Below are 42,687 nucleotides of genomic sequence, written 5' to 3'. Positions count from 1 at the left end.
GGATTGAACCGGACACGCAGTTAATTGACAGACTTTTCAAAGAACTCATTTTATTTACTGCCAGAGCCGCTTAGGCTTGGCTAATTTTTAACGAACTATTGATAATATATTTGTTCATTTTTTTCGTGGAATTAAAAAAGACTTTGCAAAATTCTTTGTTTTTTTGATTTTTTAGTAATAAAATAACAAACAACATTGGTCTGAAACGAAACAAATGTTAATTTTGCACTAAAAAATAGTAAACTATGGAACTTGCATTTCTTGATCTTGTGAAATCTTCAATACATTATATCAATGAGCCATATTGTTTTAAGATATTTGATAACCATAATGCTAATGATAATATTGTAATGGAAAAAGGATTTTATTTTATGCTCGTCATAAACGGAACAGCTGTGGTGTCCGATGTTTACAATAATTATATTTTGGAGAAAAATAATTTGTTGATTTTCACTCCAAGTGTCAGGGCGGTTTTTTTTGATATGAGTCGAGAATTTTTACTTTATTGTCTGTACATTGTTCCCGATTATTTTGATTCTCTTTCGGTAGGTCTGCTTCTTTATAACAGAGTATCCCATTTTATTGGCAATTATGAGTTGCCTGTTTTTCATTTGGAAAAAGAACAGGCTTATTGCATTCAAAATACATTGGTTTTGTTCTCAGGTTTGACTGAAAAGATGTTGATTTATCGTGATGGTGCTGTCCGCCATTTATGTAGCTTTTTAATGTTGCAAATGGCTGATGTGGTTTATATGAATGTTCATGATAATTCAGGTTGTGTGAAACGCTCAAACGATATTTTTCGAAAATTTAAAAAATTGCTTGTTCATAATTACCGTAAACATCATGACATAAAATTCTATGCCTGCAACTTGAATATCTCTACAACATATTTGTCTCGTGTTGTCAAAAACCTTACTGGACATACAGTGAATTTTCATATTTCTGAATTGTTATGTGCTGATGCAAGAAAGATGCTGGAGTGTTCAGACCTTGAGGTTAAGGAAATTGCCGATGTCCTCGGCTTTTCAGACCAATCAGTTTTTGGAAAGTTCTTTAGACGCAAAACAGGGATGTCACCGATGAAATTCAGAATGAGAAAAAGCTTCTAACATGTTCAAATAATAAATATCGACTTTAAATACATGTCTTTCAGGATTTGTAATAAATATTTTTCTTAATAATATTGGAAAATGTTTTAATATAGATTATTATAAGGTGTATCTGTGTCAAAAACTAAACTTTTACTGTAAGCGTTAATTTATTTCTTTGACTGGAAAGATGCTGTTATGAGTTACATTTTATGACAGTTTTGCAGCATTAAAAAAATGTGTTTTTATGAATATTTCCTTGACAAATGTTATGTGTTTGATTTATTGTTGATAATCAATTTGTTGAATGTATATGTCAATGTTTTTTCGTTATTATGAAACAAATTTTTAAAAAAATCAAAAAAAACTCTTGACATTAATAAAAATAGTGCTATCTTTGTGGTGTCAAAATAATATCAAAATAGTATCATAAATCTTAAAAATATTTTTATTATGAAAGAGAAAGAGTATGAATTTAAAGGATTGTTGGTCAATGGTTTTCTAATGTTATTCTTGCTGTTGGCTGTTATCGGATTGTCAATTTATTTTGCAGTTGCAACGCAAGCGACATTGGTGATTGTGATATGTTCGTTATGTATTTTCTTCGCCATGGTGTTTTGTTTCGGTTTCAGGATGTTGGAACCCAATGAAGGCATGGTGATGTTGTTTTTTGGAAAATATCGAGGTACTCTTACGAAAGTAGGTTTTTACTGGGTATGTTTTTTGTATTCATCCAAAAGAGTGTCGATGAGAGCGAGAAATCTCAATGTAGAACCTATAAAAGTCAATGACAAGACCGGTAATCCGATTATGATAGGTCAGATTTTGGTGTGGAAGTTGAAGGATACTTACAAGGCGATGTTTGAAATAGATTCTCAGACCATGGCAAGTGGTGGAGCTTCGGTAAGTGTAACGGTGTCTAACAGAATGCGTGCCTTTGAGAGTTTTGTCAAGGTACAGAGTGATGCAGCCTTACGCGAAGTGGCCGGCTTGTATTCTTATGATGATAATGACGACTCGCAGTCAGGAGAACTGACATTGCGCTCAGGAGGTGAAGAGATAAATGTCATTCTTCTTCAGAAACTTAACGACCGTCTCGCCATGTCGGGTCTTGAAGTGATTGAAGCTCGTATCAATTATCTTGCATATTCTCCGGAGATAGCCGCTGTCATGTTACGTCGTCAACAGGCAGCCGCCATTATCGCTGCAAGAGAGAAAATAGTCGAAGGTGCCGTGTCTATGGTGAAGATGGCTCTCGACCGTCTCAGCGAAGAAGAGATTGTGGATTTGGATAATGACAAAAAGGCTTCCATGGTGAGTAATTTACTCGTCGTATTATGCGCTGATGACGCTGCCCAGCCTGTAGTCAATACCGGTACATTGTATAATTGACGATGATGAAAAAATCGTCAACTTGTTATTTGTCGGTATGTCTGTCATTTGTAATGAATCGTATCATAGTGAAACAGTCAAAGATGTATTGATTTAGTTATGGCAAAAGATAATACAACTAAAAATTTTGTTCTTCGTCTTGATGCCAAAACGATGGAGGCTGTCGAGAAATGGGCTGCTGACGAGTTCCGATCGGTAAACGGACAACTTCAATGGATTATTTCTGAGGCTTTGAAGAAAAATAAAAGACTAAAATAATTATATTATGTTGTACAAAGATAAGAATTATCCTAAATTAGGAGAATTACCTGTAAGACCTTATGACAGAGTGTTGGAAATATTGGTAGTGTTTATATTGATAGTTTCTTATGTTCTTTATTTTACCAAAGAAAATTGGTTGCCTGCTGATATTGTCATAGATAAGGAAATGAAAACCGGAGTTTTGATAATGCTGATTATGGAGACTTTTGTCGCTCTTCTTCTCGGTTTTTCTGCATATTCATTGGTATTGATAAATGTTCCTGTTGTCATTTACGAAGAGGCAAGTTTTGTTCAATATACCATGATTTCACGTATGGTAAGAGAACTCAATGTCTTGGTCTCACTGCTGTTACTTGCCATTGGAGGAGGAATTCTTTATGGCAATGAAAGGGTAATCATCTGTCTTACTATAGGCATTACAGCGATAATAATACTATTTATTGCGGTAAAATCCGTTATCATAACAAGAAAAGGCAAAGCTATTGCCGAAATGTCGAAATAAATCTTTAAAACATATCATTCGTTGAGCCATTCCCATTCTGTAGTGAGAGTGGCTTTTCTTTTTAAACAGTTGTCATCTTCACAAATGAACTTGATATCATGTTTGTCAAGAATGATGCGGTAAATACCTATTTCTCCTTTGCATGAACCTGCGTCAGTGGAGAAAATGATTTTTTTGTCTTGTAATTTATATGTTCCAGCAATTGGATTTGATGCATCGATGCCGGCAAAGTCTATACTGTAGGAGTCATCGTTCATTGTTAGTACAGCTCCTTCTGAAGTGCTTAGCCAATAACCGTTAATGCTGGCTTTTATATTTGTCTTGTCGTTGACGTGTTCGGCTACAGGTTTTTCCGTTTTTGACGTGTCCTTGTCATTTGTTGTTTTTTCAGGCTCTTTCTTTTTTTCTTCTTTTGTTTTATTGTCTCTATTATCAATTTCCTCAGCTTTTTTTTCTTCTTTCTTTATATCTTTTACTGAAGCGGAAATATCGTTTTTTACGATTTCCGTTACTTCAGTATTATTGTCCGTTTTGTTTTTCTTGTTTAATAATTTATAAGTTCCCCATACAAGAAAAAAGATAATGCCTAAGATTATTAAGGTAAATAATATCTTGCCAAAGGTAGTAAGTTTGACTTTTTTCTTCTTTTTCTTGCCTTTGCCTGAAGGTTTCTTTTTTGCGTAACTGACGGTATTTGTCTTTGAGTTTGCCATCTTTGTTTCTTTTTTGCAAATTTATATAATTTCTTGCAGCATTCATGAATTTTGGTTGATTTTTTTTAAATTTGCACTCTAAAAATGAATATTATGCAGGAAACCATATTGATATTGGATTTCGGTTCACAGGTGACTCAGTTGATAGGCCGTCGTCTTCGTGAGCTTAATGTTTATTGTGAGATATATCCTTATAACAAGATTCCGGAAATAACACCGGACATCAAAGGTGTGATATTGAGCGGCAGCCCTTCGTCGGTACGCGACAAAAATGCTCCTTTTGTCGATATTACCGGAATAAAGGGTAAACTGCCTCTGTTAGGGATATGTTATGGCGCTCAGTTTATTGCCTGTCATTACGGTGGTGAGGTGGATGCTTCTCTTGCAAGAGAATATGGCCGTGCAATGCTGACAATCACGGATGAAAAGTGTCTGTTGTTTAAAGGTGTCTCTAAGACAAGTCAGGTCTGGATGTCTCATGGCGATACAATAGCAGTGTTGCCGGAAAAAGCATTTGTGGTGGCAAGTACGGAAGATGTGAAAAATGCTGCATATAAGATTGATGGAGAAGAGACGTATGCGGTACAGTTTCATCCTGAGGTGTTCCATACGAAAGAAGGACATAAGATGCTCGAGAATTTTGCCATGAAGATTTGCGGTTGTCATGGCAACTGGACACCGGATTCTTTTATTGATAGTACTGTGGCTTCATTGCGTGCCAAATTGGGTGATGACAAAGTGATCCTCGGTCTTTCCGGTGGTGTGGACAGTACTGTAGCTGCAGTTTTGCTCAATAAGGCAATAGGAAGTAATCTTACCTGCATCTTTGTCGATAACGGACTGCTGCGTAAAAATGAGTTCGAAGATGTCCTCGATTCGTATAAGGATTTGGGACTTAATGTTATTGGAGTTGATTCAGGAGCGTTGTTTCTTGAGAAACTCAGAGGTGTCACCGACCCTGAGGCAAAACGCAAGGCTATTGGAACGACATTTATCGATGTCTTCGAGACGGAAGCCAAGAAGATAAAGGGTGCCAGGTGGCTAGCTCAGGGTACTATCTATCCTGATGTGATAGAAAGTGTCAGTGTCAATGGACCGAGTTGTAAGATAAAGTCTCATCATAATGTAGGAGGCCTTCCTGAGAAAATGAATCTTAAGATAGTGGAGCCTTTGCGTTCATTGTTTAAAGATGAGGTGCGAAGAGTCGGCAGAGCATTGAATATCAAGAGAGAGTTGGTGGGGCGTCATCCTTTCCCCGGTCCGAGTCTCGGCATACGTATCCTCGGCGAGGTGACGGAAGAGAAATTGCGTATCTTGCGTGATGCCGACGACATCTTTATTAAAGGATTGCGCGATTGGAAATGCGAATTGCCAAGTGCTTCCTATCCTGACGAGGTGGCTGACAACCTTTACGACAGTATATGGCAGGCAGGGACTATGTTGCTGCCGGTAAAAAGTGTAGGCGTCATGGGCGATGAACGCAGTTACGAATATACCATAGCATTGCGCGCTGTCATTTCTACTGACGGCATGACAGCCGATTGGGTGCATCTGCCGTATGACTTCCTCGCTAAAGTGTCCAATGACATTATTAATAAGGTGAAAGGTGTCAACCGTGTGTGTTATGACATCAGTTCCAAACCTCCGGCGACAATAGAGTGGGAGTAAAAGTTTGATAATTACCGTTATAGCCTCATGTCTTTCTGATGTGAGGCTTTTTTATTTGAATTAATGTTGTAGATATTAAAAAATATACTACTTTTGCGCTTTCAAATTTTGGAGTAAAACATATTGATTTTATTGTTATTTATATGAAAAGGAATGATCTTAAACAGCAATTTGGAGCGTATTTGTTGTTGATTTTTGGCAGTCTTCTCTTTGCACTCGGAGATGTCAAATTTGTGAATCCTTATCTCCTGGCACCGGGAGGAACATACGGATTGGCGAATGTCTTGAATACTGTTTGGCCATGGAAGATAAGTCTTTATGCCCTTTGTATGGATGTTCCGCTCCTTCTTGTCGGTACTTGGATATTAGGTCCTCGGTTCGGTATAAAAACAGTCATATCCACAATCCTTATCTTTGCCTTTACATGGGTGATAGAGACTTATTGGGGATATATGCCTTTGATTCATAATGGTTTGTTTACTAATGCAGCGGAGTTGGAGGCTAATTTTAAAAATACCTTGGTGCAGGTGCCTCATAGCGAGAACTTCTTCGTGCCGGATTACTTCCTCAATACTCTTGTGGCCGGCGGCATCTATGGTCTTGCCATAGGCATGATATTTAAATCTGGCGCTACTTCCGGCGGAAGCGACATCATTTCCATGATTATTCATAAATATACCAAGATATCTCTCGGTACTCTCGTACTTATTGTTGACTCTTGTATCACTTTGACATCTTTTATAGCTTTCGGACAACTGCGCCTGCCAATCTATTCCATTTTGCTTATTGCCATAGAAAGTAAAGTCATTGACCTTGTGGTTGAGGGTGTCAAAAGTTATAAAACGGCATTTATCGTTACTGACAAGATCGAAGAGGTTCGCAACTATATTTTGCAGGATATAAAACGTGGCGGCACTTGCTTTTCCGGTAAAGGTCTTTATCAAGGCGTGGAACGTAAGATGATTTACGTCACTCTTGACCGTTCTGACTTGGTGAAACTTAAATCTCACCTTAGAGCGATAGATCCTAATGCTTTCGTCAATGTGGTGGAAAGTGCTGAGATTATGGGTAACGGCTTTAAGGCTCTGCCGGTTGAGTGATTGTTATCTTTTTTGAAAAGGTTATAGTTTTTTAATAAATATGTTGAAAGTATCCGAAAAAGCCGGATACTTTTTTTGTTTTGCATATATATTTGGATTATGAATATCTCAAATTTGCTGGATTTATGCAGTAAATACCATGTTTTTGTTATTCTCTAAAGAAATAATACCGTATTTATGCTATTGACATGGGTGGGGCGAAAATTGTAATTTTGCCGAAGTAATTGTTGATAAATCCTCCTTTAACGTACAATTACGATGCCATTTTAAGATTGAATTATTATGTTTTTAGGTTAATGAAAGACAAGTCGTCAATCGATGACTTGTCTTTTTTGAAGTTGTTTTTAAGAAAAACTAATTGATTATGATTATACAAACATCACATGTAAATGTTTTTTTATTAAGAATAGCATACTTTTAAAGGAAAAACATAGAATATTTGTTTTTTTGTAAAAAATTATCATTTTATGATTATCATTTTATGATAATTTGTATCTTTGCAAAAAAAGTAAAACAATGATAAATCCTTTTGTGACGACAGGTTATGTAGGACCTGAATATTTCTGTGACAGAGAAAAAGAAACGTGCGACATAGTTTCTTTGTTGACTAATGGCAACAATATTGCTCTGATCTCTTCTCGTCGTGTGGGAAAAACAGATTTGCTTAGACATTGTATGGAACAACCGGAAATAAAAGATAAATACTACACTTTTATTGTCGATATTTATTCTACTCGTTCTCTTTCTGATTTTGTCAACACTTTCGGTAAAGTGATATTGGAAGAATTGAAACCAAGAGGTAAAAGGGTATGGAGTAAATTTGTTAATATGTTATCGTCATTAAAAACGGGTATTTCTTATGACAATTCCGGAACTCCTTCATGGATGGTATCTTTGGGGGAATTAAATACTCCGCAGACAACTCTTGAAGAGATATTCGGATATATACAAAATGCTGACAAACGTTGTATAGTGATTATTGACGAATTTCAGCAGGTGTTGAAATATCCTGAAAATAATATAGAAGCAATAATTCGTACATACATGCAGTATTGTAGAAATGCCAATTTTGTATTCTCCGGTTCGCATCGTCATTTGATGGGTTCTATATTTACTTCTCCTGCACGACCATTCTATCAAAGCGTTACAATAATGGATTTGCCTTTAATCGATAAGCAGAGATATTTGTATTTTTGTATGTCGCATTTTAAGAACGGCAGGAAAGCGCTTGATGCAGATGTGGTTGAAAATCTTTATGATGAATTTGAGGGTGTGACTTTTTATTTGCAGAAAGTTATGAATATTCTTTATATGCAGACAAAACCGGGTGCAAAGTGCAAATTAAGACAGTTGAAACCGGCAATAGATTATATAGTCGATTTTACGTCAGGTACATACGAGGATCTTTTATACCAACTGCCTGATAAACAAAAACGTGTTTTGTTGGCAATAAGTAAAGCAGGAAAAGCAATAAATGTTACTTCCGGCTCTTTCGCAAAAAAATACGGACTTATATCTCCAAGTTCTGTCAATTCCGCCATCAAGGGATTGTTGGAAAAAGACTTGTTGACACAAAATAAAGGTGTTTATCAGGTTTATGATAAATTTTTTGAGAGATGGCTCATAAAAAAGTTTTGAAGATAATGATAATGTTGTTGTTGCTATAATGGGATTGGCATTTTATCCTATGTTTTTGTTATTCTCTAAAGAAATAATACCGTATTTATGCTATTGACATAGGTGGGGCGAAAATTGTAATTTTGCCGAAGTAATTGTTGATAAATCCTCCTTTAACGTACAATTACGATGCCATTTTAAGATTGAATTATTATGTTTTTAGGTTAATGAAAGACAAGTCGTCAAGTTCGACGACTTGTCTTTTTATGTTCAAATATATTTTTCTAAGAAACGTTCCATGGCACGATAAAAGTCAAACCTGTTTTCTTCGTTGTGGAAGCCGTGTCCTTCATCATATTTTACCATATAATCGACGTTGACACCGTTTTTACGCAGGGCTTCAACCATTTGGTCCGATTCTGCCTTGTTTACTCTCGGGTCGTTGGCGCCTTGAGCTATGAATAGAGGTGTCTTTATTTTGTCAACATTGTAAACCGGAGAACATTCTTTCATTATCTCTTTGTCCTTTTCCGGGTCTCCGACCATTTCGTACATCATTTCCAACAATGGCTCCCAATATGGAGGGATAGTATTCATGAAAGTGAAAAGGTTGGATACGCCTACATAATCTATGGCACATGCATACAAATTGGGTGTCTTGGTGATACCTGACAATGTGGCATATCCTCCATAACTTGCACCATAAATGGCTATTTTGTCTTTGTTGACGATACCTTTGTCTATCAGATAATTGACTCCGTCTGTGATATCGTCCTGCATGGCACGTCCCCATTGTTTGTATGATTTTTCCTTGAATGATCTGCCATAGCCTGTTGAACCTCTGAAATTCATCTGCAACACTGCATAACCTCTGTTGGCAAGAAACTGTACCTCTGAGTTGAATCCCCAAATGTCACGATGCCATGGGCCTCCGTGCGGGTTGACAACTAACGACAGACCTTTGGCAGTGGAGATGTCATAACCTGTCGGCAGCGTGAGATAACCTTCAATCGAAAGTCCGTCACGTGCCTCATAACGTATCGGTATCATGCTTGCCATTTCATCTTCTTTAAGCCATGGCTTCAGTTCTCCTATCTGTTTTATGTTGTCTTCTGCCACATCATAAAAGTAATATTTCCCGCTGTTGCGGTCGTTGTAGGCTATGACAATCATTTTGTCTTCGTTTTTGTTGCTGCATGTGATGCCTACGTTGAACCCGGGAAGATGTTTTTCTATGTTGTGAAACATGTTTTCTGTGTCTTTGTCAAAGAAATGACGTATCCTGCCTTTGTGTCCGATACATGATACAGCTGTCAGTTTTTTTCTTTTGTTGGAATAGCTGACATTGTCGATGTCGTATGTTGGATTTTCATACAACACTTCTATTTCTTCGCAGGTGTTTGGATTCATCAAGACCAATGCCGTTTTGTCACGTCCGATGTTTGTTAGTGCATAAACGAGTTTGTTGTCGGGAGTAAATTCTGCAAACGACAATTCTTCACGGAAATTGGTTTTCAAGACTTCGCGGAAATCTTCTTCTTCGTTGTCACGGTACAATATAACGGTGTTGACGCCATCTTCAATGGCATAGCCTACACGTAATTTTCCGTCGTGGTCAAAACCCCAGTCCTGTATGTTGCCGGGATTTTCGTATAATAGAGTACGTTCTCCTGTCTTGACATTAAGTCTGTAAGGGTCGAATACCTGAGGATTATTCTCGTTGGTTGCAATAATGATATTGTCTTCATCATTGTCGAGAGTGTCGAGTATCATGGTACGAACATTATCGACAGCACAGTATTCTTTTATTTCACTTGTGTCAGTATCTATACCGAACATTTGATAGTTCTCGTCGCCACCTTTGTCTTTCAAGAAAACTATGGTGTTGTCATTAGCCCAGCAATAACCCTCGATGCTGCGTTCTGTCTCGGAAGTCAGTCTTCTCGGCTCTCCGCCGGTAACGGATTGAATGAAAATATTTAGCCTTTTCTCCCAAGGTGCAAGATATGAGAAATATTTTCCGTCAGGAGATATCTGATAATCAGTAATTTCAACATTTCTGAAGAAATCTTCCATTGGTATGAGTTTCCTTTTTACTGTCATTATAATTGGTTTTTTCTTTATATCTTCAAGAATCGTTCCATTTTTATATTTTGACATTTTGTCGCATAGTATGACAGACATATAACATGCAAGCCACGGACAACATTATGCTGCCCGCGGCATTACGTCATTTGAAAAATGATTCTTACTGTTTAGGTAGTTGAAAATTACTTTGCTATTTGCTTTTACTCTTTTCTGTATATATTGACAATGTCATCTATGTCGATGTTATACAACTTCATCTTTTTGAAGAATTTGGGAATTTCATTTTCAATGAAATCTTCCTTCTGTTCTTTGAGAATCAGTTCTTTGGCATCTTTAGAAATAAAATATCCAATGCCTCTCTTGTTGAATATTATCCCTTTATTCTGCAAATATTCGTATGACCTTACCACTGTATTGGGATTGACACCAAGTTCTATACCCAACTCACGAACCGACTGTATCCTTTCTTCAGCTTTTAATACATCGCTTAAAATCAATTCATTGATACGGTCGCAAATTTGCAGATATATAGGCTTGTGTTGATGGAATTCCATTTTTAATATTTTTGATTGCGTATTTTATAATATGTACCGTAAAATGTAGCGATGGCTATCAGGGACGTGATTATTATTAGTGTTATCATAACTTTGAATATGATATGATATGTTTCATCAGGTGTCATATTCATAAAAACATAATCGCTATTTTCGGCAATTTTCGTTCCTGTAATAAATAATAATAATGTTATAGCAAAAACTAATAATAAAGTCTTGCTGAATTTATGTTTTTTGAATACCATGTTAAAGAATGAGAAGATGCCTATTTGCATTATTGATGAAGTGATAAGTAATATAGTAATGGATAAATCCATTCGTGATTCAAACAGTTGAGGATAATTAAGATTTATTTGAGTTGAAAACAGGAAACTTTTGTAACCGGTACCGGGTATGATGGTGAGTATCGAGTCGATTATAATTGCGCCGGCAAAGTAAAACAAAGGAGTGATGATAATGCAATATGATAACATGCTTAAAAATTTCTCTAAATTGGAGGCCGGTAACAAAGCTCTGTATATTCCTGTTTTATTGTTGTTGTAATTTGCATACAGTCTCGAAGGTGTAAACACAATGAGTAATGATGTGAAAAATAAAATAGTCATCAGTCTGTTGTCAGAGATTGTGATATATCCCGGCCGAAGTATTTTATTAACTATTACTATAGAAATGGGGATAACCCATAATACGTATATCGAAGTGGCAAACCGTTTGAAATTTTCGAATCCTTCTTTTTTGAAAAGATGCCAAAATCTGTTTATGTTGAATGTGCTATTCATAATATCTTTATTTAAATGTTGTTGAATATGTTTTTTATTGACTCTTTGTTTTTATGGGCTGTGTTGAACAATGCTTCAATGTTGATGTTGCTTTCTTCATTATTGTCATTCGGAATGACATTGATATATCCTCCTGGCAACATCTCTGAATATAAAGCATCGCTTCTCATTTCCTGATCGTATGAGAAAAACAGTTTTGATGCTATGGTGACAGTGTCTGCTGCAAGAATGACTCCTTCATTGTCAAGAATAATTATGTTGTCGAGCAGATTCTCTACGTCTTTTACCTGATGTGTTGAGATAATCAGAGTGGTCTTTTCATCGCAGTAGTTGGCAAGAATCTTTCTTAGCGAGGCTTTGGACGGTATGTCCAGTCCGTTGGTTGGCTCGTCGAGAAACAGATATTCGGTTTTTAATGCCAAGGCACTCGCAATGATGGCTTTTTTCTGTTGTCCGAACGACATGGTTTTATAGTTTTTTGTCGGATCTATCTCGAAATCATGACATATCTTGATGAAATATTCATGATCGTAGTTTGGATAAAACAAACCTAAATTTCGAGAGTATTTTTCAGATGTACCGTTGTAGCCGACAATTTCATCCGGAATAAAAAATATGTTGTTTAAAAAGTTGGGGTTTCTGTCAAAAGGTATGAAATTGTCAACAATGCAACTGCCTTTAGTTGGCTTTTGCAACCCGCAGATTAATTTTAACAGAGTGGTCTTTCCTACGCCGTTTTCACCAAGAAGTCCGTATATCTTTCCTTTTTCAAAGGTGATATTGAGGTCCTTGAATACTTTCGTCTTTTGATAATTGAAATCTAAGTTGTTGATACTAATCATAATGGCTGATATTAATGTTGTTATAATTTGTTAGTGTAATAGATAACTAATACACTACAAATATACGTTGAATTTTATTTTTGTCAAGAGTTTTAGGCATTTTTTTTGCAAAAAAATAAAAATTTTCTATAATATATTGATAAACAATAAATTATAAACGATAAAATTTGTTAAAAAAGTTGATTTACTCTAAACGAACGTAGATTATTGTAAATCGACATCGTTTTTTTGATGGTTTTTGTGTGTAAAAGCCAAAGTCATTAAAATAAGATTGAAAAATGTCTTTGGGGAATTAATAATGACAATCAATGATTGTGCTGTTACTTTTTGATGCTCAAAATAAGTCCCAACACGACTCCCAAGAAAGCGGCAAACAGCACCTGATAGTTTCCCGGTAGCAGGAAGGTTATGGTATGAGCCGGATACCAGAATAAGGGGATGGTTTTCTTAAACACAAAGCCGTACTGTATATTCCAGTCTATCTTGTTTGCCATTGTTTCCTGTATTTTCAGTTTATGGGAGAAGAAACCTTTTAAAGTGCCGCCGGTTTCCATGATATGAATATCCGTAATTTTGTGCAATGTCATGAAAATGGGTGCGAATATGGTATTCATCAACACGCTGATGCAGAGAGCGACGAAAAATTTATTAAGACTCAGCGGGCCTGAAAACCAAATAGCAGCCTTGTTGAATCCTATGTTACTCAAAAAAGCTATGGTGCCGCTTTTGAATATCGTCATTGCCATTGCTATTCCAATGCCGAGAAAGCCCCACACCAACATGCGTGGCAGTATTCCGAAACCATTTTCATCATACACTCCTTTGCGTATTCTCAGTGCCAGCATTTCTCCGAATGTGGCTAAGATGGCAAATTTAAAGAAACTCATTATCATACCGTGTTCTCTTGTCATCTTGTTGAACCACTCCAAGGCACCGGGTGCAAACGCAAAAATACCTGTTACTGCCAGCACTGCAATAATGGCGATATAATCGTTCTTTTTCATCTTTGTGTTTTATTAAATATGAGAAAGGTGTGCAATAATACATATTACTGTCATAATTACACACCTTGTTCTATAATGAATTATTTCTCTATTCTTATTCTTGCATCAACGGCGACTACATTTTTCGGATTGCCGAGCAATGGGTTGAGGTCCATTTCTGCAATTTCTGGTGCTGCCATCACCAAGGCTGATACTCTTGCAATCTGTTCTGCATAGATGTCGATATTTACAGGTTGTTGTCCGCGAACACCTTGCAGTATCTTATATCCGCGTAAGTTTTTCATCATGCTTTTTGCCTCTTCAGTGCTTATCGGAGCCAAAGCATTCTGTACGTCTTTCAGCACTTCTATGAAGATGCCACCCAAGCCAAAGAACACCTGATGTCCGAATTTTGCATTGCGAATGGCTCCAATATATACCTCAGTGCCGTCGAGCATCGGGTACATCTCCACTGCATAAGTGTCTTTTATCGCCATGAGGCGGTCGAACTCTTTGCCTACAGTCTCGATGTCGCGTACGTTGAGAGTGACGCCTCCTACATCGGATTTGTGTACCGGACCAACAACTTTCATCACAAGCGGATAACCCACTTCGTTGGCAAAGTCGAGAGCTGCCTGTTTCTTGTCAACTACACGTATCTGTTTTTGTGCTATGCCGGCAGCGTCGAGGAGTTCGTAAATTTTGTCGGGTGCGATGTATCCGTTTTCGCAACTGTCGATGACTTTGCGTATGCGCACTTTGTCAATCTCAGGCATCACTATGTCTTCAGGTTGTGGTTTCGGTGTGTTGTAAATCTTACATAATGCATTGCCGAATACACACTCTTCCGGGAAGTTGATTCTATGTTTGTTGTTGATGAAATCGGCTATCTCGTCTTTTACGTTGATGATAGAAGGCAGGATGGGGAAGATGGGCTTTTTGCAGGTCTTCATTTTCTCGTCAAGAACCTTGTAAACCTCCCAGTTGGGGAACAATCCCGGTGAGCCGAATATCACGCACATACAGTCAATGTTGTCGAAGTCATTTTCGCAGGCGTCTATGATATGTCCGAGTTGTTCTGCTGTTCCGGTGGCAAGGAAGTCGATAGGGTTGCCTACCGATGAGCCGGGGAACAGTTTGGCAAGCAAGGCATCGGCTTTGGGACCTTCAAGATGTGGCACATCCATGCCGTTGTTAGACAGCACGTCGGTAAGCATAACGGCCGGTCCTCCCGCGTGTGTTATGACAGCCATGTTTTTTCCTTTTACTTCAGGGTGCATGAATATGGCACATACTGTGGTGAGTTCCTGACGGTTGTGGCAGCGTACTATACCCGCTTTGCGGAACAGTGCATCTACTACAGAATCGTCAGTCGCCAATGCTCCTGTATGCGATGATGCTGCTCTGCTGCCTGCAGCAGAGCAACCGGACTTGATGGCTGCTATGCGACACCCCTTGTGTATAAGTGAACGTGAGTGTTTCAACAGTTTTTGTGGATTGCCTATCTTTTCCATGTATAACATGATCACTCTTGAACTCGTCTCAGGGTCGAAAGTCTCGTCGAGATGTTCCAATACGTCTTCTATTCCTATTTGAGCAGAATTGCCAACTGCCCATACACTGTTGAATGTCAATCCATTGGTGATGCCGTATTCTTTGATGAACACTGCCGTGGCACCGGAGCCTGTTATAAAATCTACTCCATGAGGGTCAAGACGCGGTATGGGAGCATCGAAAGCACCGCAATAATTTCTGTTAAGGAAACCTGTACAGTTGGGACCTATCAAACTGCCTCCTACACTGTTGATGGTGGCGGCTATATGACGTTCATATTCAGCACCTTCTGCACTCTCTTCTCCAAATCCGGCAGAGATGATGATAAATCCTTTTGTCCCTTTTTCAAGTGCTAGAGTGTCAACGGTAGAAGGACAGTATTTGGCTGCTATTGCTATTATGGCACAATCTACTTGAGGAAGCTCTTCGACTTTGGCGTAACATTTTATACCTTGTACCTCTGTCTCTTTGGGGTTCACAGTGTAGATCTCTCCTTTAAAGTTGCTTTTTTTCAAACTCATCAGTACACGACCTCCGGGTTTGTGTACATCACTCGATGCACCGACAACAACGATGCTTTTCGGATTCAATAATTCTTTTGCTATCATATATTTTATAAATTGTTAATATTCAGTGGTTTGTAAAGTATTGTGGATTTATTTCTTTTTTTGCAAATGTAAAAAAAATACTATTGCGGAGCAACAAACCTTATCTTTTGTTTTAAGTTTTCAATAATGATGTGGTTATCGCTGTATATTTCACCGTCGATGGATACTGTCATTTCATTTTCCGACAACAGTTCTACTGTCTTGGCTCTCCTGTAAATTATATGTTTTTCGTATTTTTCTTTGTCGAGATGCAATCCTTTCTTATAATCGCCAATCATACATATTAATTTCAGTCTTGGAAGAGGTTTTACGAGACATACCTCTAACAGTCCGTCATCGTTGAGAGAGCGTGGCGCGCATTTGTATGAGCCTCCTACATATTTGCCATTGGTAACGGTGCATAGCAGCAAGTCGTTGTCGTTAAGCGGTTCTCCGTCGGCGATGACTTTGCATCTGTTGTGCATGCCATTGAAAAAACCGTATATTATTGCTATGGGATAACTGTTGTTTCCTCCAATGATTTTCTTTCTTCTTATCTCGTTCATCTTTTTGGCAACTACGCTGTCAAATCCGAAATGTGTAGCATTTAAAGCATAGTTGTCATTGACTTTCATAATATCTACAAGATATTCTTTCCCGTTTAACAGTCTGTCGATAGTGTTGAAACTCTCTTTGTTGTCGTAATATTTTATATAATCGTTGCCGCTGCCGTATGGAAGCACACTCATGCTCGCATTGTCATATCCCATTATTCCGGTAGCCACCTTGTTGATGGTGCCGTCGCCTCCGCAAGCATAAAATCTCACCTCGTCATGGTGATTGTCGAGATAATTTCTGATGTATGCTATGGATTCTTTGGCAGAGTTGGGGGTGACAATTTCTGCATCGATGCCTTGACAAGTTTTTATTGTTTCTTTTACCATACCGAGACATGACACCCTGCCGGCTTTGGTGTTCACTATGAAAATGTGCTTCATGACTTTCAATTGTCCTGCAAAGTTAGAAATATTATGTTTTAAATCAACATTTTCTGCATTAACTTTATGATTGCTTTTTTATGTGATAATCTCTTTTTGTAAAAATGGCTCTACATTTTAGATGATTTTGTATTTTTGTATGCTAAATTATGATGAAATGACAGAAAAACTGCCTAATTCTTTTTCGTGCGATATTCAGATTCAATCGGGAATTTGTGATTCTTTGTTGAGGATGAAGCCGGAAGCAGCCATGCTGATGATACAAGACATGGCAGCACAACATGCCACCTTGCTTGGCATTGACGACCCTAATTTAAAAGCTAAAGACAATGCTTTGTGGGTTATCTCACGTACTAAGATGATTTTTAATGATATACCTCAATGGTATGACGTAGTTACCGCTAAAACATGGCCCTCAAGACCGAATGGAATACGTTGTGAACGCAATTACTCTATAACAAAAGACGGTAATCTGATGATTGCAGCATTCTCTGAATGGGTTATCATTGATGCTGATACAAGGAAACTGAGAAAGGTTGAAACGACGCATTTCCCTTCAGATAATGAGATAGAATGGTTATCGGACAGGATCGTGACATCTCCTTTCAGAAGGATAAAAGACGACTTTACTGAGGATGATTTGATATATTCGAGAATGATACGAAGCAGTGACATCGATATAACTCATCATACTAATAATGCTGTTTATTGTTCCATGTTCTTGGATACTTTTAGAGTTGCCGACCTGGAGTCCTGGAAGATGTCAGAGATAGAGGTGTCCTATCATAATGAGAGTATAGAAGGCGAGATATTGCATGTTTATAGAAAACATAAAGAAGACGGCTATTATTTTGCAATAAAAAATGAAAGAGGAATGTTGGTAACTACGGCTTTTATATTGTTTGCCGATAGATAAAATCTGAATTGATAAATAAGAAATCCTGCTTTAAAGCAGGATTTCTTGTATGTAAAAGTTAAATTATTCTAAAATAACTGATATCGAAATTGTCTTGGGACCCACTTTACCTGTAATCATGGGGGCGGCATCGGTGATATAAAGGGCAGATTTCCCGGTGATCTCTTTTATGCGTTTCTGAATGTACAGTGCTGCTTCCATGTTGTCGGCATGTGTGATGGCATAGTTCCAGATCTTCTTGCCTTGGACGAATCGCTTGAACGATTCTATGACTTTGTTATGTGATTTCTTACTCGAAAAAGATACGTCTGACAATGTAGGCTTGCCGTCTGGTTTTATGGTAATTGTGGGCATGATGCCTAAACATTTCACTATGAAACTCTTAAAATTGCTGAGACGACCTGATTTGAAAGCATATTTTACTGTGTTGCAGCAAACCCACATCTTGGAGTTTCGAGTCCATTCTTTCAATTTTTCCACCACTTCATCATGCGGCATTCCCTGTTCTATACATTCTGCTGCTCTCACAAGCATGAGACCGAGACTGCTGGATGCTGAGTGTGTGTCTATCACACTGATTTTCTTTCCGGTTTTCTCACTGACTTTTTCTGCTGCCTTACGGCTTCCATTGATAGTACCGCTAAGACATTCCATAATATGGGAACTTATCACGGAGTCGTAATGTGAAGTGAGATAATTGTATTTGTTGATAAATTCATTAAGACTCGGCTGTGCTGAAGTGGGCAGTTCCGGGTAGGTACATAACTTCTCGATAAAGGGTTTTGATTTGATGGTAAGGTTGTCCAGATAACATTCCTTGCCGAAGTGTATGCTTAAAGGAACAACCTGTATATGGTGTTTCATCAATAGGTCTTCCGGCAGGTCGCAAGTGGAGTCTGTCAGTATGCCGATGTTGCTTTTTTTGTTCGCGACTATGTCGTTTTGCATAACCATATCTTCCACTTTCTGGTATATGATGTTACCGACTTTTTGTATTCTTTCCATTACCACCCACGGCATGTCGGTATGTATGTGAAGTCTCATCTTGGTAGTAGAGCCGGCTACAACCATGCTGTCTCCCAAGTTTTTTATCATCTCACTAATGACTTCTTTCGACATGTTTTCTCCCGACAACAGCGCCTCGGTACAATATCTGAATGTGATGTTTTGATGGTCAAAAGTATCGAGCCATTCTGTCTCTATTATATCAGAATTGTTTATTGTTATTGTTTTCAGTCCGCTCTTAAAATATTCCACCATACCTTCGAGGAACACCACAAAGCCTTTTGCACCTGCATCCACAATGGACTTGGCTTTGGTGGCTATCCATCGTGCTGTAGATTTCAACGATTCCAATGCCATGCTGAATGCATTAAGCAGTATGTTGATGAAATCATCGCATGAATCCTTCATGTTGTAGATGCTGTTCGCCCAGTCTTTTATTACGGAAATGATGGTGCCTTCCTGAGGATTTGCTATGGCATCGTAAGCATATTTTACAGCTTTTTGCATAGATTCGGCAAAGTTTTTTACTGTCAGATGTACAACATCGCCTATCTCCTGGCTGAATCCGTAAAGATATTGTGCGAAAATAATTCCTGAATTGCCTCTTGCTCCTATGAGAGCTGCATCTGCTATTGCACTCGCTGTTTGTTTTACACTGTTTTGGGGATTTACATTGTTGACAATACTCAACATCGTTGACGCCATATTGCTGCCTGTGTCGGCATCTGCTACGGGGAATACGTTTATCTTGTTTAACAGGGCTTGGTTGTCGAGAATTTTTTGTGCTCCGGCAACAAAGCAATTATATAACTGTATTCCATTTATTTCAGTGACTCTGTTTTCCAAAGTATAACGTTTTTCAAACTCGTGCTGCAAAATTAGACATTTTTTCAATATGGCAATGAAAAATTTGTGCTGCCTATTGTGTAGTTGATATAATGTGTTGTTAATCAATGTTGTATAGAGTTAAAAAGATGTTGTTTTTAACTTGTTTGATAGAAAAAAAAACTTGTTTTCTGATTTCATAAGATGTAAATCTGATGTATTTAAGGCTCATTTATCGGGTTCTTCGTTGTCTTACAGCCTCAAAAGTTACTATTGCCGTTGTCACAGATACGTTGAGAGAATCGGCAATGCCATTCATAGGTATTATTATGTTCTGGTCAGCTTCTTGGACCCAGATATCCGATATTCCTGTAGCTTCTGTCCCCATTACAATGGCAGAACCTTTTCTGAAATCAGCTTCCAAGTAATCTATTGAAGCCTTTAGGTATGTACAGTATATTCTGATGTTGTTCTGTCTGAGCCATTGGATACATTTTTCTGAAGTACATGCAAATAATGGTACGCTGAAGATACATCCTATGCTTGCCCTTATGGCATTTGGGTTGAATATATCAGTTCGAGGGTCTGCAATGATGACCGCATCTACACCGGCAGCATCGGCAGTACGCATTACAGCACCCAGGTTGCCGGGCTTTTCTACTGTTTCCAACACTATTATAAGTGGGTCTTTCCCTGGTTTGAAACTGTTGAGTTCGGCATATTTTGGTACAGCTAATGCTAATAACCCGTCGCTTCCTTCACGATACGCTATCTTGTCGAAGACATCAAGACTTACTTCTTCCACATTCTTCGATGGTATGTCTTTTCCTTTATCTGCTATTTCAGGACATATATATAAGGTGTCGATTTGAAAACCGCATGTTACGGCACGACTTATCTCCCGGTATCCTTCTATTATAATCTTGTTCTGTTCCTTTCGTTCTTTGGCGTTACGCAATTTAACAAGATTCTTTACTTGGGGATTTGTTTTACTCGTTATCATGACGTTTTATTTTTGATTGTGACAATATCAATCCTGTAAACACTAACAATATGCCTGTTATTTTGGCAGTGGTGACACTCTCTTTTAATATGAAATAGCTGAATATCGCGGTGAAGACAGGGATGAGATTGGAATATACGTTGGCTTTTGATGCACCCAATTTTCTGTAGGCAAAAGTCCAAAGACAATAGGCTACGGAACTGCAAAACATCCCGAGGCATAGTAGAGGAATTATGTATGTTCCTATTCCGGTGAAGTCTGAAGGAGTGTTTTTTTCCATGATGAAAAACATGGGGATAAAATATATACACCCAATGATGTTTTGTGTCAGCGTTACTGTCAAAGGATTATATAGCAACGACAGTTTTCGTAAAGAAATAGAGTATGCCACTGCGACTATTACAGCTAATAAAAGAAAAATTATGCCGACAGGTGATGATGTCAATTGTAAATTCTTGTTTATCAACATGACGACTACACCAATGAATGAGCAAACAAAACCCATGATGTTCAGTGTGGAGAGATGCTCTTTAAGGAAGAATCTTGCTGCAATAGGGGTGAACAGAGGTATGGTGGCTATAAAAGTAGAACTGATGATAGGAGAGGCATACAGCAGACCGTAGCTTTCAAAAATGAAATACAAAAACGGTTCTAAAAATGCTGCTAAAAAAAATAAAGGCAGATCTTCCTTTTTTATTTTTTCAAGTCTTTTTGTCAATAATAATATCACAGTCATGAATATTACTGATATTATCAATCGGAAGAATATCGTCGTCGAGGGATTTAAATACTTGAAAACCTGCGTTGACCATATATATGACATGCCCCATATCATCATGGCAACCACACTGCCAATATGCACAAGATATCTGCTGTTTTTCATGTTGCAAAAATATTGGTTTTTATCTAATGTTTTGCATTTCGAGTTTATTTCTTTTTTTATTCAACAAAATGATTGTTGTTTTTTTAGAATATATATCTTTGCAGAGATAATTCGTACTGTTTTTGTCGTATTGAATATGTCTGACGGCATGATATTTGTATATTTTTTTGTAAAATTGTTAAAAAGATTGAATTATGAAGACTTTTAAAATGTTTTTAGGTATTTTTCTAATGATTTTGGCATTGACCTCGTGTGTGGTAGGTCCTGCCGGTCCTGTTGGTCCTGCCGGTCCGGAAGGAAATGCCAATGTCGTCTCTTCAACAGTTGAGGTGGGTTCTAACGACTGGGTTTATGATGCAAATGGTTCTTGTTGGGTTTTGGACCTCTCATGGAATGAAATAGATGTGGATATGGTTGATTATGGAGCGGTTCTCGTGTATTTTGAGAATCCAAATCCGTCTGTATTGGCATGGCATCAACTGCCGTTGACATTGTATCCTTCTTCACTCTATTCATCTACGATGGAGACTTCGTATTATGACTATGGATTATCTGTATTCTGGACTAATTCAGATTTGCAACAACATGAGAATCCATGTTATCTTTATGGCTCTAATCTGACTTTTAAAATAGTTCTTATCGATGCTACTGTTTATATGGATTATCAAGATACAGATTTTAGCAACTATGAGACTGTAAAACAGTTGTTTAACCTTCAAGATTGATATGTTGGTCAAATTTTGATTTTTTGGTATAATCTCAATGACAATCCTGTCATTGAGATTTTTTTGTTTATAAATAAGTTCAAAAATCATAAAATTGTATTTTTGCCTTATAAAACATTGTCAAATGAAAAAGATCCACAACTCATGGGTGAATCAACCCGGTTATAATTGTTTCGGTTGCAGTCCGGATAATCCTCATGGACTGAAAATGGAGTTTTATGAGGATGGCGATGATATTGTGTCTATTTGGAGGCCTACTTTCGACAGTCAAGGTTGGATAGGGGTTCTGCATGGCGGAATTCAGGCAGCTCTTGCTGATGAGATATCTTCTTGGGTAATATTTCGTAAATTGCAGACAACAGGAGTGACAGCCAAATTGGAGGCTCGTTATCGTAAGCCTATTTACATATCTGACGACCATATCACATTACGTGCACATTTAGTAATGCAACGTCGTAATATGGTGGAAATAGAAGTGAATATCTTTAATGCAACAGATGAGTTGTGCAATACAACAAATTGTGTTTATTTTATTAATACACATGAAAGTGCCATGAAGAATGGTTTTCGTTACTTTGAATTAGAAGAATAAATGACCTTGTACATAAATGTTTTCATTATGTTTTTGTGTTATAAATAAAAATGTTAATTGCTTTAATAATATATATTTAACATATTATATTATGAATTATACTTGTTTATTGTGCAAATAATTTGATGTTTTATTAAACATTCATGCTATACATATTGTTTTTTTAATATAATTAAGATAGTTATGAAACTGATATTGAGTGACAAACCTCTTAATATATCCTCACAATTAGAAGAAGGATTTAAATATTTTGATCTTTCAAATCTGAAGATATCAAATTGTGTAGGATGTTTTGGATGCTGGGTCAAGACTCCCGGGAGATGTGTAATACGAGATGATGCCACTATGATTTATCCTTGTATTGCTGAAAGTGATAGTGTACTATATGTCAGCCGAATAAGATACGGTGGATATGATACTGTGATGAAGACCATGTTGGAGCGAGCTATTCCGGTACAGCAGGCTTTCATACGAATCCATTGTAATGAAACGCATCATGTTCAGCGTGATGTGATACCTAAAAGGGCTGTTATTGTTGCTTATGATGCAGTTGATGAGGAGGAATGCGACATTTTTCGCCGTCTTGTGGCACGTAATGCATATAATATGAGCTTTGAAAGTTATGATATTATTTTTGTTACCGAAACTTTGGTGAATGAAACAGTAAAACAAATATTTGACAAATGGGAAAAATCATGATATTGAACGGCAGTCCGAGGGCGCCGATTTCGAACTCAAAACAATATGCCGAGATTTTTGCTCGGTTTTGTAAAATTGAAACGGTTTATCATAATATTACGAAAACAAACCATACTGTGTTATGTGCCGAGATGAGTGGTTTTTCAGATGTGTTGTTTGTTTTTCCTTTATATGCAGATTCCTTACCGGTCGTTTTCCTTAATTTTCTTAAAACATTGGAAAATAATCCTCCGGTAAATAAACCAACAGTGTCCGTTTTGATAAATTGCGGTTTTTTAGAACCGGAACAGAATAAAGTGGCACTTCAGATGATAAATCTGTTTTGTCACCGCAACAATTATGAAATGGGGTCTGTTCTTATGTTGGGCAGCGGAGAGGCAATATTGAAAACACCTTTTAAATATGTGGCAGTTCGGGCCATTAGTAATTTGGCAGTGTCTGTCGCAGACAAGCATTATAATACTTTTAATGCTACTATGCCACTATCAAAAAAAATGTTCTGTTTGGCAGCTAACATACATTGGACTCTTTATGGAAAGAAATTCGGAACAACGAAGAAACAGATGCAAACCATGAGAATTGAAGGTTGAAAACCTGAAATTTTATACTTAATATACATGGGATTTTTTAATGATAAGAGCCTTTTAGAATCTGACAATATCGTTTATCGTTATTCATAATTTTAATGAGGCTTATGAATATAAGTAAATGAATTTTGAAGACAACTGCTTTTGTTATTATTTGTTTGAGTATGATGATATGATATTAGTGGGCTTTATGTTTTATTAAAATTCAATCTGTTATCTATATTTTTCCATGTTCTTTAAGCTTTTTTCGTTTATTTGTAGTATTTTTGCGACAAATATATTATTATGGGAATAAATGATAAGAAAAGAGGTCCTTTTTCGAGATTTTTAATATTTTTGTTTAAAACTGTACTCTATGCTGTACTTTGTGTATTGATAGTGCTGATAGTCATGAATGTTTTTGTCCCTATATATGATTATGGTGAACCTAAGCCTTTCTCGGGTGATTATCTGCATAATCCTTATCAAGACATGGATCCGGAATATTGGAAACAGTGTAATTTTCATGCTCACACGGATCAATATGGCGGTGTTACAGATGGACGTAATACTCCCAATGAAGTGCTAGACAGCGTGTATAATGCGTTCGGTTTTGATCATATTGGCATATCCGATTATATGAAAATCAATGACTATGTGAAGTTCAGACCGGGTTTTATTCCTGCATACGAACATGGTTACAATGTTTTTAAAATCCATCAGTTGTGTCTCGGAGCTGAGAAGGTGCGTTATATAGATTATTTCTTTTTTCAGAACCTTAGTATGAAACAACACATGATCAACAGATTATCACAACAAAACCGTTTTGTGGTGCTTGCACATCCGAGTTTTGTGGAAGGCAGCTACAAGGTGAAAGATATGAAATATCTGAGTAATTACAAGTTGATGGAAGTTTTGAACGGTTACTGTCTCTCTCCTGAACATTGGGATATGGCGTTGAGTAACGGACATCTTGTTTATCTCATTGCAGATGATGATTCACACAACTCGCTTAGCTCGAGGGATGTGGCATGTCGTTTTACGATGATAAATGCTAAGGAAAATAATGCCGATGATCTTCTTGAGGCTCTTGTTTCCGGCAATGCAGTGGGGGTGGATTTCAAAAAGATTTGGCAGGAATCATTACCTGACAAAAGGGACAGATTGGAGAAAGATCTTCCTTATCTCACAAAAGCAGAACTTGTTGACACCATATTTACCGTCGGTGCTTCCAAAATGCTTGCTAAAGTGCAATTTATAGGACAAGGCGGCAAGATTCTCAAAGAAGTCGATTATGTTGATGAGGCATCATACAACATCAGACCGGAAGACCAATACGTGCGTACAGTGTTGTATTTCGTAGATGGTACAGCTCTGTATCTCAACCCTGTTACACGTCATGATAGTCCTGATATAATTAAACAACGGTTGGACCATATATCATATATTAAGACAGCACTTTTGTGGCTTGTATATTGCTTCGTCATATCTTTGATAATAGCTTATATATCTGCTAAACGTAGAAAAAATAAAAGAAAAAATGTGGTTGTAAAAAGATATTGAAAGGTGAAATTGAAGCGAAATATTATTTGTTAAGAGTACTTCAATTATAGATTTTATTAATTTATTTTGTTTTTCTTAAAACGAAAAATAAATAATCGTTTTGATTTTCTTGATATTATCATCCAAAATAGTCAATGCTGTTTTCGATTAGAGAAGACATTATTGTTTATCATGTTTTTAATTTCGTTACACAATGAAGTGAACGCAAAGAAAAACGAAGCTTTCGTTTCTTAAAATAAAATATTTCGTTTTTATATATTACATTACGTTAATTGACAGTAATTAAATAATCACCATTGTAACGGTTCCATAGGTGTTCATTATTATATCATCATTTTGAATAATTTCTTTCTCCGAAGATACTGCTCCCGACTCGTATTAAAGTGGCGCCTTCTTCGATTGCAATGTTGTAGTCATGAGACATTCCCATGGATATTTCTTTGAAAGACATGCTGTCCGGGAAATAATCTTTTTTAAGGCTGTCGAAAATATTTTTCAGATGATGAAATTCGTTTCTTATGGTTTGTGTGTCATCTGTCAGTGTCGCCATACCCATTACACCACAAATTTTGATATTCTTCAGAAAGTGGTATTCTGCTGAATCAAGAAGTTGTCGTGCTTCTGCAATGTCCAAGCCGAACTTAGTTTCTTCCATGGCAATGTGAAACTGAAGGAGACAATCTATCACTCTGTCATTTTTTTGGGCTTCTTTATCTATACATTGAAGAAGATAGAGGCTGTCAACAGAGTGTATCAAAGAGACAAATGGTGCTATATATTTTATTTTGTTAGTCTGAAGATGCCCTATGAAATGCCATATAATATCAGCAGGCAGTTGTTCGTGTTTGTCACGCATCTCCAAAGCCTTGTTTTCACCGAAATGACGTTGTCCGGCATTGTAAGCCTCCTGAATGTCACTTGCCGGTTTCGTCTTGGAAACAGCTACAAGTGTCACTGCTTCGGGGATGGATTCTTTTATTTTCAACAAATTGTCTTTAATCATTACAATGATGTTTATTTTGAAAACAGTAAAAATTGAAGCATTGTAAAAACTTTTTCGAGATTGGCCATGGCACATCTCGTTTTTACAATTTATTGCAAAGATACAAAAATTATGCTGTTATTGTCAAGGTCTGAAAATAGTTTATATTTGCAAAAATTTCTAGTGATGAAAAAAGTTGTTTATACACTTTTTAAGATGCTGATATTCTTGCTTCTTCTCTTTGCTTTCATGAGAGTGGTGTTTCTTGCGAACTATTGGCATTTGGTAAAAATAGAATCTATTCCGTATGTAAAGATTCTTGAAAGTTTTTGGAGGGCGTTGCCATTGGATATTGCGACATCGTGTTACCTCCTTTTCTTGCCGGCTGTCGTCATGATGATAGGTATCACTATCAATAAAGATATGTCTTTCAGATTTTTACGTTATTATTTCTATCTTGTCATCGCCGTATATATATTAATAGTTATGGGCGAGATAGGGATATACGGAGAATGGCGTACCAAGTTGTCGCACAAGGCATTGGTATATCTCAAGCATCCGGCTGAGGTTGTCAATACCGCCAAAACGCAGCAAATAGTATGGCTTGTATCTTTATGGGCGTGTTTTACTCTTCTGTTCTCGTGGTGGTATGTACGTTGGATTGAACCTCATAAAAATGTTTCTGACAAGCGTCCTCGTTCTTTGATAGCTTATCCGGTGACATTCATAGTTGTGTTGGGAATGATGTTCATCGGTATGAGAGGCGGACTAGGTGCTATACCTATTTCCACAAGTAAGGGATATTTCTGTTCGTATAAGATGGTAAACGAGATGACAGTGAATCCGGCATACAATATTGTGGAGAATATACTGAATACCAAAAAGATGGATGATAATGCGCACTTCGACTATATGAATGCTGCCATGGCAAAAAAACGAACAGATGCACTTAATGCAGTAGAGTGTGATTCCACCGTTTCCATATTGAAATACAAAAATCCCAATATTGTTATAATACTATTGGAGAGTTGGTCTGCCGATTTGATAGAATCATTGGGCGGAGACCCTTCCATAACGCCTAATTTCAGAGAGATGGAAGCGGAAGGATTGTTGTTTACCAACTTTTATGCAAGTGCCAACAGGTCGCAACAGGCAATAGCATCTATTTATGGAGGTCTTCCTGGTCTTCCGGTGACAACGATAACAAACCATCCCGAAAAATATCATGCCTTGCCTTCTTTGATAAAACCTCTCGATTCGATAGGATATTATTCCAGTTTTTATTTTGGCGGCGAGTTGTATTATGGAAATATTCTGTCCTATCTGCGATACAATAAATTTGATAAAATCGTCGAGGCGAAGGATATTCACGAGAATTTCAAGAGAGGAAAACTCGGAATTCACGATACCGACATGTTGCCTTGGTATGTTCATGAACTTTCCAAACATCCGAGACCTTTTTTCAGTACAGTTTTTACGGTAAGTACTCATTCTCCTTACGATTATCCCAATATTTTTGAGGAGTTGACATGGCCGCAGATAGAGAAACCTTATGTCAACTCAGCACGTTATACTGATATAGCACTGAAAATGTTTCTTGATGAAGCTAAAAAACAGGAATGGTACGACAGTACTTTGTTTATTTTTGTCGCAGACCACAGTCATTCTACCTATAAAAACAACAGGCTGGAGTCTTTTGAGCATCATAAAGTGCCCATGCTTTTATATGGTGAACCTCTTATAGACTCATTAAAGGGCAAGACTTACGACAAGATAGTCGGGAATACTGATATACCGGCTACATTGCTTGCACAACTTGGTCTTCCTCATGACGAGTTTTACTGGAGTAAGGATGTGTTCAACGTATGTTATAAACCGTTTGCTTTCTTTGAGTTGTCCGGCGGAGTGGGATGGAAGACTCCGGAAGGAGAATTCGTATATCTTAACAATTATGGCTATATTAAAAATACCATTGCCGATTCTATAAGCGATAGCATTATTTCTGATGGCAAGGCTTATATGCAGCATCATTTTAACCTGTTTAATAGTTATTGAAAAATTGTAAGGATAAAAGAAAAATAAGTATATTTGCAGCAAAATAATTATTATGTTTGAAGGATTAAGCGAGAAACTTGAACGTTCGTTCAAAGTATTGAAAGGACAGGGATATATTACCGAAATTAATGTGGCGGAAACCTTGAAAGAGGTGCGTAAGGCACTGTTGGATGCCGATGTGAGTTATAAAATCGCCAAAGACTTGACAGATACTATCAAGGAGAAAGCGTTGGGACAGAAGATACTGACAGCAGTGTCGCCGAGTCAGTTGATGGTGAAGATAGTGCATGACGAGTTGGCAGAGTTGATGGGAGGTGACCATGTAGAGATTAATTTGAAGGGTAATCCGGCTGTCATTCTCATTGCCGGTCTTCAAGGTTCCGGTAAGACGACATTTTCGGCTAAACTTGCCAATTATCTCAAACAGAAAAAATCTAAAACAGTGCTTCTTGTCGCCGGCGACGTCTATCGTCCTGCTGCCATAGACCAACTTAAAGTGTTGGGCGAACAGGTCGATGTGGAGGTCTATACTGAACCTGACAGCAAAGACCCGGTGAGAATAGCTCAGAATGCTATAGATTATGCGAGGAATCATAATAAGAGCGTTGTCATCATAGATACTGCCGGACGTCTTGCTGTAGATGAACAGATGATGAACGAGATAGCTAATATCAAGAATACTGTCAACCCGCAGGAGACTCTCTTCGTCGTCGATTCCATGACAGGCCAGGATGCTGTCAATACTGCCAAAGCTTTCCATGACAGACTCAATTATGACGGTGTTGTACTTACCAAACTTGATGGCGACACTCGTGGCGGTGCTGCCCTTACCATACGTTCCGTTGTAAAGAAACCTATCAAATTCGTAGGTCTAGGTGAGAAAATGGATGCTCTCGACGTATTCTATCCCAAACGTATGGCAGACCGTATCCTCGGCATGGGCGATATAGTATCTCTCGTGGAACGTGCTCAGGAACAGTTCGATGCTGAAGAGGCTATCAAACTCAAAAAGAAACTTGCAAAGAATGAGTTTAATTTCAACGATTTTCTTAAACAGATACAACAGATAAAACGTATGGGCAGTATCAAAGACCTTGCTGCCATGATACCGGGAATGAATAAAATCAAGGATGAAGAGATTGATGATAATGCATTCAAAAGTATTGAGGCTATTATAGGGTCCATGACACCTGCCGAACGTGAAAACCCGAAAATACTTAACGGCAGCCGCCGTCTCAGAATAGCAAAAGGTAGTGGTACGGATATTGTTGAAGTCAATCGTCTGATAAAACAGTTTGATGAGACATCCAAGATGATGCGTATGATGACGACAGGCGGCTCCAAGAAGATGATGCAACTTATGTCTCAGATGAAAAAAAGAAAATAATGGATTATGAATGCTGATAACAAGATAATAGATGGCAAGGCTATTGCCGATGCCATGAAAAAAGAAATAGCGGCAGAAGTTGCTGCCATGTTGGACAAGGGTATTGAAGCACCTCATCTCGCTGCTGTTATTGTAGGTGAAGATGGTGCAAGTCAGACTTACGTGTCCTCTAAGGAGAAGGCTTGTCATTCCGTTGGTATGACATCTTCTGTGTATCGTCTCCCGGAAAAGACCTCAGAGAAAGAACTCATGGATTTATTGGATTTTCTAAACAAAGATGACGAAATAGATGGTTATATAGTGCAGTTGCCTCTTCCTAAACATATTGATGAGACAAAGGTGACACAGGCTATCATGCCATCAAAAGATGTCGATGGCTTTACACCATATAATATAGGACTTATGCAACTCGGACTGCCATGCTTCCTGCCGGCTACTCCTTTCGGAATAGTTGAATTGTTGAAACGCAGTGGAGTAGAGACAGAAGGAAAACATGTGGTCGTGCTTGGTCGTTCCAATATTGTCGGTACTCCGGTGAGTGTCATGCTCTCCCGCAAAGGTAAAGGTGGAGACGCTACAGTGACATTGTGCCATAGCAAGACCAAAAATCTTGCCGAAATAACACGCCGGGCTGATATCATTATTGTGGCTATTGGTAAACCTTTGTTCCTCAAGGCTGATATGGTGAAGGAAGGCGCTGTCGTCATTGACGTGGGTATTCATCGTATTGCTGACGAGTCTGCAGAGAAGGGTTATGTCATACAGGGTGATGTCGATTACGATGAGGTATATAAAGTTGCATCCAAGATAACCCCGGTACCGGGTGGAGTAGGTCCCATGACAATAGTGTCGCTGCTGTATAATACCTTGCAGGCTGCAAAACGTAAAAGATGATTTTTTTCGCAATATTGCCGGTGTTTTCATTGTTATTAGTGATACCGGCAAGGTTTATGTTATGATGGACGGTTTTGACAATGGAAGATTACTTCCTCTAATGGAGGAGTTTTATACCCTTCAGGGTGAAGGATATAATATGGGATGTGCAGCATATTTCATACGTATAGGCGGCTGCGACGTCGGTTGCAGATGGTGCGACTCCAAATTGTCGTGGAATGCGGATTTGTATCCTCCTACACCTGCTGATACCATAGTGAATAACGCTTTGAAGTATCCTGCTAAAACAGTGGTCGTGACAGGTGGAGAACCATTGTTGTATCCTCTTGATTATCTTACTGATGAGCTTCACCGTTGCGGTGTTAAGACTATGATAGAGACTTCAGGCTCCCATAGTCTTACCGGCACATGGGACTGGATATGTCTCTCTCCAAAACGTAACATGCCTCCTTTGGATGAGGTGCTCATGAAAGCTAATGAGTTGAAAGTCATAATAGAAAATGAAGACGACCTGACTTGGGCTGAGGATAATGCGAGAGTAGTTTCGCAGAATTGCAGGCTGTTCCTTCAACCTGAGTGGAGCGTTTCGCAAAACATAATGCCATGGCTAACAGAATATGTCATGCAAAATCCGAAATGGCGCATCAGTCTTCAGGCTCACAAATATATGTGTATTCCTTGATATTGTTGCTGTTGTTGCCATTATCGGCATTTGCACAATCTTTTCATACTGAATCTAAAAAGGCTGTCCGTTCTTTCGCGACGGCGTTGGAATATTATGATAACGGACGTCTTGATCTTGCCTTGTCTGCTGTCAATAAAGCCTTGTCTTTTGATGATACTTTCCTCGATGCCATTCTTTTGAAAGCTGAGCTGTCTGTTGCTCTAAACAATGACAGTGTCGCCGTTTCTTGTTATGAGCGTCTGTTGTCGTTTGATTCTCTTGCTTTTCCGAGGGCTTCTCTGTCATTGTGCCGTCTGTATCTGAAAAAAGAGCTCTATGAAAAAACGATAATGTTATCAAAATGGTTCCTTTCGTTGGACAGTCAGAGTGAGAGTTCTCGCAAGACAGCTGAAAGTCTCTTGGAGACAGCGGCTTTCAGGAAAGAGGCTGTTTCTTGTCCTGTCGATTTTGAACCTGTCAATATAGGCGGATTTGTGAATACCGCTGCTGACGAATATGTTAATCATCTTACATCTGATGCTTCCAATATTTTGTTTACCAGACATGTTAATGACTCTGTCGTTGCGGAGTCGTTGTATATATCTCGCTGTGTTGATGGTGTGTGGTTGCCGGCGGAGCCTTTTTTGTCCTGTTATGCTTCTAATGGCGACATGGGAGGTGTCAGCATGAATGAAGATAGAAATGTCATTTATTTCTCAGGTTGTGGTTGGCATGATGGTCGTGGCAGTTGTGATATTTATATGTCAGAGTGGAATGATGATGCATGGAGCTTGCCTGTCAATGTGGCAACTGTGAATACAAGTGGTTGGGAATCACAACCTTGTTTGAGTAACGACGGGAAAGAGTTGTATTTTGTAAGGCGTAGTGCTGTTAATGGTAAATCTGACATTTATGTCACTTTTTTGCAGGATGATGACAAATGGAGTACACCGAAAAAACTGAATAATAACATCAACACCGATGGCAATGAAATGGCACCGTTTCTGCATAGTGACGGTAATACATTGTTTTTCTCGTCTGACGGACATGTCGGAATGGGAGGGTATGATATTTTTATGAGCAGAAGAGACAGTCTCGGAGAATGGGGCATGGCACATAACATGGGATATCCGTTGAATACAGCAGGGGACGAGATTAATATGGTGGTGGCTGCCGATGCACGACAGGCATTTATTTCTTCTCGACGAGAAGAAGGATACGGTGGATATGACATTTATGCTTTCGAACTCGATGATGTATTGCGCCCGGAACCGGTGGACATAGATACAACAATAGAGAATTTATATAAAACTGCTCTGTCAAGAGGGGATAATGCCATATTGCAGAATATATATTTCGAGTTCGACAGCGCCGTGCTGGATACTTCCTCTATGGCCGGGATAGACGCTATAGTCCGTTTCTTGTCATCAGACCCTCAGATGAGAATACTTGTTATCGGTCATACCGACAATATCGGAGAAGAGGAATATAATATGTCATTGTCGGAGCGTCGCGCCGCAGCAGTACGTGATGCCTTGATAAAAAAAGGTATAGCACCACAACGATTAGAGATAACAGGTGAAGGTTCTTCTTCTCCACTATTGCCTAATGATACAGAACATCACAGAGCACTGAATCGTAGAATAGAGATTCGGAAACTGTAATAATGCTTTTGGGAAAGTGATTATTATAATTTCCTTTTGACATAAATGGAATTTAAATCCTTTCAATGTTTTTATTTGGAATAGATACCGCTAAATGTTAGGTTGTTTTATATTGGATAATAATTGTTTTTGTATGAATATCACTGAATTGTCTTTAAAAGAATTGTGGGAACTGTTTCCAATAATTTTTGTGGATTATGATAAAAGTTTTGAAAGACAGTATTTTGAAGAAGAGAAGATATTGAAATCTTTGTTACAAGAGAATGTAAAAAGAATCAGTCATATCGGGAGTACGGCAATTAAAAATATAAAAACAAAACCAATAGTTGATATTTTGATAGAAATAGAGAATAAGAAAAGTATTGATAAAATTAAAGATATATTGTTGAAAAATGGATATTTCCTTATGAACGAAGATTTAAATGATTTTAAGATCTCGTTTAACAAGGGATATACTATAAATGGTTATGATGATAATGTTTTTCATATTCATATAAAAAAATATGGAGACTGTGATGAATTGTATTTTAGAGATTATCTCAATGATAATTCAGAAAAAGCAAAGGAATATGAAAATTTGAAGTTGTATTTGTATGAAAAATATAAACCTGACAGGGATTTATATACTGAGCACAAAAAGGATTTTGTTGAAAGAATAGTGGAATTGGCAAAAAAGAAATACAAGGACAGAGATTAATTACTATTGAGTTGATGTTGTAGATAGGATGTGTTTTACAACAGTTTTTCCATGGTGATGAGACAGCCTTTTCTCCAGAAAAAATGACCTGTTTCTGTATAACCTAATGATTTATAAAGTCTTAATGAATACGGATTACCTGAGAAAGTGTCAAGTCTTATGCTTTGAAAGCCTTTCTGTTTTGCTTCTTTTTCTATATGTTCCACTATGATACGTGCCAATCCTTTGTTTTGAAATTTTGGACTGACACATAATCTGTGTACTATCATAAATTTAGCATCAGGAAAGTGCCATTTTACCTTGTCGTATTCTTCGTCATATTCTGTGTTGGTTACATAAATGGCGGCTATTTCATTTTCAATATTGACTGTTGTCAGTTCTTCATTTGTAATATCTTGTGACAGAATATCTAAATTAGGATAATCTTCATCCCATTGATAGATTCCTTGCGATTCCATCTGACGTATGGCATTTTTAATCAGTTCGCAGATACTGTCTATTTCCGAGATGTCGGCTTTTTTATAAATAGGCTTCATCATTGTTATATTAGTTTTGATAATATAACTTAAAATATTGAATCTCAATGATAAAATTATCTTTTTATTATCAATTCATCTAAAATGACCTTAGGAACATAATGTTTTCCATTCTCCCTGTAATAATTATGACTTTCATTTTCATGAATGTCAACGAGTTCTATATCTTCAATTCCTTTACCTATTGCCAGAATCATAACGGGTTCATATTCAAGTTTAAACTCTTCTTTTATTTTCAATTTGTTAAAAGCGCCTATACAAATGCCGTTCAAACCTATTTCCGTAGCCTGAAGCAACATACTTTGTGCCGAGATGCCGAGGTCAATATCTACAAAATGGGATTCCGCTACAGTGGAACAGATAATGATGAATGCATTGGGTTCTGTTCCTTGATATGGAAGATTCAATTCCGGCAAAGCACCGCCTAACTTGATGTATGGCAATACCTTATATGCTTCATCGGACAATACCGGTCTGAATCGTAACACTTGTTGATTGCGTGCCGACGGTATAATGGTATTGACGGATATAATTTTTTTCAATTGATCTTCTCTTACAATGAAAGAACTGTCGTATCCTCTGTGACTGCGGTTTTTTGACAGCAATTTGTTCAAGGATAAAGACCTGTGTTTTGAAGAGTGAGACGGTGTATTCATAAACTCTTCCATCTTTTTACCTAAATAGTCATCTGCCATAATAAATCCATATCAATTGTTCATATTTTCTCTTCTTTCTTCTCTCGCTTCTTTTTTTCTTAACTTCTTGAGTTTGCGTTCTATGGCTTTCCTATGGAATTTAGGGTCTCCGTCGAAACGGTATTCTTCTCTGAAAAACTCGTCGCGATTTTCATTAAACACCCATATCAGTCTGACAGTAAACAAGTTGTTATACTGGTCTCTTGTCCATGTATAGGAGTCGTCAATATATGTAAAGTCTCTTGTTCTTATTTTTGCCAATGAATACTGATAGCGCACGCCTAATTTAAGACGTTCGTATAGTCTTAATTTTACTTCCGCCAAGATACTGTAGTCATTGGGGTTGTATTCTCCTGAATTGACTGTGACGTTGGTTCTCACTCCATGTTCATATTCTCTAAGACCAACAAGTCGTCCGTAAGAGAATCCCAAACCGAAAGATGTTACCTGTTTATCCGTGAAATACAGCATGACAGGTACTTCTGCATAGTTCATGAACAAGTCGTATTCTCCGGTCTTGCCGTCTCCATTGTCGATATACTGTTGTCTTTGATGAGACCCTTTCTGATTGAAAACCACTTCAATACATCCTTCAAAAGTGAAATTGTTCTTCTTGTATATAGGTACTATGGCTCCGAGTCCGCCGTAAAAGCCGAATTTTTTGAATCCGACCACTTCGTCGCCATCAACTTGCGACATGTTGAGTCCGAGAAAGGCTTCTCCCTTGATAATCTGTGCATTAGTGTTATGGCTTGCAATCAGAAAAATCAAAACAGACAATATAAACAATAACCTTTTAGTCATAATAACCTTTTTGTATTAAACGTCAGACAGAAATAATTAGTGTATCAAAAGAGAAAAACATGATGAAACAGAGGTTATTTCATACTAAGACTTATCCTTTTTCGTGGTATATCCACATCTGTCACTGTCACTCTAACTTTTTGATTGAGTTTCACCACTTCATTGGGGTCTGTGATATATTTGTCTGACATCTGACTGATATGAACAAGTCCGTCTTGATGTACACCAATATCTACGAAAGCGCCGAAAGCGGTGATGTTTGTCACTATGCCATAAAGTTGCATGCCTTGTTTCAAGTCGTTTATCGTTCTGATATTATTGTCGAACTCGAGTGTCTCGAAAGTTTTGCGAGGGTCGCGTCCCGGTTTCTCGAGTTCGGCTATTATATCGTTTATTGTTTCTATTCCGAAGTCTGCTTCTATGAAGTCTTTGGGTCTTATCTTGCCAATAAGTTCTTTGTTGCCAATAAGTTCTTTCACTTTGACATTAAGTTTGTCAGCCATTTTCTCCACAATATGGTAGCTTTCCGGGTGCACGGCGCTTGCATCGAGAGGCTGTTCCGCGTTGTGAATGCGCAAAAAGCCGGCGCATTGTTCGTAAGCCTTGTTGCCGAGACGTGGCACCTCAAGAAGTTGACGTCTGCTTTTGAATCCGCCGTTTTTGTTGCGGTATTTCACTATGTTATTGGCAATCTGGGGTCCTACGCCGCTGACATAGGATAGAAGTTGTTCGCTTGCCGTGTTGAGTTCTACACCTACGGCATTGACGCAACTCTCAACGACGTTGTTGAGTTCTTCTCCGAGAAGTTTTTGGTTCACGTCGTGTTGATACTGTCCTACGCCTATGGATTTAGGGTCTATCTTGACAAGTTCAGCCAATGGGTCCATCAATCTTCTTCCGATACTCACAGCACCACGTACAGTGATATCATAGTCCGGGAACTCGTCGCGTGCTATTTGTGAGGCGGAATATACCGAAGCTCCGCTTTCGTTGACCATCACGGCAGTAATCTTTCGGTCGAAAGCAATACTCTTGATGAAATCTTCCGTCTCGCGTCCGGCAGTGCCGTTACCTATGGCAATGACATCAATTTTATAGGCACTTACAAGATAGCGTATCTTGGCAGCTGCCTGTTTCCTGTCGTTCTGCGGCGGATGAGGATAAATGGTCTCGTTATGTATCAATGTGCCAAATTCGTTAAGTATCACGACTTTACATCCGGTCCTGAATCCGGGGTCCAAGGCAAGTACTCTTTTTTGTCCGAGAGGTGCGGCAAGCAATAGTTGTCTCAGGTTCTCGGCGAAGACTTTTACAGCAGTCTCATCAGCTTTTTCTTTATAATATGCACGCATTTCTGTCTCTAATGACGGCTCCAACAGCCGAGCCCAGGCATCGTCGATGGCATCCTGTACGAGATCTGTAGAGGCATTGTCGGCTTTTACGAAGATATTGTCGAGTGCTTGCAATACATCGTCTTTGTTGACATTGAGTTTAACTTTCAAAAAACCTTCCTCTTCAGCCCTGAACAAAGCGAGGATACGGTGCGAGGGAGCTTTGTCCACAGGTTCCTTCCAGTCGAAATACTGAAGATATGTTTTTGCATCTTCTTCCTTGCCTTTTATTACGGTAGAACAGATGAGGCCGTCTTTGTGGTACATTTTGCGTATGGCATTTCTTCCGTTGATGTTTTCCGACACCCATTCCGCCATGATGTCGCATGCACCTTTTATGGCATCTTCAATGCTATCTACATTTTTTTCTTTGTTGACGAATCTTTTTGCCATGCCATCCACGTCATCGCTATGTTGTGACATGATGAGTTTTGCGAGAGGTTCCAGCCCTTTCTGACGTGCTATTTCCGCTTTGGTACGCCGTTTCGGTTTGTATGGAAGATAGATATCTTCCAAATCTTGCATGGTAGAGGCATTTTTTATCTGTTCTTCGAGTTCCGGTGTCAGTTTTTCCTGTTCTGCTATTGATTTCAGTACAAACTCTTTGCGTTTATCGAGTTCTGCAAGTTGTTTGATACGTTTGTTGATGTCAGCAATGGTCTTTTCATCCATGGTATTGGTCATTTCCTTGCGGTAACGGGCTATGAAAGGTATTGTGGCACCTTCATTAAGCAAAGTTATCACGTTGTAAGCCACTTTTTGGCTGACACCGAATTCTGCTGCTATCTGATTGCAAAAATATGTAGTTTCTGTCATTTAGGTATTCTTTATCTTGTCCAAATTTCCCACGCAGACTCGGCTTGGGAATATAACATTTTTAAACCGTTATGTATTGAGGCACCGCGTTTTTCAGCTTCGCTGAGGAAGACGGTCTTCTCAGGATTGTATATCAAATCTATGAAAACATCGTTGTTTTTTATGCTGTGATAAGGCAATGGCAAGGTGTTGCCGACGTCAGGAAACATGCCGACAGGTGTTGCCTGTATTATGAGACAATAATTATCAAACCCATTCAGCATCAGTTCGTTGTATGACATGTCTCCATTCTTTCTGTCTCTGCTCACAACAGCAAACGAGATACTATATTTTTTCAGTACATATTGCACAGCTTTGGAAGCACCTCCGCTGCCAAGTATTAAGGCATGGTTTATGTTTTTCCCTTTTATAGCTTCAGTCATGAGAGTCTCGAAACCAATGACATCGGTGTTGAATCCGGACAGAGTGTCATCTTCATAGCGACGTATTACATTGACGGCTCCAACGGAAGAAGCACTCGCATCGAGATTGTCAAGATATTGCATTATGTCGTGTTTGAATGGATATGTCACTGTAAATCCTTTGATATCTTTATTTCTCATGACAAAATCATACCATTCTTCAAGACAGACGGTGTCGAAGTTGAAAAATGAGCAGTCGAGACCTTCCTTTTCGAATTTTTGTGAGAAGAAATTTCTGGAAAAGGAATGTTCCAATGGATGCCCTACTAATCCGAAACGCAAATGCGACATGATGATTGCTGTTATTGTTTTTTAGCTATTTTTTCAGTAAGCACTATGATACTTGCGCCTATTAGTATTATTACGAGAGCAATGGCGAATTGAATATTCATTTCAGGAAGGAAATAATCGTATCCCGTGGTGATTTCTTCATTGTCGACTATTGTGATGACAGTATTTTTCCATGGCCATATAATAGGCATGGAACCTAATATGAATCCTGTCAGAAGTGCTATGGTGATGTTTCTGTATTTCTTGAAAATCCATGACAAGACATGAGAGAAAGCTATGAGCCCGACGACTCCGCCTATTATTACGGGAATCAATATTTTAAGATTCAAGTCATTGACAGCGTCGATCATGATGAGCTGATAATTACCCATAAGGACGAGAACGAATGAACCTGACAAACCCGGCAGAATCATGCTGCATGTGGCAACGACTCCGCATATCAACAGATATATAAGGTTGTCATTTTCCTTTGCCGGCTTGCCAAATGCGATGAACAATGCTATTGCTGTGCCTATGATAAAAGAGAGAACGACCTTCCAGTCCCATTTTTCAATGGTGATACCTACGTAATAGATAGATGTCAATATTAATCCGAAGAAGAATGACCAAAGATAAATAGGATGATGTTCGAAAAGATAATCGAAAATACGGGCAACAGACAATATGGCTATCAATACGCCGCAGCCTACAGAGCATAAAAATATCAGATCGGTATATTTTGCAAATTCTTTGAATTTGCCGCTGAAAAGCAGTTTTATTGCAGTGAGATTGAATGATTTCAACGAGTCTATCAGACGTTCAAAAATACCGGTTAGGAGGGCAATGGTGCCACCTGAAACCCCCGGAATTACATTTGCTGTACCAATGCCTATTCCTTTAAGTAAGTTACTAAAAAATTGATTCATAGTTGTTTTGTTTATTATTTTTAATTTTGTATTCTTCTATCAGGTCATATATCATTTGTTTGTTATCCATTTTGATGTTGTCGAGAAACTCCAGGAAGTTGACATGTCCTTCAAAATCGAGTTGCAGGGCTTTTTCAAGATACATCATTCCGATATTGTCTTCTCTTTGTATAAGATATAATATTGCCATTCTGTAGTGCAGCAGTCCGCTGTCCGGATTAGAGATAATACCTCTTGATACGGCATTAAAACTTTCCTCATAATCATCTCTGTTAAGATAATACTCCATCATGATTGCAAAAATGACATCATTGTAAGGGGCTATTTGTTCCGCTTTTATGAGATATTTAATAAGATGTTTAGAGTCATTAAGTTGAATGAGTAAATCTATGATGGTAAAAAGAAATATGGTGTTGTCAGGTTCGAGGTTATGAGCCGTTTTAAGATATAGATATGCTTCTTTGAGATTGCTTTTTCTTATGAGAATGAAACCTTTGCCGGCGTAAGCGGCACTAAAGGAAGGATCGATGGAGAATGCTTTTTCAAAACTCTTCATTGCATCTTCAACAAGACCGGATTTATTTTGTGCTTCTGCCATCATGCAATATAGTTGAGGTGTCTCAATTCCATTGTTGACAGCTTCATTTACAGTATCTATTGTGTTTCCGAACATGGAATTGAAGTTATAAATGGCAGCCATGTCATTGTATGTGTTGGTACAATGGCTGTCTATAGCGAGAGCGTATTCAAAACACTCTGTCATTTTCTCGAACTCTTGCTTTTTTGAATGGCATAAGGCTAAGGCACACCATGCCTCAACAGAATATGGATTCTTGTCAATTTGTTCCGTAAAAAAATCTATGGCGTCATTTTCTTTTCCAAGTTCGAGGTAACAGTTTCTGATGTCGAAAAATTGATCTTCCGGATAAGGGTCGTTTTTCACAGCTTTCAGATAATATTGCAGTGCTTTTTCTATGTTGCCTGTGTTGTGATATTCACATGCGATAAGACTTTGTACCTCATAACGCTCATCAGGTTCGAAATAATACAAGGCTTTTTTATATGCCGATATGGCTTTCTCGTTATTACCCAAATCAGAATAACATGCACCTAATGTTATCAGATAATCAGCATTGTCCTTATCCAATGTTGGGTCGTTGAGTAGTCTTAGTGCACCTTTGACATCATTGTTGGCATAGCATTTTTTTGCTTTTATAAGTTGTATTATTGGGTCGTCTGAATAGATGTCAGCGGCAAAATCGGCAATGATATTGACTTTTTTAACGTCGTCATTATCAATATAATATTCTATCAGGCAATTAAGTTCATCTATGTCAAAATATGAGAATTTGTTGTTTTTAAGCATGTCTTCGAATCTGTTAACCAAATCTTGAATATATTGGCTGTCTTCATCCCATAAATTATTCTTGTCAGAATCCATCTCATATTTTTTTTGCAAAGATACTAATTATTTTATAATTTTGCCAAAAAAAATAATACTATGCCATTAATAAAATCAATCTCGGGTTTTCGTGGTACTATAGGAGGAAAACCCGATACAGGCCTGACTCCTGTAGATATTGTGAAGCTAACGTCTGCTTTTGTTTGTCTTATACGTCGTAATGGTGTGAAACGTCCGCGTATTGTGGTAGGACGCGACGGACGTATATCAGGTTTTATGGTTAACCAGTTGGTTTGCGGAACCTTACAAGCCATGGGTGTCGATGTCATCGATATAGGTTTGAGTACTACTCCTACAACGGAGATAGCCGTCACCGAGATGAAAGCCGATGGAGGTGTGATATTGACAGCAAGTCATAACCCCAAGGAATGGAATGCTCTCAAACTTCTCAATAATAAAGGTGAATTCATCTCTTCGGAAGATGGCAAGTGGCTGCTTGATATGGCTGATAACATGGATCTTGAGTTCGCACCAATAGATGAGATAGGTACATATTCTTACAGTGAAGGTTGGATGGAACGTCATGTAGAGATGGTGTGCAGTCTTCCTCTCGTGAAGAAAGAGGTCATCGCCAAAAGAAATCTTAAGGTAGTCGTCGATGGGGTTAATTCTACAGGTGGCATTGCATTACCTATGTTGTTGGAAAAACTTGGTGTCAAGGATGTGACAGTTCTTAATGAAGAGGTGAGCGGTGTCTTCGCTCATAATCCGGAACCGCTTGCTGTCAATCTTGTGGAGACGTGCGACATGGTGAGAAAGCTTGGTGCCGATATTGGTATCGTCGTTGACCCGGATGTTGACCGTCTTGCTTTCATCGATGAAAAAGGAGAGATGTACGGCGAAGAATACACACTCGTGACAGTGGCGTCGTATATACTTGATAATGTTAAAGGCAATACCGTTTCAAATTTGTCATCTACCCGAGCTTTGAGTGATATCACTAAAAATGCCGGAGGCGATTATTATGCTTCTGCCGTGGGAGAAGTCAATGTGGTGGAGAAGATGAAAGAGGTTCATGCAGTGATAGGAGGCGAGGGTAATGGTGGCGTAATTTATCCGGAACTGCATTATGGCAGAGATGCTCTTGTAGGCGTAGGGCTTTTCCTAACATATCTATGTGAGAAACAATGTTCCTGCTCTGAATTGAAGACACATTTCCCGCAATATTATATGTCGAAAAACAAGATTCAACTGACACCTGAGACCGATGTGGATGCTATTTTGTCGGCAATGGCAGAGAAGTTCTCCGATGAACGTGTCACTACAATTGACGGAGTTAAAATTGACTTTGCCGATGGCTGGGTACATCTTCGCAAATCAAATACAGAGCCTATAATAAGGGTATATTCCGAGGGTAAGACAGAGGCTGATGCAGACCGTTTTGCTTCAATGATGTTGGAAGAGGTAAATAAAATCATTTAATGTTTTTGTTTTATATGTAAATTTTGTATATTTGCATGATAAAAACATTTAAATG

40 protein-coding genes (1 of these 40 cut by a window edge) are annotated in these 42,687 nt (G+C 38.2%); 21 read left to right on the top strand and 19 right to left on the bottom strand.

Translation table 11 applies throughout. The features are described from left to right. The first annotated feature begins 245 nt into the window (after positions 1–245). The 4 genes from ACZOVS_RS05570 to ACZOVS_RS05555 all read left to right on the top strand — a co-directional run bounded on the left by ACZOVS_RS05570 (position 246) and on the right by ACZOVS_RS05555 (position 3,246). Entirely contained in the window at positions 246–1,112 is an 867-nt protein-coding gene (locus ACZOVS_RS05570) for a helix-turn-helix domain-containing protein (RefSeq protein WP_483996245.1), read from the top strand. A 432-nt stretch (positions 1,113–1,544) separates the two neighbouring features. Beyond that, positions 1,545–2,483 (top strand): SPFH domain-containing protein, encoded by a 939-nt coding sequence (locus ACZOVS_RS05565; RefSeq protein WP_483996244.1) that lies wholly within the window; start codon positions 1,545–1,547, stop codon positions 2,481–2,483. A gap of 99 nt (positions 2,484–2,582) precedes the next feature. Next, positions 2,583–2,741: a type II toxin-antitoxin system antitoxin gene (locus ACZOVS_RS05560; protein ID WP_483996243.1), complete on the top strand. Its 159-nt coding sequence runs from the start codon at positions 2,583–2,585 to the stop codon at positions 2,739–2,741. A gap of 7 nt (positions 2,742–2,748) precedes the next feature. After that, complete coding sequence (locus ACZOVS_RS05555) at positions 2,749–3,246, top strand: hypothetical protein (protein ID WP_483996242.1); 498 nt, start codon at positions 2,749–2,751, stop codon at positions 3,244–3,246. Between the two features lie 14 nt (positions 3,247–3,260). Here ACZOVS_RS05555 and ACZOVS_RS05550 read toward each other — a convergent pair whose 3' ends face one another. Next, the gene (locus tag ACZOVS_RS05550) at positions 3,261–3,959 is read right to left on the bottom strand and encodes a hypothetical protein (protein WP_483996241.1); all 699 of its coding nucleotides are present in this window, start codon (positions 3,957–3,959) and stop codon (positions 3,261–3,263) included. Positions 3,960–4,052: 93 nt separating this feature from the next. Between ACZOVS_RS05550 and guaA the strand changes: the two genes are divergently transcribed. The 3 genes from guaA to ACZOVS_RS05535 all read left to right on the top strand — a co-directional run bounded on the left by guaA (position 4,053) and on the right by ACZOVS_RS05535 (position 8,365). Next, positions 4,053–5,627 (top strand): glutamine-hydrolyzing GMP synthase, encoded by a 1,575-nt coding sequence (gene guaA / locus ACZOVS_RS05545; RefSeq protein ID WP_483996240.1) that lies wholly within the window; start codon positions 4,053–4,055, stop codon positions 5,625–5,627. 143 nt (positions 5,628–5,770) lie between these two features. Continuing rightward, positions 5,771–6,727: a YitT family protein gene (locus ACZOVS_RS05540; RefSeq protein ID WP_483996239.1), complete on the top strand. Its 957-nt coding sequence runs from the start codon at positions 5,771–5,773 to the stop codon at positions 6,725–6,727. A gap of 516 nt (positions 6,728–7,243) precedes the next feature. After that, positions 7,244–8,365, top strand: a complete 1,122-nt coding sequence (locus tag ACZOVS_RS05535; RefSeq protein ID WP_483996238.1) for an AAA family ATPase — start codon at positions 7,244–7,246, stop codon at positions 8,363–8,365. 249 nt (positions 8,366–8,614) lie between these two features. Here the strand turns inward: ACZOVS_RS05535 and ACZOVS_RS05530 are convergent, their stop codons facing one another. The 7 genes from ACZOVS_RS05530 to ACZOVS_RS05500 all read right to left on the bottom strand — a co-directional run bounded on the left by ACZOVS_RS05530 (position 8,615) and on the right by ACZOVS_RS05500 (position 16,729). Then, complete coding sequence (locus ACZOVS_RS05530) at positions 8,615–10,447, bottom strand: S9 family peptidase (protein ID WP_483996237.1); 1,833 nt, start codon at positions 10,445–10,447, stop codon at positions 8,615–8,617. Between the two features lie 185 nt (positions 10,448–10,632). Continuing rightward, on the bottom strand, positions 10,633–10,986 hold the full coding sequence (locus ACZOVS_RS05525) for a GntR family transcriptional regulator (protein ID WP_483996236.1): 354 nt from the start codon (positions 10,984–10,986) through the stop codon (positions 10,633–10,635). A gap of 2 nt (positions 10,987–10,988) precedes the next feature. After that, positions 10,989–11,765 carry a hypothetical protein gene (locus ACZOVS_RS05520; protein WP_483996235.1) on the bottom strand — a complete coding sequence of 259 codons (777 nt, stop codon included), beginning with the start codon at positions 11,763–11,765 and terminating at the stop codon, positions 10,989–10,991. 11 nt (positions 11,766–11,776) lie between these two features. Beyond that, on the bottom strand, positions 11,777–12,607 hold the full coding sequence (locus ACZOVS_RS05515; RefSeq protein WP_483996234.1) for an ABC transporter ATP-binding protein: 831 nt from the start codon (positions 12,605–12,607) through the stop codon (positions 11,777–11,779). 320 nt (positions 12,608–12,927) lie between these two features. Then, a complete protein-coding gene (locus ACZOVS_RS05510; RefSeq protein ID WP_483996233.1) occupies positions 12,928–13,611 on the bottom strand; it encodes a hypothetical protein in 684 nt (227 codons plus the stop codon). An 80-nt stretch (positions 13,612–13,691) separates the two neighbouring features. Continuing rightward, entirely contained in the window at positions 13,692–15,752 is a 2,061-nt protein-coding gene (locus ACZOVS_RS05505; RefSeq protein ID WP_483996232.1) for an acetate--CoA ligase family protein, read from the bottom strand. 80 nt (positions 15,753–15,832) lie between these two features. After that, positions 15,833–16,729, bottom strand: coding sequence for a diacylglycerol/lipid kinase family protein (locus ACZOVS_RS05500; protein ID WP_483996231.1), 897 nt, complete (start codon positions 16,727–16,729; stop codon positions 15,833–15,835). Positions 16,730–16,886: 157 nt separating this feature from the next. Here ACZOVS_RS05500 and ACZOVS_RS05495 point away from each other — a divergent pair, with 157 nt between their 5' ends. Then, entirely contained in the window at positions 16,887–17,645 is a 759-nt protein-coding gene (locus ACZOVS_RS05495; protein WP_483996230.1) for an acyl-[acyl-carrier-protein] thioesterase, read from the top strand. Positions 17,646–17,708: 63 nt separating this feature from the next. Here ACZOVS_RS05495 and ACZOVS_RS05490 read toward each other — a convergent pair whose 3' ends face one another. From ACZOVS_RS05490 to ACZOVS_RS05480, 3 genes are all read right to left on the bottom strand, one after another. Then, positions 17,709–19,526, bottom strand: coding sequence for a DegV family protein (locus ACZOVS_RS05490; RefSeq protein ID WP_483996229.1), 1,818 nt, complete (start codon positions 19,524–19,526; stop codon positions 17,709–17,711). Between the two features lie 181 nt (positions 19,527–19,707). Beyond that, positions 19,708–20,478: a TrmH family RNA methyltransferase gene (locus tag ACZOVS_RS05485; protein ID WP_483996228.1), complete on the bottom strand. Its 771-nt coding sequence runs from the start codon at positions 20,476–20,478 to the stop codon at positions 19,708–19,710. Beyond that, the gene (locus ACZOVS_RS05480; protein ID WP_483996227.1) at positions 20,465–21,361 is read right to left on the bottom strand and encodes a DMT family transporter; all 897 of its coding nucleotides are present in this window, start codon (positions 21,359–21,361) and stop codon (positions 20,465–20,467) included. The genes ACZOVS_RS05485 and ACZOVS_RS05480 overlap by 14 nt, the downstream gene beginning before the upstream one ends. A gap of 194 nt (positions 21,362–21,555) precedes the next feature. Here ACZOVS_RS05480 and ACZOVS_RS05475 point away from each other — a divergent pair, with 194 nt between their 5' ends. From ACZOVS_RS05475 to ACZOVS_RS05455, 5 genes are all read left to right on the top strand, one after another. After that, positions 21,556–22,086 carry a hypothetical protein gene (locus tag ACZOVS_RS05475; protein WP_483996226.1) on the top strand — a complete coding sequence of 177 codons (531 nt, stop codon included), beginning with the start codon at positions 21,556–21,558 and terminating at the stop codon, positions 22,084–22,086. A gap of 124 nt (positions 22,087–22,210) precedes the next feature. Continuing rightward, positions 22,211–22,678, top strand: coding sequence for a PaaI family thioesterase (locus ACZOVS_RS05470; protein ID WP_483996225.1), 468 nt, complete (start codon positions 22,211–22,213; stop codon positions 22,676–22,678). Between the two features lie 183 nt (positions 22,679–22,861). Further along, positions 22,862–23,377, top strand: a complete 516-nt coding sequence (locus tag ACZOVS_RS05465) for a flavodoxin family protein (RefSeq protein WP_483996224.1) — start codon at positions 22,862–22,864, stop codon at positions 23,375–23,377. Continuing rightward, the gene (locus tag ACZOVS_RS05460; protein ID WP_483996223.1) at positions 23,362–23,967 is read left to right on the top strand and encodes a hypothetical protein; all 606 of its coding nucleotides are present in this window, start codon (positions 23,362–23,364) and stop codon (positions 23,965–23,967) included. Before ACZOVS_RS05465 ends, ACZOVS_RS05460 begins: the two co-directional genes overlap by 16 nt. A gap of 282 nt (positions 23,968–24,249) precedes the next feature. Further along, positions 24,250–25,506, top strand: a complete 1,257-nt coding sequence (locus tag ACZOVS_RS05455) for a CehA/McbA family metallohydrolase domain-containing protein (protein ID WP_483996222.1) — start codon at positions 24,250–24,252, stop codon at positions 25,504–25,506. A gap of 331 nt (positions 25,507–25,837) precedes the next feature. Here the strand turns inward: ACZOVS_RS05455 and ACZOVS_RS05450 are convergent, their stop codons facing one another. Then, positions 25,838–26,509, bottom strand: a complete 672-nt coding sequence (locus tag ACZOVS_RS05450) for a YggS family pyridoxal phosphate-dependent enzyme (protein WP_483996221.1) — start codon at positions 26,507–26,509, stop codon at positions 25,838–25,840. A 165-nt stretch (positions 26,510–26,674) separates the two neighbouring features. On the opposite strand from ACZOVS_RS05450, the gene ACZOVS_RS05445 reads away from it, so the two are divergent. The 6 genes from ACZOVS_RS05445 (at position 26,675) to ACZOVS_RS05420 (ending at position 33,849) form a co-directional block, all read left to right on the top strand. Continuing rightward, positions 26,675–28,543, top strand: a complete 1,869-nt coding sequence (locus ACZOVS_RS05445) for an LTA synthase family protein (protein WP_483996220.1) — start codon at positions 26,675–26,677, stop codon at positions 28,541–28,543. Between the two features lie 52 nt (positions 28,544–28,595). Next, positions 28,596–29,930 (top strand): signal recognition particle protein, encoded by a 1,335-nt coding sequence (ffh, locus tag ACZOVS_RS05440; protein ID WP_483996219.1) that lies wholly within the window; start codon positions 28,596–28,598, stop codon positions 29,928–29,930. A gap of 6 nt (positions 29,931–29,936) precedes the next feature. Then, positions 29,937–30,824, top strand: coding sequence for a bifunctional 5,10-methylenetetrahydrofolate dehydrogenase/5,10-methenyltetrahydrofolate cyclohydrolase (locus ACZOVS_RS05435; RefSeq protein WP_483996218.1), 888 nt, complete (start codon positions 29,937–29,939; stop codon positions 30,822–30,824). A 61-nt stretch (positions 30,825–30,885) separates the two neighbouring features. After that, positions 30,886–31,506, top strand: coding sequence for a 7-carboxy-7-deazaguanine synthase QueE (locus ACZOVS_RS05430; protein ID WP_483996217.1), 621 nt, complete (start codon positions 30,886–30,888; stop codon positions 31,504–31,506). Next, the gene (locus ACZOVS_RS05425) at positions 31,428–33,152 is read left to right on the top strand and encodes an OmpA family protein (protein WP_483996216.1); all 1,725 of its coding nucleotides are present in this window, start codon (positions 31,428–31,430) and stop codon (positions 33,150–33,152) included. The genes ACZOVS_RS05430 and ACZOVS_RS05425 overlap by 79 nt, the downstream gene beginning before the upstream one ends. A gap of 148 nt (positions 33,153–33,300) precedes the next feature. Next, positions 33,301–33,849 carry a GrpB family protein gene (locus ACZOVS_RS05420; protein WP_483996215.1) on the top strand — a complete coding sequence of 183 codons (549 nt, stop codon included), beginning with the start codon at positions 33,301–33,303 and terminating at the stop codon, positions 33,847–33,849. 35 nt (positions 33,850–33,884) lie between these two features. Here the strand turns inward: ACZOVS_RS05420 and ACZOVS_RS05415 are convergent, their stop codons facing one another. The 7 genes from ACZOVS_RS05415 to ACZOVS_RS05385 all read right to left on the bottom strand — a co-directional run bounded on the left by ACZOVS_RS05415 (position 33,885) and on the right by ACZOVS_RS05385 (position 41,189). Then, positions 33,885–34,388 carry a GNAT family N-acetyltransferase gene (locus tag ACZOVS_RS05415; protein WP_483996214.1) on the bottom strand — a complete coding sequence of 168 codons (504 nt, stop codon included), beginning with the start codon at positions 34,386–34,388 and terminating at the stop codon, positions 33,885–33,887. 53 nt (positions 34,389–34,441) lie between these two features. Then, a complete protein-coding gene (locus tag ACZOVS_RS05410; RefSeq protein WP_483996213.1) occupies positions 34,442–35,080 on the bottom strand; it encodes a nitroreductase family protein in 639 nt (212 codons plus the stop codon). 12 nt (positions 35,081–35,092) lie between these two features. After that, positions 35,093–35,884 carry an outer membrane beta-barrel protein gene (locus tag ACZOVS_RS05405; protein ID WP_483996212.1) on the bottom strand — a complete coding sequence of 264 codons (792 nt, stop codon included), beginning with the start codon at positions 35,882–35,884 and terminating at the stop codon, positions 35,093–35,095. 74 nt (positions 35,885–35,958) lie between these two features. Then, the gene (locus ACZOVS_RS05400) at positions 35,959–38,091 is read right to left on the bottom strand and encodes a Tex family protein (protein WP_483996211.1); all 2,133 of its coding nucleotides are present in this window, start codon (positions 38,089–38,091) and stop codon (positions 35,959–35,961) included. A gap of 11 nt (positions 38,092–38,102) precedes the next feature. Beyond that, entirely contained in the window at positions 38,103–38,843 is a 741-nt protein-coding gene (locus tag ACZOVS_RS05395) for a shikimate dehydrogenase family protein (protein ID WP_483996210.1), read from the bottom strand. Between the two features lie 11 nt (positions 38,844–38,854). Beyond that, complete coding sequence (locus ACZOVS_RS05390) at positions 38,855–39,748, bottom strand: DUF368 domain-containing protein (protein WP_483996209.1); 894 nt, start codon at positions 39,746–39,748, stop codon at positions 38,855–38,857. After that, positions 39,732–41,189: a tetratricopeptide repeat protein gene (locus tag ACZOVS_RS05385; protein ID WP_483996208.1), complete on the bottom strand. Its 1,458-nt coding sequence runs from the start codon at positions 41,187–41,189 to the stop codon at positions 39,732–39,734. The genes ACZOVS_RS05390 and ACZOVS_RS05385 overlap by 17 nt, the downstream gene beginning before the upstream one ends. Positions 41,190–41,249: 60 nt before the next feature. Between ACZOVS_RS05385 and glmM the strand changes: the two genes are divergently transcribed. Beyond that, positions 41,250–42,632: a phosphoglucosamine mutase gene (glmM, locus tag ACZOVS_RS05380; RefSeq protein ID WP_483996207.1), complete on the top strand. Its 1,383-nt coding sequence runs from the start codon at positions 41,250–41,252 to the stop codon at positions 42,630–42,632. A gap of 52 nt (positions 42,633–42,684) precedes the next feature. Then, positions 42,685–42,687 carry the beginning of a hypothetical protein gene (locus tag ACZOVS_RS05375; RefSeq protein ID WP_483996206.1) on the top strand. The gene runs 246 nt beyond the window's last position, so 3 of the gene's 249 nt are visible here — the first part of the coding sequence; its start codon is at positions 42,685–42,687; its stop codon lies beyond the right edge, outside the window.

Source organism: Candidatus Limimorpha avicola, assembly GCF_056978975.1.
Note: the sequence above shows the minus strand (reverse complement) of the source record. Positions and strands in the feature narration are given on the sequence as shown.

Bases quoted from the DNA above. Each gene is read 5' to 3' on its own strand.
- ACZOVS_RS05570 (WP_483996245.1), top strand. From the start codon at position 246: ATGGAACTTGCATTTCTTGATCTTGTGAAATCTTCAATACATTATATC.
- ACZOVS_RS05565 (WP_483996244.1), top strand. From the start codon at position 1,545: ATGAAAGAGAAAGAGTATGAATTTAAAGGATTGTTGGTCAATGGTTTT.
- ACZOVS_RS05560 (WP_483996243.1), top strand. From the start codon at position 2,583: ATGGCAAAAGATAATACAACTAAAAATTTTGTTCTTCGTCTTGATGCC.
- ACZOVS_RS05555 (WP_483996242.1), top strand. From the start codon at position 2,749: ATGTTGTACAAAGATAAGAATTATCCTAAATTAGGAGAATTACCTGTA.
- ACZOVS_RS05550 (WP_483996241.1), bottom strand. From the start codon at position 3,959: ATGGCAAACTCAAAGACAAATACCGTCAGTTACGCAAAAAAGAAACCT.
- guaA (WP_483996240.1), top strand. From the start codon at position 4,053: ATGCAGGAAACCATATTGATATTGGATTTCGGTTCACAGGTGACTCAG.
- ACZOVS_RS05540 (WP_483996239.1), top strand. From the start codon at position 5,771: ATGAAAAGGAATGATCTTAAACAGCAATTTGGAGCGTATTTGTTGTTG.
- ACZOVS_RS05535 (WP_483996238.1), top strand. From the start codon at position 7,244: ATGATAAATCCTTTTGTGACGACAGGTTATGTAGGACCTGAATATTTC.
- ACZOVS_RS05530 (WP_483996237.1), bottom strand. From the start codon at position 10,447: ATGACAGTAAAAAGGAAACTCATACCAATGGAAGATTTCTTCAGAAAT.
- ACZOVS_RS05525 (WP_483996236.1), bottom strand. From the start codon at position 10,986: ATGGAATTCCATCAACACAAGCCTATATATCTGCAAATTTGCGACCGT.
- ACZOVS_RS05520 (WP_483996235.1), bottom strand. From the start codon at position 11,765: ATGAATAGCACATTCAACATAAACAGATTTTGGCATCTTTTCAAAAAA.
- ACZOVS_RS05515 (WP_483996234.1), bottom strand. From the start codon at position 12,607: ATGATTAGTATCAACAACTTAGATTTCAATTATCAAAAGACGAAAGTA.
- ACZOVS_RS05510 (WP_483996233.1), bottom strand. From the start codon at position 13,611: ATGAAAAAGAACGATTATATCGCCATTATTGCAGTGCTGGCAGTAACA.
- ACZOVS_RS05505 (WP_483996232.1), bottom strand. From the start codon at position 15,752: ATGATAGCAAAAGAATTATTGAATCCGAAAAGCATCGTTGTTGTCGGT.
- ACZOVS_RS05500 (WP_483996231.1), bottom strand. From the start codon at position 16,729: ATGAAGCACATTTTCATAGTGAACACCAAAGCCGGCAGGGTGTCATGT.
- ACZOVS_RS05495 (WP_483996230.1), top strand. From the start codon at position 16,887: ATGACAGAAAAACTGCCTAATTCTTTTTCGTGCGATATTCAGATTCAA.
- ACZOVS_RS05485 (WP_483996228.1), bottom strand. From the start codon at position 20,478: ATGATAACGAGTAAAACAAATCCCCAAGTAAAGAATCTTGTTAAATTG.
- ACZOVS_RS05480 (WP_483996227.1), bottom strand. From the start codon at position 21,361: ATGAAAAACAGCAGATATCTTGTGCATATTGGCAGTGTGGTTGCCATG.
- ACZOVS_RS05475 (WP_483996226.1), top strand. From the start codon at position 21,556: ATGAAGACTTTTAAAATGTTTTTAGGTATTTTTCTAATGATTTTGGCA.
- ACZOVS_RS05470 (WP_483996225.1), top strand. From the start codon at position 22,211: ATGAAAAAGATCCACAACTCATGGGTGAATCAACCCGGTTATAATTGT.
- ACZOVS_RS05465 (WP_483996224.1), top strand. From the start codon at position 22,862: ATGAAACTGATATTGAGTGACAAACCTCTTAATATATCCTCACAATTA.
- ACZOVS_RS05460 (WP_483996223.1), top strand. From the start codon at position 23,362: ATGGGAAAAATCATGATATTGAACGGCAGTCCGAGGGCGCCGATTTCG.
- ACZOVS_RS05455 (WP_483996222.1), top strand. From the start codon at position 24,250: ATGGGAATAAATGATAAGAAAAGAGGTCCTTTTTCGAGATTTTTAATA.
- ACZOVS_RS05450 (WP_483996221.1), bottom strand. From the start codon at position 26,509: ATGATTAAAGACAATTTGTTGAAAATAAAAGAATCCATCCCCGAAGCA.
- ACZOVS_RS05445 (WP_483996220.1), top strand. From the start codon at position 26,675: ATGAAAAAAGTTGTTTATACACTTTTTAAGATGCTGATATTCTTGCTT.
- ffh (WP_483996219.1), top strand. From the start codon at position 28,596: ATGTTTGAAGGATTAAGCGAGAAACTTGAACGTTCGTTCAAAGTATTG.
- ACZOVS_RS05435 (WP_483996218.1), top strand. From the start codon at position 29,937: ATGAATGCTGATAACAAGATAATAGATGGCAAGGCTATTGCCGATGCC.
- ACZOVS_RS05430 (WP_483996217.1), top strand. From the start codon at position 30,886: ATGATGGACGGTTTTGACAATGGAAGATTACTTCCTCTAATGGAGGAG.
- ACZOVS_RS05425 (WP_483996216.1), top strand. From the start codon at position 31,428: ATGGCTAACAGAATATGTCATGCAAAATCCGAAATGGCGCATCAGTCT.
- ACZOVS_RS05415 (WP_483996214.1), bottom strand. From the start codon at position 34,388: ATGATGAAGCCTATTTATAAAAAAGCCGACATCTCGGAAATAGACAGT.
- ACZOVS_RS05410 (WP_483996213.1), bottom strand. From the start codon at position 35,080: ATGGCAGATGACTATTTAGGTAAAAAGATGGAAGAGTTTATGAATACA.
- ACZOVS_RS05405 (WP_483996212.1), bottom strand. From the start codon at position 35,884: ATGACTAAAAGGTTATTGTTTATATTGTCTGTTTTGATTTTTCTGATT.
- ACZOVS_RS05400 (WP_483996211.1), bottom strand. From the start codon at position 38,091: ATGACAGAAACTACATATTTTTGCAATCAGATAGCAGCAGAATTCGGT.
- ACZOVS_RS05395 (WP_483996210.1), bottom strand. From the start codon at position 38,843: ATGTCGCATTTGCGTTTCGGATTAGTAGGGCATCCATTGGAACATTCC.
- ACZOVS_RS05390 (WP_483996209.1), bottom strand. From the start codon at position 39,748: ATGAATCAATTTTTTAGTAACTTACTTAAAGGAATAGGCATTGGTACA.
- ACZOVS_RS05385 (WP_483996208.1), bottom strand. From the start codon at position 41,189: ATGGATTCTGACAAGAATAATTTATGGGATGAAGACAGCCAATATATT.
- glmM (WP_483996207.1), top strand. From the start codon at position 41,250: ATGCCATTAATAAAATCAATCTCGGGTTTTCGTGGTACTATAGGAGGA.